This window comes from Kitasatospora sp. NPDC048540 (genome assembly GCF_040651175.1).
Taxonomy (GTDB): domain Bacteria; phylum Actinomycetota; class Actinomycetes; order Streptomycetales; family Streptomycetaceae; genus Kitasatospora.
The window spans coordinates 1-57005 of sequence record NZ_JBEZIR010000031.1 but is presented as its reverse complement, the minus strand read 5'-3'; the positions used below and the strand labels follow the sequence as shown (position 1 = coordinate 57005).

48 protein-coding genes (1 of these 48 running past the window's edge) are annotated in these 57005 nt (G+C 75.2%); 30 read left to right on the top strand and 18 right to left on the bottom strand.

Annotated features, from left to right (window positions below):
• Positions 1-94: the 3' end of a DinB family protein gene (locus AB0D08_RS15205; protein ID WP_051813126.1), read on the top strand. The gene continues 365 nt to the left of window position 1, outside the view; only the last 94 of its 459 coding nucleotides appear in the window; the start codon falls outside the window, past its left edge; its stop codon occupies positions 92-94.
• A 45-nt stretch (positions 95-139) separates the two neighbouring features.
• Here the strand turns inward: AB0D08_RS15205 and ligA are convergent, their stop codons facing one another.
• Both ligA and AB0D08_RS15195 read right to left on the bottom strand, forming a co-directional pair.
• A complete protein-coding gene (gene ligA, locus AB0D08_RS15200; protein ID WP_359889018.1) occupies positions 140-2203 on the bottom strand; it encodes an NAD-dependent DNA ligase LigA in 2064 nt (687 codons plus the stop codon).
• A 103-nt stretch (positions 2204-2306) separates the two neighbouring features.
• Positions 2307-3029 carry a TetR/AcrR family transcriptional regulator gene (locus AB0D08_RS15195; RefSeq protein WP_359888984.1) on the bottom strand — a complete coding sequence of 241 codons (723 nt, stop codon included), beginning with the start codon at positions 3027-3029 and terminating at the stop codon, positions 2307-2309.
• Positions 3030-3279: 250 nt separating this feature from the next.
• Between AB0D08_RS15195 and AB0D08_RS15190 the strand changes: the two genes are divergently transcribed.
• From AB0D08_RS15190 to AB0D08_RS15170, 5 genes are all read left to right on the top strand, one after another.
• Positions 3280-4728, top strand: a complete 1449-nt coding sequence (locus AB0D08_RS15190) for an APC family permease (RefSeq protein ID WP_359889016.1) — start codon at positions 3280-3282, stop codon at positions 4726-4728.
• Between the two features lie 93 nt (positions 4729-4821).
• Positions 4822-6462 carry an amidohydrolase gene (locus AB0D08_RS15185; RefSeq protein ID WP_359888981.1) on the top strand — a complete coding sequence of 547 codons (1641 nt, stop codon included), beginning with the start codon at positions 4822-4824 and terminating at the stop codon, positions 6460-6462.
• A 165-nt stretch (positions 6463-6627) separates the two neighbouring features.
• Positions 6628-7032 (top strand): VOC family protein, encoded by a 405-nt coding sequence (locus tag AB0D08_RS15180; RefSeq protein WP_359888980.1) that lies wholly within the window; start codon positions 6628-6630, stop codon positions 7030-7032.
• A gap of 94 nt (positions 7033-7126) precedes the next feature.
• Positions 7127-7909 (top strand): 2,3-dihydro-2,3-dihydroxybenzoate dehydrogenase, encoded by a 783-nt coding sequence (locus AB0D08_RS15175; RefSeq protein ID WP_051813123.1) that lies wholly within the window; start codon positions 7127-7129, stop codon positions 7907-7909.
• Positions 7910-7971: 62 nt separating this feature from the next.
• Positions 7972-8721 (top strand): Clp protease N-terminal domain-containing protein, encoded by a 750-nt coding sequence (locus AB0D08_RS15170; protein WP_033822126.1) that lies wholly within the window; start codon positions 7972-7974, stop codon positions 8719-8721.
• A 7-nt stretch (positions 8722-8728) separates the two neighbouring features.
• On the opposite strand, the gene AB0D08_RS15165 is transcribed toward AB0D08_RS15170, so the two are convergent.
• Together AB0D08_RS15165 and AB0D08_RS15160 are read right to left on the bottom strand one after the other, a co-directional pair.
• A complete protein-coding gene (locus AB0D08_RS15165; protein ID WP_233289147.1) occupies positions 8729-9520 on the bottom strand; it encodes a leucine-rich repeat domain-containing protein in 792 nt (263 codons plus the stop codon).
• 46 nt (positions 9521-9566) lie between these two features.
• Positions 9567-9914 carry a hypothetical protein gene (locus AB0D08_RS15160; RefSeq protein WP_033822125.1) on the bottom strand — a complete coding sequence of 116 codons (348 nt, stop codon included), beginning with the start codon at positions 9912-9914 and terminating at the stop codon, positions 9567-9569.
• 128 nt (positions 9915-10042) lie between these two features.
• Here AB0D08_RS15160 and AB0D08_RS15155 point away from each other — a divergent pair, with 128 nt between their 5' ends.
• The 13 genes from AB0D08_RS15155 to AB0D08_RS15095 all read left to right on the top strand — a co-directional run bounded on the left by AB0D08_RS15155 (position 10043) and on the right by AB0D08_RS15095 (position 28324).
• Positions 10043-10462, top strand: a complete 420-nt coding sequence (locus AB0D08_RS15155) for a GntR family transcriptional regulator (RefSeq protein ID WP_033822124.1) — start codon at positions 10043-10045, stop codon at positions 10460-10462.
• Entirely contained in the window at positions 10459-11568 is a 1110-nt protein-coding gene (locus AB0D08_RS15150) for a DUF1648 domain-containing protein (protein WP_359888975.1), read from the top strand. The genes AB0D08_RS15155 and AB0D08_RS15150 overlap by 4 nt, the downstream gene beginning before the upstream one ends.
• Positions 11569-11762: 194 nt before the next feature.
• The gene (locus tag AB0D08_RS15145) at positions 11763-13148 is read left to right on the top strand and encodes a hypothetical protein (protein WP_359888972.1); all 1386 of its coding nucleotides are present in this window, start codon (positions 11763-11765) and stop codon (positions 13146-13148) included.
• Complete coding sequence (locus AB0D08_RS15140) at positions 13145-15091, top strand: GMC family oxidoreductase (RefSeq protein ID WP_359888969.1); 1947 nt, start codon at positions 13145-13147, stop codon at positions 15089-15091. Before AB0D08_RS15145 ends, AB0D08_RS15140 begins: the two co-directional genes overlap by 4 nt.
• A gap of 89 nt (positions 15092-15180) precedes the next feature.
• Entirely contained in the window at positions 15181-16350 is a 1170-nt protein-coding gene (locus tag AB0D08_RS15135) for a DUF3103 family protein (protein ID WP_033819442.1), read from the top strand.
• Positions 16351-16470: 120 nt separating this feature from the next.
• The gene (locus AB0D08_RS15130) at positions 16471-17199 is read left to right on the top strand and encodes a GntR family transcriptional regulator (RefSeq protein ID WP_359888967.1); all 729 of its coding nucleotides are present in this window, start codon (positions 16471-16473) and stop codon (positions 17197-17199) included.
• Between the two features lie 37 nt (positions 17200-17236).
• Entirely contained in the window at positions 17237-18196 is a 960-nt protein-coding gene (locus AB0D08_RS15125) for a hypothetical protein (RefSeq protein ID WP_149038040.1), read from the top strand.
• A 102-nt stretch (positions 18197-18298) separates the two neighbouring features.
• Entirely contained in the window at positions 18299-19783 is a 1485-nt protein-coding gene (locus AB0D08_RS15120) for an amino acid permease (RefSeq protein WP_033819441.1), read from the top strand.
• Positions 19780-20217, top strand: coding sequence for a hypothetical protein (locus AB0D08_RS15115; protein WP_359888964.1), 438 nt, complete (start codon positions 19780-19782; stop codon positions 20215-20217). Before AB0D08_RS15120 ends, AB0D08_RS15115 begins: the two co-directional genes overlap by 4 nt.
• Positions 20218-20234: 17 nt before the next feature.
• A complete protein-coding gene (locus tag AB0D08_RS15110; protein ID WP_359888961.1) occupies positions 20235-21605 on the top strand; it encodes a dipeptidase in 1371 nt (456 codons plus the stop codon).
• Between the two features lie 26 nt (positions 21606-21631).
• Positions 21632-22765, top strand: coding sequence for an aminopeptidase P family protein (locus AB0D08_RS15105; protein ID WP_033819438.1), 1134 nt, complete (start codon positions 21632-21634; stop codon positions 22763-22765).
• 345 nt (positions 22766-23110) lie between these two features.
• Positions 23111-26932: a Pls/PosA family non-ribosomal peptide synthetase gene (locus AB0D08_RS15100; protein ID WP_359889013.1), complete on the top strand. Its 3822-nt coding sequence runs from the start codon at positions 23111-23113 to the stop codon at positions 26930-26932.
• A gap of 54 nt (positions 26933-26986) precedes the next feature.
• Positions 26987-28324, top strand: a complete 1338-nt coding sequence (locus tag AB0D08_RS15095; RefSeq protein WP_359888958.1) for a M1 family metallopeptidase — start codon at positions 26987-26989, stop codon at positions 28322-28324.
• Positions 28325-28337: 13 nt separating this feature from the next.
• Here AB0D08_RS15095 and AB0D08_RS15090 read toward each other — a convergent pair whose 3' ends face one another.
• Entirely contained in the window at positions 28338-30095 is a 1758-nt protein-coding gene (locus AB0D08_RS15090) for a serine/threonine-protein kinase (RefSeq protein WP_033819445.1), read from the bottom strand.
• A gap of 192 nt (positions 30096-30287) precedes the next feature.
• Between AB0D08_RS15090 and AB0D08_RS15085 the strand changes: the two genes are divergently transcribed.
• Entirely contained in the window at positions 30288-31349 is a 1062-nt protein-coding gene (locus AB0D08_RS15085) for a nucleotidyl transferase AbiEii/AbiGii toxin family protein (protein ID WP_359888955.1), read from the top strand.
• Here AB0D08_RS15085 and AB0D08_RS15080 read toward each other — a convergent pair.
• The 3 genes from AB0D08_RS15080 to AB0D08_RS15070 all read right to left on the bottom strand — a co-directional run bounded on the left by AB0D08_RS15080 (position 31307) and on the right by AB0D08_RS15070 (position 33015).
• The gene (locus AB0D08_RS15080; protein ID WP_033819436.1) at positions 31307-31660 is read right to left on the bottom strand and encodes a hypothetical protein; all 354 of its coding nucleotides are present in this window, start codon (positions 31658-31660) and stop codon (positions 31307-31309) included. The two genes, AB0D08_RS15085 and AB0D08_RS15080, sit on opposite strands and share 43 nt — an antisense overlap.
• A gap of 140 nt (positions 31661-31800) precedes the next feature.
• Positions 31801-32145 carry a hypothetical protein gene (locus tag AB0D08_RS15075; protein WP_033819435.1) on the bottom strand — a complete coding sequence of 115 codons (345 nt, stop codon included), beginning with the start codon at positions 32143-32145 and terminating at the stop codon, positions 31801-31803.
• A gap of 126 nt (positions 32146-32271) precedes the next feature.
• A complete protein-coding gene (locus AB0D08_RS15070; protein WP_359888952.1) occupies positions 32272-33015 on the bottom strand; it encodes a (2Fe-2S)-binding protein in 744 nt (247 codons plus the stop codon).
• A gap of 107 nt (positions 33016-33122) precedes the next feature.
• Here AB0D08_RS15070 and AB0D08_RS15065 point away from each other — a divergent pair, with 107 nt between their 5' ends.
• The 8 genes from AB0D08_RS15065 (at position 33123) to AB0D08_RS15030 (ending at position 43497) form a co-directional block, all read left to right on the top strand.
• The gene (locus tag AB0D08_RS15065) at positions 33123-33875 is read left to right on the top strand and encodes a hypothetical protein (protein WP_359888949.1); all 753 of its coding nucleotides are present in this window, start codon (positions 33123-33125) and stop codon (positions 33873-33875) included.
• 212 nt (positions 33876-34087) lie between these two features.
• Positions 34088-34357 carry a hypothetical protein gene (locus AB0D08_RS15060; protein ID WP_359888946.1) on the top strand — a complete coding sequence of 90 codons (270 nt, stop codon included), beginning with the start codon at positions 34088-34090 and terminating at the stop codon, positions 34355-34357.
• The gene (locus AB0D08_RS15055) at positions 34354-36651 is read left to right on the top strand and encodes a heavy metal translocating P-type ATPase (RefSeq protein WP_359888944.1); all 2298 of its coding nucleotides are present in this window, start codon (positions 34354-34356) and stop codon (positions 36649-36651) included. The genes AB0D08_RS15060 and AB0D08_RS15055 overlap by 4 nt, the downstream gene beginning before the upstream one ends.
• Complete coding sequence (locus tag AB0D08_RS15050) at positions 36648-37223, top strand: copper chaperone PCu(A)C (protein WP_359888942.1); 576 nt, start codon at positions 36648-36650, stop codon at positions 37221-37223. The genes AB0D08_RS15055 and AB0D08_RS15050 overlap by 4 nt, the downstream gene beginning before the upstream one ends.
• A 143-nt stretch (positions 37224-37366) precedes the next feature.
• Positions 37367-39169, top strand: a complete 1803-nt coding sequence (locus tag AB0D08_RS15045) for an MFS transporter (RefSeq protein WP_359888939.1) — start codon at positions 37367-37369, stop codon at positions 39167-39169.
• 91 nt (positions 39170-39260) lie between these two features.
• Positions 39261-41099, top strand: coding sequence for an asparagine synthase (glutamine-hydrolyzing) (gene asnB / locus AB0D08_RS15040; RefSeq protein WP_359888936.1), 1839 nt, complete (start codon positions 39261-39263; stop codon positions 41097-41099).
• 33 nt (positions 41100-41132) lie between these two features.
• Entirely contained in the window at positions 41133-42410 is a 1278-nt protein-coding gene (locus AB0D08_RS15035) for a cytochrome P450 (RefSeq protein WP_359888934.1), read from the top strand.
• A gap of 121 nt (positions 42411-42531) precedes the next feature.
• On the top strand, positions 42532-43497 hold the full coding sequence (locus tag AB0D08_RS15030) for an isocyanide synthase family protein (RefSeq protein WP_359888931.1): 966 nt from the start codon (positions 42532-42534) through the stop codon (positions 43495-43497).
• A gap of 51 nt (positions 43498-43548) precedes the next feature.
• Here AB0D08_RS15030 and AB0D08_RS15025 read toward each other — a convergent pair whose 3' ends face one another.
• The 5 genes from AB0D08_RS15025 to AB0D08_RS15005 form a co-directional block, all read right to left on the bottom strand.
• A complete protein-coding gene (locus AB0D08_RS15025; RefSeq protein WP_359888928.1) occupies positions 43549-44367 on the bottom strand; it encodes an ABC transporter ATP-binding protein in 819 nt (272 codons plus the stop codon).
• A complete protein-coding gene (locus AB0D08_RS15020; protein ID WP_233289353.1) occupies positions 44364-45347 on the bottom strand; it encodes an iron ABC transporter permease in 984 nt (327 codons plus the stop codon). Before AB0D08_RS15020 ends, AB0D08_RS15025 begins: the two co-directional genes overlap by 4 nt.
• A gap of 111 nt (positions 45348-45458) precedes the next feature.
• A complete protein-coding gene (locus tag AB0D08_RS15015; protein WP_359888925.1) occupies positions 45459-46541 on the bottom strand; it encodes an ABC transporter substrate-binding protein in 1083 nt (360 codons plus the stop codon).
• A gap of 161 nt (positions 46542-46702) precedes the next feature.
• The gene (locus AB0D08_RS15010; RefSeq protein WP_033824842.1) at positions 46703-47611 is read right to left on the bottom strand and encodes a lytic polysaccharide monooxygenase; all 909 of its coding nucleotides are present in this window, start codon (positions 47609-47611) and stop codon (positions 46703-46705) included.
• Between the two features lie 286 nt (positions 47612-47897).
• Positions 47898-49361 carry an MFS transporter gene (locus tag AB0D08_RS15005; RefSeq protein ID WP_051814087.1) on the bottom strand — a complete coding sequence of 488 codons (1464 nt, stop codon included), beginning with the start codon at positions 49359-49361 and terminating at the stop codon, positions 47898-47900.
• A gap of 204 nt (positions 49362-49565) precedes the next feature.
• On the opposite strand from AB0D08_RS15005, the gene AB0D08_RS15000 reads away from it, so the two are divergent.
• Positions 49566-50270: a TetR/AcrR family transcriptional regulator C-terminal domain-containing protein gene (locus AB0D08_RS15000; protein WP_033824843.1), complete on the top strand. Its 705-nt coding sequence runs from the start codon at positions 49566-49568 to the stop codon at positions 50268-50270.
• A 51-nt stretch (positions 50271-50321) separates the two neighbouring features.
• Here the strand turns inward: AB0D08_RS15000 and AB0D08_RS14995 are convergent, their stop codons facing one another.
• The 3 genes from AB0D08_RS14995 to AB0D08_RS14985 form a co-directional block, all read right to left on the bottom strand.
• Complete coding sequence (locus AB0D08_RS14995) at positions 50322-51383, bottom strand: polysaccharide deacetylase family protein (protein WP_233289351.1); 1062 nt, start codon at positions 51381-51383, stop codon at positions 50322-50324.
• A 430-nt stretch (positions 51384-51813) separates the two neighbouring features.
• Positions 51814-52713 (bottom strand): NAD(+)/NADH kinase, encoded by a 900-nt coding sequence (locus tag AB0D08_RS14990; protein ID WP_033824844.1) that lies wholly within the window; start codon positions 52711-52713, stop codon positions 51814-51816.
• A complete protein-coding gene (locus tag AB0D08_RS14985; RefSeq protein WP_359888921.1) occupies positions 52710-53762 on the bottom strand; it encodes an SPFH domain-containing protein in 1053 nt (350 codons plus the stop codon). The genes AB0D08_RS14990 and AB0D08_RS14985 overlap by 4 nt, the downstream gene beginning before the upstream one ends.
• Positions 53763-53953: 191 nt before the next feature.
• Here AB0D08_RS14985 and AB0D08_RS14980 point away from each other — a divergent pair, with 191 nt between their 5' ends.
• A complete protein-coding gene (locus AB0D08_RS14980; protein WP_359888918.1) occupies positions 53954-54760 on the top strand; it encodes a crotonase/enoyl-CoA hydratase family protein in 807 nt (268 codons plus the stop codon).
• 45 nt (positions 54761-54805) lie between these two features.
• Here AB0D08_RS14980 and AB0D08_RS14975 read toward each other — a convergent pair whose 3' ends face one another.
• Both AB0D08_RS14975 and AB0D08_RS14970 read right to left on the bottom strand, forming a co-directional pair.
• Complete coding sequence (locus AB0D08_RS14975) at positions 54806-55456, bottom strand: response regulator transcription factor (RefSeq protein ID WP_033824847.1); 651 nt, start codon at positions 55454-55456, stop codon at positions 54806-54808.
• Between the two features lie 59 nt (positions 55457-55515).
• Positions 55516-56853: a sensor domain-containing protein gene (locus tag AB0D08_RS14970; protein WP_359888915.1), complete on the bottom strand. Its 1338-nt coding sequence runs from the start codon at positions 56851-56853 to the stop codon at positions 55516-55518.
• Positions 56854-57005 lie beyond the last annotated feature (152 nt).

The window sequence follows — 57005 nt, the reverse complement described above, 5'->3', positions numbered from 1 at the left end:
GCTGGTGATGCTGCATCTGATCCACGAGTACGCACGGCACAACGGCCACGCCGACCTGCTGCGGGAGGGCATCGACGGGACCGTCGGCGCCTGAGCGGCGCGGCCCCGCCGGGCGCGCCCGCTCGGACCGGCGGCCCGGTCAGACCAGCAGCTCGCCCACCAGCTCCGCGAACTCCTCCGGCGTCACCACCCGCACCCCGAGCTCCTCGGCCTTGGCCCGCTTCGAGCCGGCCTTGTCCCCGGCGACCAGCAGGGTGGTGCGCTTGGAGACGCTGGAGGACGCCTTGCCGCCGGCCCGCTCGATCAGCTCGTTGGTCTCGGTGCGCGACAGGGCGGCGAGCGGCCCGGTCATGGTGCCGGTGACCACCACCGCCTGCCCGGCGAGCGGGCCCTGCGGCCCGTCCTCGGCGGCGGATGCGGAGGCCGCGGAGGACCCGGAGACCGTGGCGGGCGCGGTCGGGGCGGTGACGGCGGTGCCCACGCCGAGCGCCGCCAGCCGGTCCAGGACATCGGCCAGTTCGGCGAGTTCGGCGACCACCACGGCGGCCTTCTCCGGGCCGATGCCGTCCACCCCGGCGAGCGCCTCGGCGTCGGCGGCGCGGATCGCGGCCATGCTGCCGAAGTGCGCGGCGATCCGGCGGGACATCGACCGGCCGGTGCCGCGGACCCCGAGCGCGCAGAACACCCGGTGCAGCGGCTGGGCCTTGGCCGCGGCGAGGGCGGCGATCAGGTTGTCGGCGCTGGTGTCGCCCATCCGCTCCAGGGTCAGCAACTGCTCCCTGGTCAGCGTGAACAGGTCGGCGAGGTCGGTGACCAGGCCGGCGTCGACCAGCTGGACGGCCCGGGTGCCGCCGAGGCCCTCGATGTCGAGCTGGTCGCGCCCGGCCGCGTAGCGGATCGAGGCGACGGCCTGGCAGCCGCGCCCGCGCACGCAGCGCCAGCGCTGCTGGGAGGTGTCGATCGCGTCGCCGCAGCGCGGACAGTCCGTCGGGAAGACGATCTCGCGCTCGGCGCCGGTGCGCTGCTCGGTCAGCGGCGCCTCGACGCGCGGGATGACGTCGCCGGCGCGGTGCACGAAGACCTGATCGCCGATCAGCAGGCCGCGGCGGGTGATGTCGGCGGGGTTGTGCAGGGTGGCGTACGTGATCGTGACGCCGTCCACCTCGACCGGCTCCAGGACGGCCCGGGGGGCGATCACGCCGGTCCGGCCGACGTTCCACTCCACCTCCAGCAGCCGGGTGACCTTGTGCACGGCGGGCAGTTTGTAGGCGACCGCCCAGCGCGGTGCCCGCGAGCCGGAGCCGGCCTGCTCCTGGTCGGCGGCCGCGTCCGCCTTGATCACGATCCCGTCGATCCCGAACGGGAGCGCCGCCCGCAGCGCGCCGATCTCGGCGATCCGCTGCTGGACCTGCGCCACGTCGGTGCAGTGGCGCGGGCCCGCCGCGGTGGCCGCGGCGGTGTTGGCGCCGAGCGCGGCGATCCGCTCCAGCAGCTCGCTGTGGGCGGGTTCGGGCAGTCCGAGGGCGTCGTAGGCGAAGAAGGTGAGCTCGACCCGGTAGGCGCGGTCCTTGGCCCGCAGGGTGCCGGCCGCGCCGTTGCGCGGGTTGGCGAACGGGGTGGCGCCGTGCGCCAGCCGGACCGCGTTGGCCTGCTCGAACTGGCTCTGCGTCAGCAGCACTTCGCCGCGCAGCTCGACGTCGACCGGCTCGCCGAGCTCGGCCGGCAGCCCGAGCACCGCGCCGGTGGCGTGTGAGATGTCCTCGCCGGCCAGGCCGTCGCCGCGGGTGACCAACTGGACCAGCCGGCCCGCCCGGTAGCGGGCCGCCACCGCCAGGCCGTCCAGCTTGGGCTCCACGCACCAGCCCGCGACCGGCCGGCCGAGCCGGCGCTCCAGCCCGGCGGCCCACAGGTCGAGCTCCTCGGCCGAGAAGACGTTGTCCAGGCTCAGCATGGGCACGCTGTGCGGGACGTCGCCGCCGGCCGCGCCGCCGGCCACCTTGCCGGTCGGGGAGTCCGGCAGCACCTGGTCGGGGTGGGCCTGCTCGTACGCGGTGATCGAGCGCAGCAGCGCGTCGTACTCGTCGTCGCCCAGCGGCGTGGAGCCGTCGGCGTAGTAGGCCTCGGCCGCCCGGACGGCGGTGGCGACGGCATCGGCGTAGGCGGTGGGGGAGGCCGGAACGGCTGCGTGCTTCATGTCGAACATCATCTCGACCGACACTGACAGTTCCCGACCGGCAGTGATCGCGGGCGGGCGGATGGCCCGGGTTGATCGCGGGTGCGCCGCCAGGGGCGTGGGCGGCCGGGGCTCAGGCCGGTCCCGGCGGAGCCTTCAGCGCCGCCAGGCGGGCGGACGCCGCCGAGAGCAGCAACTCCAGCGCCCGCGGGTACCCGCTGCGCCGCATGTCGGTGACCAGCAGCCGGGCGGTGGCCGCGATGTTGGGGTGGGTCTCGGCGGGCAGCCTGGCGTAGTGCCGCTGCCAGACCGCCAGGTCGGCCGCGCGGGCGGGGGCGGGCAGCGCGTCGGCGGCCGCGTCCAGCGCGGCGAACGCCAGGCCCTGGTCGACGAAGGCGTGGTAGATCGCGACCGCCTCCGGGTCCGGGAACCCGGCGCCGCGCAGCACCCCGAGGATGGTCTCCACCGCGCGGGCCTCGTTCTGCCGCCCGGTGGTCCGGTACGCGGCCAGCAGGGCGGCCTGCGGATGCGCCTGGTACGCCGCGTGGATCCGCAGGCCGATGGTGCGCAGGTCGGCGACCCAGTCGCCGGTCGAGCGCCAGTCGTGCTGGGCGCGGGCGATCAACTCGTCCGCGATGGCGAGCAGCAGGTCGTCGGTGTTGTGGAAGTACCGGTAGATCGCGCTGGGGTCGGCGCCGAGCGCGGCGCCGAGCCGGCGGACGGTGAGCGCCTCGGCGCCGTGCTGGGCGAGCAGCCGCAGCGCGGTCGAGATGATCACCTCGGCCGACAGGACGGTGCCCTGCTTGGTCGGCCGCCGTCGGCGGCGCTCGGGTTCGGGGACCACGCGCTCGTTCATCCGGCTGTGCTCCTGCGGTCGTCGGCCGGGCGGAGGGCCCGGCCCGCTGGCGGCACCTTATGACAACGCCATTGACCTGAAAAGGCCCCCGGGAGTTTCATGACCAGCCACCGGGGCCCGACGCGGCCCCCACGGTCGAGGCGGTGGTCCGTTGGCAGCAATGGCGAAGGACGAGGCGAGAGCCCGGGGGAACGGCGACGGGGCGGGCGGGCCCGGCGCGGGGAGCGGCGGCACGGCGCCGCACACCACGATGCGCAAGACGCTCGGCGTGGTGGACGGCGTGGCCATCGCGGCCTCCAGCACCGCCGCCACCTCCAGCATCGGCATCGGTCTGGGACTGACGGCCTCGGTCGTCGGACTGCACCTGCCGGCCATCATGCTGCTGGCCTTCCTGCCGGTGCTGGGCATCGCCGGCGCGTACGGCCGGCTCAACCTGGTCGAGCCCAACGCGGGCAACTCGTACACCTGGGTGGGGCGCACGCTCAACCCCTGGCTGGGCTTCCTGACCGGCTGGGTGAACACCGTGGGCACCATCGTGTTCATGGCCTACACCACGGCGGTCACCGGCTCGGCGCTGATCCAGCTGGCCGGCGAGGCCGGCCTGCACCGCCTGTTCGGGCTGGACCTGGACCCGGACTCCACCCGGCAGACCACCGTGATCGGCCTGGTGGTGCTGGTGGCCGCCACCGTGGTGGCGGTGCGCGGGCTGCAGCTGGCCGCCCGGCTGCAGAAGTACCTGCTGGTCTTCGAGTACCTGGTGCTGCTCGGCTTCTGCGGCTACGGCCTGTTCGCCGGGTCGCAGCCGTTCTCGCCGGACTGGTACAACCCGTTCGCCATCCCCTCGATGGGGGCGCTGGCCCAGGGCATGGTGCTGGCGGTGTTCTGCTACTGGGGCTTCGAGGCGGTGTTCAGCGTCGGCGAGGAGGTCCGCGAGCCGAAGGACGCCTCCCGGGGCGGCATGATCGCCCTGGTCACCATGCTGGCGCTGTTCCTGCTGGCCGGAACCGCCTTCCAACGCGTGCTGCCGCTCGACGAGTTGGCCGACAACGGCGCCCAGGGCCTGACCTACTTCGGCAACAAGCTCGCGCACCAGCCGCTGGCCGCACTCCCGCTGATCGCACTGACCTTCTCCGCGGTCGCCTCCCTGCAGGCCAACGTCATCCCGACCGCCCGCGGCACCTACGCGATGGGCCGCGACGGCACCCTCGGCGCCGTCTGGACCAGGATCCACCCCCGCTACGCCACCCCGGTCACCGGCACCGTGCTGATCACCGCCATCGCCTCCGCCGTCGCCCTGGTCTCGCTGGTCATCCCGACCGTCACCGACCTGATCGATGCCGCCGTCAACGCCATCGGCATCGTCGTCGCCCTCTACTACGCGCTCACCGCCGTCGCCGCCGCCGTGCGCTTCCGCCACCTGCTGCGCGGCAACCCGTGGGTCGCGCTGCGGGCGGTGGTCGGCCCGCTGCTCGGCGCCGCCGTGCTGCTCGCCGTCGGCGGCTACCTGGCCTGGAGCTTCTACGACTCCGCCGACCACTTCGAACTCAGCGCCGACAACGGCTGGTTCCAGCTGCTGGTCCCCGTACTGATGATCGTCAGCGGTCTGCCGGTGGCCGGCTGGGCCCGCTGGGGCCGCCGTTCGGACTTCTTCCGGTCCGGCGCCGGGACCGACGGCGACGCACCCGGCACGATGCAGTAGCGCCCACGCGCCGTAGCGCCCGTGCGCTGGCCGCCCGTGCCGTGGCACCCACCCGACCACCCTCCGACCTCCCCGAGACCCGCTGGAGCCTCCATGACCCCCCACGCCGACCTGGTCCTGACCGGCGGCCCGGTCTTCACCGCCGACGCCGCCCGCACCAGGGCCACCGCACTCGCCGTCACCGGCGAGCGGATCACCGCCGTCGGCCACGACGAGGTGCGCGAGCTGATCGGCCCGCGCACCGACGTGGTCGACCTGGAAGGCCGGATGGTGGTGCCCGGCTTCCAGGACGCCCACCTGCACGCCGTCTACGGCGGTACCGAACTCGGCGAGTGCGACCTGTCCGGCACCGTCGGCGCCGAGGAGTACCTGCGGCGGATCCGGGCGTTCGCCGAGGCCCACCCGGGGCGTCCCTGGATCACCGGCAGCGGCTGGTCGATGGAGAGCTTCGCCGGCGGCACCCCCACCCGGCAGCTGCTCGACTCGGTGGTCCCCGACCGCCCGGTCTACCTGCTCAACCGCGACCACCACGGCGCCTGGGCCAACACCCGCGCCCTGGAGCTGGCCGGCCTCACCCGGGACACCCCCGACCCGGCCGACGGCCGGATCGAACGGGAGGCCGACGGCACCCCGTCCGGGATGCTCCAGGAGGGCGCCACCGGCCTGGTCGCCCGCCTGGTGCCGCCCACCACCGCGGCCGACCGGCTGGCCGGGCTGCTGCGGGCCCAGGAACTGCTCCACTCGCTCGGCATCACCGGCTGGCAGGACGCGCTGCTCGGGGTCTTCAACGGCCAGCCCGACCCCACCGACGCCTACCTGGCCGCCGCCGGCGCCGGCACCCTGACGGCCAGGGTCACCGGTGCCCTGTGGTGGCAGCGCGAACGCGGCGCCGAGCAGATCCCCGAGCTGGTCTCCCGCCGGGCCGGGAACACCCTCGGCCGGTTCAGCACCCCGGCCGTGAAGATCATGCAGGACGGCATCGCGGAGAACTTCACCGCCGCGATGACCGCCCCCTACCTGGACGGCTGCGGCTGCGCCACCGCCAACTCCGGCCTGAGCTTCGTCGATCCGGTGGCGCTGCGCTCGTACGTCACCGAACTGGACGCGCTCGACTTCCAGGTGCACTTCCACGCGCTCGGCGACCGCGCGGTGCGCGAGGCGCTGGACGCCGTCGAGGCCGCCCGCAAGGCCAACGGCAGGCGTGCCACCCGGCACCACCTGGCCCACCTCCAGGTGGTCCACCCGCAGGACGTACCGCGCTTCGCGGCGCTCGGCGCGATCGCCAACATCCAGCCGCTGTGGGCCGCGCACGAGCCGCAGATGGACGAGCTGACCATCCCGTTCCTCGGGCCGGAGCGGGCCGGCTGGCAGTACCCGTTCGGCGACCTGCTGCGCTCCGGTGCCACCCTGGCGGCCGGCAGCGACTGGCCGGTCAGCAGCCCCGACCCGATCGCGGGCATCCACGTCGCGGTGAACCGGGCGGAGCCCGGCGCCACCGACGGCCGGGTCTTCCTGCCCGAGCAGCGGCTCGACCTGGCGACCGCGCTGGCCGCGTACACGGCCGGGTCGGCGCACGTGAACGGCCAGGACGAGGTCGGCACGCTGCAGGCCGGCCGGCTGGCCGACCTGGTGCTGCTGGACCGGGACCCGTTCGCGGGCCCGGCCGAGGAGATCGCCGCCACCCGCGTCCTGCGGACCTGGGTCGGCGGACGGCTGGTGCACCGCGCCGACTGACCGCGGGACCGGACCGGCCCGTACCGGGGCCGGCCGGGTGTCCCGGGTCCGGCGCCGCGGCGTCGGGCCCGGGATCTGTCGTACCCCGGTGCCATGCTGAGTGACTGTCAGGGGAGCCGCCCGAGACCGCGGCCCCGCACCCTTCGCCTGCCCGGGAGTGCCCCCGTGTCCACCAAGATCTTCGTCAACCTGCCGGTCAAGGACCTGGAGAAGTCGAAGGCCTTCTTCGCCGCGCTCGGCTACGCGTTCAACCCGCAGTTCACCGACGACAAGGCCGGCTGCCTGGTGCTCGGCGAGGACAGCTTCGTGATGCTGCTGAGCGAGCCGTTCTTCGCGACCTTCACCAAGAAGTCCATCGCGGACACGGCGTCCTCCGCCGAGGTGATCGTGGCGCTGGGCGTCGAGAGCCGCGCCCGGGTCGACGAGCTGGCCGACGCGGCGCTGGCGGCCGGCGGCACGCCGTCCAACGGGCCCAGCGACCAGGGCTTCATGTACGGCCGCAGCTTCCAGGACCTCGACGGCCACCTCTGGGAGGTCATCTGGATGGACCCGGCGCACGTCCAGGGCTGATCCCTCCGTGCGTTCCCCCGGCCGAGCGCTGTTAGGTTAGCCTCGCCTAAACAAGCTGGACGGGGTGCCGCTGCCGCCCCCGAGGGGAGCGACCGTGGAACCGAAGGAACTCGCCGGAGAGGTCGCCCTGGTCACCGGGGCAGGTCAGGGGATCGGTGCGGCGGTGGCCCGCGCGCTGGCGGCCCGGGGCGCCCGGGTCGCGGCGGCCGACCTCGACCCCGCCGGGATCGAGCGGCTGGCGGCCGGCTCCGGCGGCGCGGTGTCCGCCCATCCGCTCGACGTCGCCGACCCGGCCGCCGTCGAGGCGGCGGTGGCCCGGATCGAGGGTGAACTCGGGCCGCTCACCGTCCTGGTGAACGTCGCCGGCATCCTGCGGACGGCGCCCGTCGTCGACCTCACCGACCAGGACTGGGCGGACACTTTCGCCGTCAACGCCTCGGGCGTCTTCCACGTCAGCCGCGCGGTGGCCGGGCGGATGGCCGCGCGCGGACGCGGCTCGGTGGTCACGGTCGGCTCCAACGCGGCCGGGGTGCCGCGGGTCGGGATGGCCGCGTACGCCGCCTCCAAGGCCGCCGCGACCATGTTCACCAAGTGCCTCGGGCTGGAGCTGGCCCGCTCCGGCGTGCGCTGCAACGTGGTCTCGCCCGGCTCCACCGACACCGCGATGCAGCGCGCGCTCTGGTCCGGTGACGAGCGGGCCGCCGCGGCCCGGGTGATCGCGGGCGACCTCGACTCCTACCGGGTCGGCATACCGCTCGGCCGGATCGCCGACCCGGAGGACATCGCCGAGGCGGTGGTCTTCCTGGCCTCCGACCGGGCCCGCCACATCACCATGCACGACCTGTACGTGGACGGCGGTGCCACCCTGCGGGCCTGACCGGACGGCCGACTGTCAACCGAGGGTTGACGCCCACGGGGGTGTCAACCTAAGGTTGACGCATGGACGAACCCGTGCAGATGACCGGCCCGGTCCGGCTCGACGACCTGATCGCGGCCATCAAGAAGGTCCACCCCGACACCCTCGACCAGCTCTCCGGCGCGGTGATCGCCGCGGACCACCTCGGCGAGCTGGCCGACCACCTGATCGGCCACTTCGTCGACCAGGCGCGCCGCTCGGGCGCGTCCTGGACCGACATCGGCAGGAGCATGGGGGTCACCCGGCAGGCCGCCCAGAAGCGTTTCGTGCCCAAGGACCCCGGTGAGCCGTCCGACCTCGACGCCTCCCAGGGCTTCGGCCGCTTCACCGTCCCGGCCCGCAACGTCGTCATCACCTCCCAGGAGGAGGCCCGGGCCGCCGGGAACGACGAGATCCGCCCCGAGCACCTGCTGCTCGGCCTGCTCGCCGAACCGCAGGCCGTCGCCGCCCGCGTCCTGGAGGCGCAGGGCGTCACCGCCGACGCCGTCCGGCGGGCAGCCACGGCGGCGCTGCCGCCGCCGGCCGAGCGGGTGCCGGACCTGATCCCGTACGACGGGGCGGGCCGGAAGGTCCTGGAGCTGACCTTCCGTCAGGCCCTGCGGCTGGAGCACCGGCACATCGGGACGGAGCACATCCTGCTCGCCCTGTTCGAGCAGGAGGCGGGCGACGGCGTGCTCACCGGTCTCGGTCTCGACCGGGCCGCCGCCGAGGCCGCCGTGGTCGAGGCGGTCGCCGCCGAGCTCGCCGGACCCGCCGAGGACGCCGACGCCTGACGGGCGCTCACCAGTACCGTTCGTCGTCCTCGGCGACGGGCTGTACGAGTTCCGGGCCGCCCCGGTGCGGGGTGGCCGGGTAGCCCTCCGGCGGGGCCGGCAGTGCGGCGACGCACGCCGCCGAGCAGGCGTTGACCAGCAGCGGCAGCACATCGGTCGCCACCCGCAGGGAGATCCACACCTGGTGCACCGCGCCGCCGTCCAGCGCCCGGTCGCAGACGCTGCAGGTCCGCAGGGCCCCGCCCCCCACCCCGGGGTCGGCCGCACCGGCCGGGTGCGGTCCGCCGTCGAGTGCAGGGAACGGCGGCCGGATATTCTCGTTGCCGAACAGCGCCCGGGTGCTCACCGTGCTCCGCCGCAGGTTCCGGCACCGGGTCAGCTCGTACGGGTACCAGTGCAGCCGGTACGAGGTGTACGGGGTGAACTCCTCGAGCGCGGTCATCGCCCCGATCTCCGGCGGGATCCGCACCAGCGCGCTGCCGTACAGGTTGAAGGTCCGCACCGCGGTCAGCCGGGCGATGGACGGCGGCAGCGTGATCACCTCGGCCCGCTCCGCGGGGCTGAGCTCCCGCAGCGGGTGGAACTCCTCGCGCCCGTCCGCGGCGGCCTCCTCGACCAGCGCGAGCAGGTGGAGCCAGCCGGGGGCGGAGGTGTCCTGCAGTTCGGTGTGGAAGCGCACCTTGCGGCGCCGGGACACCCGGTACTGGTCGAAGCAGCGGCAGGTCCGGTCGTCGGCCGGGGCGGGCACATCGGCGCCGAAGCGGTTGCGGAGCACGGGCCCGCCGGGGTCGGTCGTCATGCGGCGACCGTACCGGCCGGCCCGCGGGGTGCTGCGCGCAGGGCCGTCAGCCGCTCCCGTCCTCGGTCTCGGCGGTGGTGCCGTCCGCGCGGACCGCGAACCGCGGCTCCCACCCGGGATGGCCGGACCACGGCAGCGCCATCTCCACCAGGGCGTCCCACGGCAGATGCCAGCGGCGGGGGTCCCGGGTGTCCGCGACCATCAGGGCCACCGCCGCGCCCAGCAGGGCGCTCGAGTTGCGCAGTGCGGTGCGCAACCGGTCGGCGCCGTCCGCGTAGTCGACGCTCTCGAGCTCCTCGGCGCTGCGGGCGCCGACGAACTCCACGAGGTCGCGCACCGTCTCGGCGGACGGCTGGGCGGGCTGGGCGGCGCGGTTCGGTTCGGGATCGCTCACCCGTCCATCCCAGCACGGAGGCCGGCCGCACGGTGCGAGGCGCACCCGGCGGGCACGCAGTCGCTTGCCATCGCCTGACGGTCTGTTCTATAAGTAATAGAGCAGGCAGACAGCAGGCGGGAGCCGATGTGATCCTCACCCTCGATCTGAACAGCGAGATCCCGATCTACCAGCAGATCCGCGACCGGGTGGTCGAGGCGGTCGCCGCCGGCGAACTGGCCGAGGGTGCGGCGCTGCCGTCGACCCGTCAGCTGGCCGCCGACCTCGGCATCAACTTCCACACCGTCAACAAGGCCTATGACCTGCTGCGTCGCGAGGGGCTGCTGCTCCTGAACCGCAAGAGCGGCGCCGTGGTGCGCCGGGACGCCCGTTCCGGGCCGCCGGAGCCCGGCTTCACGGACGACTGGGGTGCCCGGCTGCGCACGCTGCTGGCCGAGGCGACGGTGCAGGGGCTCGACGGGGCGGCGGTGCTGGCGGCCTGCGGCCGGACGGTGGGCGGGTTCCGGGTGCGGCCCGAGGGGGCCCGCGTGGAGGGGGAGTCGGTATGACGGTCACGGTGGTGGTGTCCGGGGCGATCGTCCCGGTGGTGGTTCTGGTGCTGGCCTGGCTGGCGCCGGCGATGGCCGACCCGGGTCTGCCGTTCGGGGTGCGGATCCCGGCGGCGCACCGGGACGCGGCTGTGATAGGTGAGCAACGCCGTTCCTACCGGAGGCTGTTGGCGTTGGGTGGCGGGTCCGCGGTGGCGGTCGGGGCGGTGCTCGCCGCCGTCCTGCCGGACCCGGCCGCGGTGGCGACGGCGGTGACCGCCGTGGTCGCGGCGGTCGGCGCGACGGCCCATGTCCGGGCCCGCCGGGCGATCCGCTCCGCCAAGGAGCGCGAGGGCTGGTACCGGGGTCTGCGGCAGGGCGTGAGCGTCGACACCTCGCTGCGGACCCGGCCGGTCCGGGCGCCCTGGCCGTGGGCGGCGCCCGCGGCCCTGCTGATCGCGCTGACCGCCGCACTCGCCGTCGCCCGGTATCCGGGAATGCCCGGGCAACTGCCCACCCACTTCGGGGCCGACGGTACGGCGGACCGGTTCGCGGCCAAGTCCCTCACCACCGCCTTCGCGCCCGTCCTCGCGCAGCTCGGGCTCACCGGCCTGCTCGGGCTGACCGTTCGCCTCGCCCTGCGCGGGCGGGCCGACCTCGACCCGGCCGACCCGGCGGGCAGCGCCGCGCGGCACCGCCGCTACCTCAGGCGGACCTCGGCCGCGCTGCTGGTGCTGGCCGCCCTCGTCGACCTGTCGGTGCTGCTCGCGGCGGTACGGATCTGGCGCGGCGAACACACCGTCGAGCCCGCCGAACTGCTCGCTCCGGTGCTCCTCGGGCTGGCGGTCCTGGTGGTCGTCGCCGTCCGCACCGGTCAGGGCGGCAGCCGGCTCGACCGGGCCTCCGCGCGGCCCGAGCCCGGCCCGGGCCCGGAGCCGGGCCTGGTCCACGTCGACGACGGCCACCACTGGCGGCTGGCCGGCACGGTGTACGTCAACCGGCGGGACCCGGCGCTGCTGGTGCCAAAGCGCCTGGGCGTCGGGTGGACCCTCAACCTGGGCAACCCGCGGACGCTGCTGCTCGCCGCGCTCTGCGCGGGCTTCGCGCTCGCCATGAGCCTGATCTGACCCCACCGCGACCCCTGGGCGCGCCGCACCGTACGGGTGTGGCGCGCCCAGCTGCGTTGCCGGCCCCCCCGGCGGCCTGCGCCCGACTGCGGGTGGAGGCACCGCCAGAACTGCTGCCCCCGCGGGGATTGACGGCGCGTCGACACGATGGTTCAGTGGCTCAGCCACTATACCTCTGGATACGGGAGAGGCCGATGAAGACGCTGCCCCGGCGCGGCACGGCGTTCGACGAGCTGATGGTGGGGACCGTGCGGCTCGCGGGCGAGGCCGGGGCGCGTCCGATCCGGCTGGACCTCGCGGTCCGGGCGGACCGGGTGCTACTGCCGCACCGCACCACCGACGCCCGCCTCACCGGCCGGGTCCGGATCGGCGGACTGGCCGACGACCCTTCCGCCGCAGGGGAGTTGGAGATCTCCCCGCTGGCCCGGCGACGGATCCGCTACCGGATCGAACTCCGCTCCGGGGAACGGCGGTTGACGCTGCTCGGCTGGAAGTCGGTCACCGCGAGGCGCCCACTGGAGTCGATGACGGTGCTCCCCTTCACCCTGCTGGAGGACGGCGCCGCGGTAGGCCGCGGCACCCTGCGCTTCCCGCTCGCCACCGCGCTGCTGCCGTTCGTGGCCAGCTGGCGCTTCCCGCGTCCCGCCGCCGCGCCCGCCGACGGGCCCGGCGCCACCGCGCGGGCGGTGGAGCGGGAACTGACCCCGCGCTGGGACGGCACCCCCGGTCGCACCGAGGTCTGGTACACCACCCTCACCGACCCCGCCGACGGCACCGGCCTGTGGCTGCACCACGAACTGACCGCGCCCACCGACGGCACGCCCGCCCGCGAACACGGCTGGATCGCACTGTTCCCGCCCGGCGGCCCGCCCGAGCACACCCGCTACACCGTCGAACCGGGCGACGCCGACGCTCCGGGCCGCCTGCGCGGCACGGCCGGCCCGTACAGCTGGGACCTGACCGAACGGTTCACCGGACCGCCGCTGTACACCTTTCCCCGCTGGGCCTGGCGCCGGCCGCTGCTGCCCGCCGCGCACATGCTCCCGGCGGCCACCTCCCGCTACACCGGAACCGTCACCGGCCCCCGCACCGGACTCCGGCTGGACGGCGCCCCGGGGGCGACCGCCCGGATCTACGGTCACGGCAACGCCCGGCGCTGGGCCTGGCTGCACGCCGACCTCGGCGGCGGCGACGTCCTGGAGGTGGTCGCCGCCGTCTCCCACCGGCCCGGGCTCGACCGGCTCCCACCGCTGGTCTTCCTGCGCCTGCTGCACCGCGGCCGTACCTGGCCGCGCAGCTCGGCCCGCTCCGCGCTCGGCGGCTTCCGGACCGTCATCGGCCTGCCGGAGTGGACGGTGACGGGCCGCACCGCGCTGCGCCGGATCACCGTGACGGTCCGCCAGCCCGAGGACCGCACCCTCGCCCTCGACTACACCGACCCGGACGGCAGCCGGGCCGTCTGCCGCAACAGCGAGTCGGCCGACGCCCGGATCACCGTCGAACGCTGGCGGGGCCGTTGGCGCCAGGAGCACGCCTGGGTGCTGGACGGGACGGCGCACGCCGAGGTGGGCGGCCGATGACCCCCTCGCCCGCCGGCACCGACACCGACACCGACACCGGCACCGGTGCCGGCAGCCGGAGCAGCAGCCGCAGCCGCAGCCTGCACGGCCTGGTCGCCGCCCTGCTCGCCGACGACGGGCGCGAGCCCTGGCCCGCCGCCACCGCCGACCGCCTGGACGCCCTGCTCACCGCGCTGCCCGCACCCGCCCGGGCCGGCCTGCGCACCGCGGCCGCGGCCGTCGACGCGTACGCGCTGCTGCGCACCGGCGCCCGGCTCGACCGCCTGCCCGAGCCGCGGCGCGAGGCGCTGCTCGCCGCCCTCGGCGCCCGCCCCGCCCTGCAGCCGCTGCTCGACGTGGTCAAGGTGCCGGTGCTGCTGGCCGCCGGCACCGAGCGGATGCTGCACCGCCGTGGCGGGACGCTCCCCGCGCCGGTGTCCGCGCCCGAGGACCCGCCGCTGGACTGCGTGCCGTCCGCCGAGTGGCCCGACCGGGCGAGTGCCGACGCCGTGGTGATCGGCTCCGGCGCGGGCGGCTCGATCGCGGCCCGGACGCTGGCCCGGGCCGGGCTGCGGGTGGTGGTGCTGGAGGAGGGACGCCACCACACCACCGCCGAGTTCGGCCGGCGCGCGCCGCTGGACCGCTTCGCCGACCTGTACCGCGACGGCGGCGCGACCGTGATGCTCGGCGCCCCGCCGGTGCTGCTGCCGACCGGCCGCGCCGTCGGCGGCACCACCGTCGTCAACTCCGGTACCTGCTACCGGACCCCCGGCCGGGTGCTGGACCGCTGGCGCTCCCGCTACGGGCTGGAGCTCGCCGACCGAACGGCCTTCGGGGCGGACCTGGACGAGATCGAACGCACCCTGCGCGTGGCGACCCAGCCGCTCGACGTGCTCGGCCGCAACGGACTGCTGACCCTGCGCGGCGCCGAGAAGCTCGGCTGGCGGGCCGGACCGCTGCGCCGCAACGCGCCCGGCTGCAAGGGGTCCTGCCAGTGCGTGGTGGGGTGCCCGGCCGGGGCCAAGCAGAGCGTGCAGCTGTCCGTGCTGCCCGACGCCTGCGCTGCCGGCGCCCGGATCGTCACCTCGGCCCGGGTGCTGCGGATCCTGGTCGACCCGGACCGGCCCGGCGGGCCGCGCGCCGCCGGGGTGGCCGTCCGGCGGCCGGACGGCAGCGCGTTCGAACTGCTCGCGCCGCTCGTGGTGGTGGCCGCGGGGGCGCTGGAGTCGCCCGCGCTGCTGCGCCGTTCGGGACTCGGCGGGCACCCGCGGACCGGGCGCAACCTGGCCGTCCACCCGGCGACCAGCGTGGCGGGCCGCTTCGCGGAGCCCGTCGCGGCGGGCCCGGCGGTGCTGCAGAGCGCGGGCGTGGAGGAGCTGCACGACGAGGGGGTGCTGATCGAGGCGACGGCGCCGCCGCCCGGGATGGGCTCGTTCGTCCTGCCCGGCCTCGGCCGGGAGTTGCGGGCGGAGCTGGCGGACGCGGACCGGCTGGCCACGCTCGGCGCGATGATCGCCGACCGCCCGGGCGGCCGGGTGCTGGGCAGCCGCCGGACCGCGCTGCGCTACCGGCTGGATCCGGCCGACGGGCGCTCGCTGCTGCGGGCGGTGGCCGCGATGGGGGAGCTGCTGTTCGCGGCGGGCGCCGACGAGGTGCTGACCGGTCTGGCCCGCACCCCCCGGGTGCGCTCCACCGCCGAGCTGCACGCCCTGCTGGACCGCAGCTCGCCGCGCGACCTGCACCTGTCCGCCTTCCACCCGACCGGCACCGTGGCGCTGGGTGCCGATCCCTCGATCTCCCCCGCGGACCGGCACGGCCGGCTGCGCGGGGTGCGGGGCGTCCTCGTCGCGGACGCCTCGGGACTCCCGGGCTGCCCGGGCGTCAACCCGCAACTGACCATCATGGCCCTGTCCCTGGCGGTCTCCCGGGCCGCCGTGGAGAACGGCTGCACCGCGGGCTATTGATGATCTGTCATGTACGCGCTTCACTGATCCCGGCGCCGCCCCCAGGTGGTGGCGCTCCCCGACCACCCAGCCGAACCAGGAGATGCCCCATGTCCTTCTCCCGTGCTCGCCGCGGCACCTTAGCGGTCGCCGTGTTCTCCCTGCTCACCCTCGCCGCCGGCCAGGCGGCCGCCGCCCCGGCCACCCCCACCGCGGCCCAGGCGCCCGCCGGTTCGGTCAGATCCGCCCAGGTCACCGAGGTCGAGCAGCAGGTGGCCCGCACCCTCGCCCTCTCGCTGGCCGACGCCGGCTGGCGCACCCGGGTCCGTACCGGCACCGGCGCCGGAGCGGCGGACCTCGGCCCGCTCGCGGCCGGTGCCACCGCCCCCGCCGCCCGGCAGCTCGCCGCCACCGTCACGGCGGCCGACCGGCGGATCGCCGCGGCCAAGGGACTCGGTGCCGACCTCGGCCCGCTGCTGCGGGTCCAGCTGGCCGACCCGTCGATGCGCGCCGCCCTGGAGGCCGGCGCGGAGCCGCTGGTGGCCGCGGCCGTCGGCGACGACCACGCCAAGAGCGTCACCGCGTACGACCGGACCGGCCGCGCGCACAGCCTGGACACCGCCGCGCTCCCCGCCCAGCCGGTCTACCTGGTCGACATCGACTCCGCGAAGACGATGACGGCGGGCCTGAAGGTGCTCAGCACCGAACTCGCCCGCAAGGGCCTCGGCAGCCCGGCGGCGGCCCCCGCCGCCCCGAAGGCCCAGGGCGGGCAGGCCGCGCAGGCCGCGGCCGGCTGGTGGGCCACCAAGGTCGACGCGATCGAGGTCTCGGACGACGAGGAGCCCTGGTTCAAGGGCGGTGCCGAGATGTTCGCCCTGGTCACCGGCTTCGGCCAGGACGGCACCCCGCGGGTCGACTCCGTCACCATGCCGTACCTCGACTACGACGGCACGGTCTACTACCCGAACCAGATCCTGGTGAACTGGTCGAACTACAAGTACAACCTGGCCGACGTCGTCCTGATGGAGGACGACGGCGACACCAACTACCTGGCGCTGGCCCAGGCCATCGCGGCCGTCCTGCTCACCATCGCCGACCAGGGCACCTACATCCCGCTGGTCAACGCGGTGCTGGCGGCCATCCCCAGCTCCTGGTGGACCGACGACCCGGACTACGTCGACTCCTGGTACACCCTCGCCAAGAACAGCTCCGGCCGGCTGAACGGCGCGGCCGCCAACGGCTGGATGAGCGTCTCGCCGTACTTCGTCCAGCAGTTCTGACCCACCGGCGGGCCGGGCCGGACCCGGCCCGCCGGGCTTGACGACGGCCCGGCCACCCGTTTGACTCCGGTCACGGGTGGCTGAGCCACTGCCACACCCGCGCAGCCGAGGAGACCGTCCGTGCCAGTCGAGATCATCGCCCGTCAGTCCGCCGTCGACGTCCTGGAGCACCGGCTGCGCGAGGACATCCTGGACGGCACCCACGGCCCCGGCGAACTGCTGCCCCCCGAACGCGAGCTGGCCGCCGGCTACGGCGTCACCCGCACCACCCTCAAGCACGCGCTCTCCCGGCTGGAGCAGGCCGGCCTGCTCAGCACCCGGCACGGCATCGGCACCCGGGTCCGGGACTTCCTGCGGGTCGGCGGCGCCGACCTGCTGCCGATGCTCGCCGCCCGCGACAACGGCTGGCTGGCCGAGGTCTTCGAGGTCCGCGGCCACATCGGCGCCCTGATCGCCCGCCGCGCCGCCGGCCGCCGCACGGTCCGCCAGGCCCGCCGGCTGGCGGAACTGCTCGAGGCGGTCGCCCAGGCCCCGGACGGGGACGCCGCCCAGCTCGCCGACGTCGAGGTCCACCGCGAACTGGCCCGGGCCACCGGCAACCGGGTGTACCTGCTGCTCACCAACACCCTCTTCAACGCCTACCTCCCGGTCCGCGCCGCGCTGCGCGCGCCGTTCGAGGACCCGGCCGAGGCCGCCGCCAGGCTCGCCCCCGTGGTCCGGGCGGTGGCCGACGGCCTGCCGGACGAGGCCGAGGCCGCCGCCACCCGCTACCTGCGGGCGACCGAGAAGATCATGCTGGGCTCGCTGCTGCCGCCCGGCGGCGCCCGACCGGCGGCGCCGCGCGCCTGAGCGGCGCACCGGGCGCCGACGCCCTAGCCTTCCTGGGGTGAGCAAGCCGGAGAACACGGGCGAGGTGTCGACGGAGTCGGCGCGCAAGCTGCTCCAGGCCGGGCTGGCCGATCCGCAGCACCTGCCGGAACGGCTCGCGCTGCTCGCGGTCAAGATGGAGGGCGCCAAGGCGCAGGCGGCCGTCGACCGGGCGCACGAGGCGCTGCCGGACGGGCCCGCCGGGTCGCTGCGCCGGCGGGTGATCGACCGCGGGGTGCGGCTGACGGTGGTCGAGGGCGGCGCGATCGGCGGCCCGTTCATGGTGCTGGTCCCGGTGGCGTTCTGCGCGGCGCTGCTCGCGCAGATCCGGATGACGCTGGCGCTGGCGGCGCTGGACGGGCGGGACCCGACGGTCCGGGACCGGGCCCTGGAGGTGCTGGTCCTCCAGGGGGTCTACCCCGACGTGGAGAAGGCCGACGAGGCGCTGACCGCGATCGAGAAGCTGCCGGGCCACGCCCCGGAGGGCCGTCTGCCGCGCGGCACCCGGCTGGCGATGGTGAAGCGGATGGCGTACCTGCTGGGCGTGATCGGACCGGCGGACGAGAAGCCGAGCCGCCTCAGGCAGGTGCTCGGCTGGGCCGCGGCGGCCGGCCTGATCACGGTCGGCATCTTCTTCCCGCTGGTGTGGATCCCGGCCATGGGTTTCGCCTACTACCGCGCCACCGGAGCCCTCGGGGCGCGGGCGGCGGCCTACTACGGGGCGACCGCGGCCGAGCTGGAGGCGGCGGAGGCCCGCGCCGAGGAGGGCGCCCGGCGGTGGAAGCCGTCGGCGGTGCTGGTGGTGGGCCGGACGGTGATCGCGACCGCGGTGCCGCTGCTCGCCCTGCTGGCGGTGATCGCCGCCGATGTGAAGCTGATCGGCAGCAGGCCGGCCGCCGCGGCGCTCGCCGTGATCGCGGTGTCGGTGGGGGTGGCGACCTGGCAGGGCATCCGGCACTGGCGCCGCCGCGACCGCTGACCGGGCGGCGTCACCCGGACGGCCCGGCGTGGGCGCGGGCCGGCCGCCGCCGTGATGGCGTGGGTCACGACCCTTGCTGATCGGCGGCCCGGAGGAGCGTGCATGAGTTCGATGGATCTGCCGGCGGACGGCAGGGGCGGCCCGGCCGCGGAGGTCCGAACCCGCGCGGCCCGGGCGGTGTCCGCCCCGCGGCTCAGCTGGCTGACCCTGGCGCTGATGACGACCAGTTCGGTCGCCAGCCTGCGGGCCGCGCCGACCATGGCGGTCTACGGCCTGGCCTGCGTGTTCCTCTACATCGTCCCGGCGATCGTCTTCCTGCTGCCGACCGCGCTGGTCTCGGCCGAGCTGGCCTCCGGCTGGGACGGCGGCGTCTACAACTGGGTCTCCCAGGGGCTGTCCAAACCGCTCGGCTTCCTCGCGGTGTGGTGCCAGTTCGCGATGACGATCTTCTACTACCCGAGCCTGCTCGCCTACGTGGCCTCCACCATCGCGTACGTGGTGAACCCGGCGCTGGCCAGCAGCGGGCTCTACACCGCCATCGTGATCATCGTCCTGTACTGGACCGGGGTCTGGGTCTCCGCACGCGGCACCGGCGCGGTGGCGGGGCTGGCCTCCTGGGGCCTGGTGATCGGCACGCTGATCCCCGGCGCCCTGCTGGTGGTGCTCGGCGGGGTCTTCCTCGGCCAGGGCAACGCCTCCGCGGCGCCGATGAACGCCTCGCACATCCTGCCCGCCTGGACCGGCCTGGCCAGCCTGGTGCTGATCGTCAACAACTTCCTCAGCTACTCGGGCATGGAGATGAACGCCGTGCACGTCTCCTCGCTGAAGGACCCGCCGCGGGAGTTCCCCAAGTCGATGTTCCTGGCGATGGGGCTGGTCCTGCTGATCTTCATCCTGCCGGCCCTGGCGATCAGCTGGGTGGTCCCGGCCGACCAGCTCAGCCTGACCGCCGGGGTGATGCAGGCCTTCGACGCCTTCTTCCAGTACTTCGACGTCGGCTGGCTGACCCCGGTGATCGCGGTGGGCCTGGTGGCCGCCTCGCTCGGCGGCATGCTCACCTGGCTGGCCGGCCCGTCCAAGGGCCTGCTGCTGATCTCCCGGCAGGAGGGCTACCTGCCGCCGTTCCTGCAGCGCCTCAACAGCCACGGCGTCCAGCAGAACATCCTGGTCACCCAGGGTGTGGTGACGACCGCGATCGCCCTGATGTACGCCTTCATCCCGAACGTCTCCAGCGCCTACTGGATCTTCTCGGTGATCACCACCCAGGTGTACCTGATCGTCTACCTGCTGATGTTCGTGGCAGCGATCCGGCTGCGCCGCCTGCAGCCCGAACACCCGCGCGGCTACCGGGCGCCCCTGCTGGTGACCCTGTGCGTGACCGGCCTGGTGGCCTCGGCGGCGGCGATGGTGATCGGCTTCGTGCCGTCCTCGCAGTTCGGCGGCGGCAGCGTCTGGGCGTACGTGCTGATCGTGGCCGGCGGCCTGCTGGTGCTCGGGGTGATCATCCCGTTCTGCTGCCTGAGGTTCCGCAAGCCGAGCTGGCGGACGGTGGACGCCGCGGACCCGGCCGCCGGCGGCGCGGCGTGAGCCCGACCAGGTTCGCCTCCGAGCACCGCTGGATCTACGTCGGCGCGATCGTGGTGCTGGTCGGGATGCTGATCACCGGGATCCTGGTCTACACCCAGCAGCACCACAACATCCAGGCCAACAAGAAGGCCCAGGAGCTGTCCGGGCAGCTCGAGGCGGCCGGCTACCGGGTGCCCGACCAGGACCAGATCGTCTCCACCCTGGGCACCAGCGGCGGCGCGGTCTGCGCCTCCCTGGGCAGCGTCCTGAAGAACGCGCTCTGGCTGCAGAACATCTCCAACGGCGCGGCCGGCCCGGGTCAGCGGCCGGTGATCGGCGACCGCCGCGCCATCGAGGTGGAGGCCCTGATCCTGGGGGTCTACTGCCCCGACGAACTGGTCAAGTACCAGGACAAGCTGGAGGAGATCAAGACCTCGGACACCGTCAAGAACTGAGACCCCAGGAGCCCGCCATGCCCCAGGACCCCACCGACGACGGTCTCGCCCGCCGGATCGCCGCTCTGATGCCCCGCGCCAAGGCCGACCTGGCCGAGCTGGTCGCCATCCCGTCCGTCGCCGACCCGCGCCAGTACCCGCCGCAGAAGTGCCGGGAGGCCGCCGAGTGGCTGGTGGCCGCGTTCACCGAGGCGGGGCTGCGCGACGTCCACCTCGCCGAGACCCCGGACGGCAGCCACGCGGTGCTCGGCCACCGCCCGCCGCCGAAGGGCGCCCCGACCGTGCTGCTCTACTGCCACTACGACGTGCAGCCGCCGCTGGACGACGCGGCCTGGACCTCGCCGCCGTTCGAACTGACCGAGCGCGACGGCCGCTGGTACGGCCGCGGCAGCGCCGACTGCAAGGGCAACGTCGTCATGCACCTCACCGCGCTGCGGGCACTCGGCGACGACGTCCCGGTCGGGCTGAAGTTCGTCGCCGAGGGCTCCGAGGAGCAGGGCACCGGCGGCCTGGAGGACTACGTCCGGGCGCACGTGGACGAGCTGCACGCGGACGCGCTGCTGGTCTGCGACACCGGCAACGCCGCCGTCGGCGTGCCCACCGCCACCACCACCCTGCGGGGACTGGCCAACCTCGTGGTCGGCGTCTCCACGCTGGCGGGCGACGTGCACTCCGGAATGTTCGGGGGGCCCGCGCCGGACGCCCTCGCCGCGCTGATCCGGATCCTGGACTCGCTGCGGGACGCCGACGGCGGCACCCGGATCACCGGCCTGGACGCCGACGGGCAGTGGGCCGGGGCCGGCTACGACGAGCAGCAGTTCCGCACCGACGCCGGGGTGCTGGACGGTGTCGCGCTGACCGGCACGGGCAGCGTCGCCGACCGGCTGTGGGCCAGACCCGCGGTCACCGTGCTCGGCATCGACTGCCCGCCGGTGGTCGGCTCGGCGGCCGCCGTCCCGGCCGCCGCCCGGGCCCGGGTGAGCCTGCGGGTCCCGCCGGGCACCGACCCGCGCACGGCACTGGACGCGCTCACCGCGCACCTGAAGGCGGCCGCACCCTGGGGCGCCAGGGTCGAGGTCGAGCCGGAGGGCACCGGCGCACCGTTCCGGGCCGCCACCGACGGCCGCGCGTACGCCGCGCTCGACCGGGCGATGCGGGAGGTGTACGGCAGGGAGATCTCCTTCCTCGGGCAGGGCGGCTCGATCCCGCTGTGCAACGTGCTCGCCGGGGCCTACCCGGAGGCGGAGATCATCCTGATGGGCGTGGAGGAGCCGCGTTGCCTGATCCACGCGCCGAACGAGAGCGTCGATCCGGCCGAGATCGAGCACATGGCCCACGTCGAGGCGCTGTTCCTGCGCCACTACGCCGAGACCGCCGCCCGGCGCTGAGCCGGCCGGCAGAGAGCAGGGAAGCGATGCCGAACCTGACCGCCGCGCGGCCCTTCACCGCGCGGGACTTCGCCGCCCGGACGGGCCGCGCGGCCGAGGCGGCCGCGGCCGCGGGCCTGGCGGGTCTGGTCGTCACGCCCGGCCCGGACCTGCTGTACCTCACCGGCTACCAGCCCGTCGCGATCACCGAGCGGCTGACCGCGCTGCTGCTGTCGGCCGGCCGCGAGCCGGTCCTGCTGGTGCCCAGGCTGGAGCGGCCGGACGCGGAGGCCTGCCCCGGCGCGTCCTCGCTGCGCCTGCTGGACTGGGCCGACGGCGCCGACCCGTACCCGGTGCTCGCCCCGCTGCTGGACCCGCACGGCAGCTACGGGATCTCCGACGCCGCCTGGGCGATGCACCTGCTGGGCCTGCAGGAGGCGCTGCCGGACAGCGGGTACCGCTCGCTCACCCGGGCCGTGCCGATGCTGCGGGCGGTCAAGGACGCCGACGAGCTGGAGCGGCTCGGCGGCGCCGGGGGAGCGGCGGACGCGGCGTACCGCTCGATCCTGGAGGTGCGCTTCGCGGGCCGCCGGGAGACCGAGGTCGCCGCCGACCTGGCCGAGCTGCTGCTGGAGTACGGCCACAGCCGGGTCGACTTCACGGTGGTCGGCTCCGGGCCGAACGGTGCCAACCCGCACCACGAGGCGGGCGAGCGGGTCATCACGGAGGGTGACACCGTGGTGCTGGACTTCGGCGGACTGCGGGACGGCTACGGCTCGGACACCACCAGGACCGTGCACGTCGGCCCGGACGTCCCGGCCGAGGTGCGCGAGGTGCACGAGGTGGTCCGGGTGGCGCAGCAGAAGGCGTTCGAGGCGGTGCGGCAGGGCGTGGAGTGCCAGGAGATCGACCGGGTGGCCCGCCGGGTGATCACCGAGGCCGGTTACGGGGAGTACTTCATCCACCGCACCGGACACGGCATCGGTTTGACCACGCACGAACCGCCGTACATGGTGGAGGGCGAGACCCAGCCGCTGGTGCCGGGCATGTGCTTCTCGATCGAGCCCGGGATCTACCTGCCCGGGCGGTTCGGTGTCCGGATCGAGGACATCGTCACCGTCACCGCCACCGGCGGCCGGCGCCTCAACAACACCCCGCACGAGCTGGGGATCGTGGCCTAGGCCGCCACGCCGCGTGACGCGGGCCACACCCATTGTGTGGCGTGGCTCACATTGGCCGCAACTGGCTGATGGATCGTCAGATCGACTGACGGCCCGTCATATCCATTGTCAGACAGTATGCCTGATAGCTGACGGAGTGTCAGTGGAGCGCGGATCAGGGCCAGTTGGGATGAGCGGCGGTCAGCCCATTCGGGCCGCCGCAGGGCTACCATCGACGGGTTGTCCGCTTTCGGCCCGAAGCGAGTGGACGGGGACGAGGACGAGGAGCGCACGACTGTGACCACGCCGACCGGCACACTGCAGGAACAGGCACCCGACACGGAGCGGCCCGCCGCCCCGCTCGCGGTGTACCCGGGGCGCCCCGCGCCCGCGGCCCGCACCCTGGTCGAGCTGCTGGACGCCACCGTGCAGGCCCACCCCCAGGAACCCGCCCTCGACGACGGCCGCACCACCCTCAGCTACGCCGCCCTGGCCGCCGAGGTCGAGACCCAGCGCCGCCGGCTGGCCGCCGCCGGGATCGGCACCGGCGACCGGGTCGGCATCCGCGTCCCCTCCGGCACCAACGACCTCTACGTCTGCATCCTGGCCGTCCTGGCGGCGGGCGCCGCCTACGTCCCGGTGGACGCCGAGGACCCGGACGAGCGCGCCGAGCTGGTCTTCGGCGAGGCCGAGGTGGCCGCCGTCCTCGGCGCCGACCGGGCACTGACCGTGACCGGCGGAACCCGGCCCGCCCGCCCGGCGGGCCGGCCGACCCCGCAGGACGACGCCTGGATCATCTTCACCTCCGGCTCCACCGGCAAGCCCAAGGGCGTCGCCGTCACCCACCGCAACGCCGCCGCCTTCGTCGACGCCGAGGCCGCGCTCTTCCTCCAGGAGGAGCCGATCGGCCCCGGCGACCGGGTGATGGCCGGCCTGTCCGTCGCCTTCGACGCCTCCTGCGAGGAGATGTGGCTGGCCTGGCGCTACGGCGCCTGCCTGGTACCCGTCCCGCGCTCCCAGGTGCGCAGCGGCGCCGACCTCGGCCCCTGGCTCGCCGACCAGGAGATCACCGTGGTCTCCACCGTGCCCACGCTGGCCGCGCTGTGGCCTGCCGAGGCGCTCAACGAGGTGCGGCTGCTGATCTTCGGCGGCGAGGCCTGCCCGCCCGAGCTGGTGCAGCGCCTGGTCACCGAGGGCCGCGAGGTGTGGAACACCTACGGCCCCACCGAGGCCACCGTGGTCGCCTGCGGCTCCCTGCTCACCGGCGACGGCCCGGTCCGGATCGGCCTGCCGCTGGACGGCTGGCAGCTCGCCGTGGTCGACGAGGCCGGCGACCCGGTACCGATGGGCGGCAGCGGGCAGCTGGTGATCGGCGGCATCGGCCTCGCCCGCTACCTCGACCCCGAGAAGGACGCCGAGAAGTACGCCCCGCTGAAGTCCATGGACTGGGAGCGCGCGTACCGCAGCGGCGACCTGGTCAAGGCCGAGCCCGAGGGCCTGCTCTTCCTCGGCCGCGCCGACGAACAGATCAAGCTCGGCGGCCGCCGGATCGAACTCGGCGAGGTCGACGCCGCCCTCCAGGCACTGCCCGGGGTGCAGGGCGCCGCCGCGGCCGTCCGCACCGCCCGCGGCGGAAACCAGCTGCTGGTCGGCTACCTGGTCACCCAGGACGGCTGGGACCACGCCGCGGCCGTCGAACGGCTGCGCGCCGAGCTGCCCGCCGCCCTGGTCCCGCTGCTCGCGCCCGTCGAGTCGCTGCCCACCCGCACCTCCGGCAAGGTCGACCGGGCGGCTCTGCCCTGGCCGCTGCCCGAACTGGAGGGCGCCGGCCCCGCCGAGCAGCTGTACGGCACCGAGGCCTGGCTCGCCGAGCAGTGGACCGAGATCCTCGGCGTCCCGGTAGGCAGCGCCCAGGACGATTTCTTCGCCATCGGCGGCGGAAGCCTCGCCGCCGCCCGGCTCACCACCCTGCTGCGCACCCGCTACCCGTCGGCCGCGGTGTTCGACATCTACCAGCAGCCGGTCCTGCGCAAGCTGGCCCGCCACCTGGAGCGCTCCGCGCAGGGCGACGGCGCCGCCCGGACCGTCGAACCGGTCCCCGCCCGGGCCGGGATCGTCCAGCTGCTCCTGCTGCTGCCGCTGTTCACCCTGGTCGGCCTGCGCTGGACCACCCTCCTGCTGGCCCTCGGCAACGCACTGGCCTGGTTCGGTGCCTACCCGTGGGCGCCGACCGCCTCCTGGTGGGTGGTGCTGCCGATGGTTGCGGCGCTGTTCAGCCCGCCCGGCAAGGTGGCCGTCGCGGCCGGCGGCGCCCGGCTGCTGCTGCGCGGCGTCGAACCGGGCAGCCACCCGCGCGGCGGCCCGGTCCACCTGCGGCTGTGGACCGCGGAGCGGCTCGCCGAGCTCAGCGGCGCGACCGAGCTGTCCGGCTCCTGGCTGGTGCGCTACGGCCGCGCGCTCGGCGCCCGGATCGCCCCCGACGTCGACCTGCACTCGCTGCCGCCGGTCACCGGCCTGCTGCGGCTCGGCAAGGGCTGCGCCGTCGAGGCCGAGGTCGACCTGTCCGGCTACTGGCTGGACGGCGACCGGCTGGAGATCGGCCAGATCCGGGTCGGCTCCGGCGCCGTGGTCGGCACCCGCAGCGTGCTCTTCCCGGGCTCCCGGGTCGGCAAGCGCGCCCAGGTCGCCCCCGGCTCCGGCGTCACCGGCCAGATCCCGACCGGCCAGCGCTGGGCCGGTGCGCCCGCCGTCAAGCTCGGCAAGGCCGACCGGTCCCGCCCCGGGCAGCGCCCGCCGCGCCGGGCCCGCTGGGCCGCGCTGTACGGCGCCAGCGGGCTCGGCCTGAGCCTGCTGCCGGTGGTCTCCGCGCTCGCCGCCCTCGCCGTGCTGGCCCGGTTCGTCCACCCCGGGGACGGCCTCGGCGCCGCACTCGGCGGCGCGCTTGCCGCGGTGGTACCCGCCACGCTGGCCTTCGGCCTGGTCTACGCGGTGCTGCTGGTCGCCGCCGTCCGGCTGCTCTCCCTGGGCCTGCGCCCCGGCTACCACCCGCTGCACGGCCGGATCGGCTGGCAGGCCTGGACCGTCAGCCAGCTGATGGACCTGGCCCGCGAAACGCTGTTCCCGCTCTACGCCGGCCTGATCACCCCGGTCTGGCTGCGCGCCCTCGGCATGAAGGTCGGCAGCCGGGCCGAGGTCTCCACCGTGCTCGCCCTGCCCAGCCTCACCACCGTCGGCGATGGTGCCTTCCTCGCCGACGACACCCTGATCGCCCCGTACGAGCTCGGCGGCGGCTGGCTGCGGCTGGGCGAGGCCGAGATCGGCGAGCGGGCCTTCCTCGGCAACTCGGGGATGACCGCGCCCGGCCGGGCCGTGCCGGACCGTGGCCTGGTGGGCGTGCTGTCCGCCACCCCGAAGAAGGCCAAGAAGGGCAGCTCGTACCTGGGCATGCCGCCGATGCGGCTGCCGCGCGCGGCCGACTCCGGCGACCAGAGCCGCACCTACGACCCGCCGGCCCGGCTGCTGTGGGCCCGCGGCCTGACCGAGCTCTGCCGGATCGTCCCGGTGCTGGCCTCGGCCGCCCTCGGGGTGCTCACCCTGGCGGCGCTGGCCTGGCTCGCCACCGCCGGATCCCCGCTGCTCGCCGCGGCGCTGTCCGGTGTGGTGCTGCTCGGCGCGGGCGCGCTCGCCTGCGCGGTGTCGATCGCCGCCAAGTGGCTGCTGGTCGGCCGCTTCCGGGCGGTGGAGCACCCGCTGTGGAGCGGCTTCGTGTGGCGCAACGAGCTGGCCGACACCTTCGTCGAGGTGCTGGCCGTGCCGTGGCTGATCGGAGCGGTGCCCGGCACCCCCGTGCTCAACCTGTGGCTGCGCGGGCTCGGCGCCCGGATCGGCCGCGGCGTGTGGTGCGAGAGCTACTGGCTGCCGGAGGCCGACCTGGTCACCCTCGGTGACGGGGTCAGCATCAACCGCGGCTGCGTCCTGCAGACCCACCTCTTCCACGACCGGATCATGCGGATGGATACTGTGGTCCTCCGCGAGGGCGCCACGCTCGGCCCCGGCGGAATCGTGCTGCCGGGCAGCACCATCGGGGCCCGCAGTACGCTCGGGCCTGCCTCGCTGGTGATGCGCGCGGAGTCCGTCCCCGCCGACACCCGCTGGCTGGGCAACCCGATCGAGGCCTGGCAGGCGTAGCGCCCTACCCCACGGGCGCGGTTTTCCGTAAGACGGCAGGGAGAGTTCGCACCGTTGAGCCCCAAGCAGGCGCCGCACCTCGGCGTCGACCCGTACTTCCCCACCCACGGTGACACCCGGTACCGGGTCCACCGGTACGAACTGGCCCTGGACTACAAGCCCGGCCCCAACCGGCTGGGCGGCTCCGCCCGGCTGACCGCGGTGGCCGGCGGTGAGCCGCTGCGGGAGTTCACCCTCGACCTGAACGACTTCAGGATCGGCCGGGTGCTGGTCGACGGCCGCGCCGCGCACTACACCCACCGGGGCGGGAAGCTGCGGATCCGGCCCGCGAAGGCGCTCGCGGCCGGCGCCGCGTTCACCGTCGAGGTGCACTACAGCGGCAACCCCAAGCCGGTCCGCAGCCCCTGGGGTGGCGTCGGCTGGGAGGAGCTCACCGACGGCGCGCTGGTGGCCAGCCAGCCGATCGGCGCACCGTCCTGGTACCCGTGCAACGACCGGCCCGCCGACAAGGCCTCGTACCAGATAGCGATCACCACGCCCTCGCCGTACTCCGTGCTGGTCGGCGGCCGGCTGCTGACCCGCACCACCCGGGGCTCCACCACCACCTGGGTCTACGAGCAGGCCGCCCCCACCTCCAGCTACCTGGTCTGCGTCTCGATCGGCCAGTACGAGCTGCTGCGGCTCGGCGGCCCGGACACCGGCGAGGTGCCGCAGCAGGCCCACGTACCGGCCCGGCTGGTGCCGCAGGCCACCCACGACTTCGGGCGGCAGGGCGCGATGATGCGGCTGTTCGAGGAACTGTTCGGGCCGTACCCGTTCGACGGCTACACCGTGGTGGTCGCGGACGAGGAGCTGGACGTCCCGGTCGAGGCGCAGGGGGTGGCCACCTTCGGCACCAACCACGTCGACGGCGCCCGCGGCTCCGAACGGCTGATCGCCCACGAGCTCGCCCACCAGTGGTTCGGCAACAGCGTCACGGTCGCCGACTGGCGGCACATCTGGCTCAACGAGGGCTTCGCCAAGTACGCCGAGTGGATCTGGTCCGAGCGCTCCGGCGGCCGGCCCGCCGCCCACCACGCCGCCGTCGCGCACAGCCTGCTCGCCGGCCTGCCGCAGGACCTGCGGCTGGCCGACCCCGGCCGGGACCGGATGTTCGACGACCGGCTGTACGAGCGCGGCGGACTCGCCGTGCACGCGCTGCGCTGCGCGCTGGGCGACGAGTCCTTCTTCCGCATGGTCAAGGACTGGACGACGCTCAACCGGCACGGCGTGGTCGGCACCGCCGGCTTCACCGCGCACGTCCGGCGCTACCCCTCACGGCGGCCGGTGGACGGGGTGCTGGAGGCCTGGCTGCACGAGACGCTGCTGCCGCCGCCGCCGATCCCGGGCTGAGCCGGGCGGGCGGTCAGGCGTCGTTCGGCCACTCGTGGATGACCTTGCCCTGGGCGCCCGCCGTCAGGTAGCCGACGGCTTCGTACGCGCCCAGGAGGTAGTACCGCAGGGTGATCTCCGACGCGAACCAGCCGTAGTCCACCTTGATGTAGCGCATCGTGGGGCTGGACACCTTGAGATCGGCCTCGGCCGTCTTGAAGACGGTCGGGATCTGGTCCCAGTTGATCTGGGAGAGGTCGGCGATCTGATCCGAGCCGATGCTGCTCCCGGGCTCCGAGGTGAGCTTGCCGTTGCGGTAGGTGACGTCGTCGTACACCTTCGGGTTGGACTTGTTGACCACCTCGGCCGAGGCGTAGTCGTCGTAGATCGTCAGATCGACGACCTTGGTGGTGCCGAGCTGGGCGCGGATCGCCTCCGTGACGGCCCGCGCGCCGTCCGGGGTGAGCAGGCTCTTGCCGCCCGGGGCGGCGGCCGCCGGAGACGCCGCCTTCGGCGCGCCGGTGGTACCGGAGGCTGTGGCGGGCGCCCCCGTGCTCGTGGTGACGGACGGGTGGGTGCCCGAGCCGGTGGTGTCGCCCGAGGTGCCGGAGTGGCCGGGGCCGAGCAGGCCGGTGTTCAGGCTCCAGCCGAGCAGGCCGACCAGCGCGACGCCCGCCACGGCGGCGACGATCAGCGCGTTGCGGCGGCCCTTCGACGCCGGACCGGGCTGCGCCCACGGTGCCTGGGTGGGCCCGGTGCCGTACCCGGCCGGGCCGAACCCGCCGGTGGGGTGGCTGCCGCTGCCGTACCCGGCGGCCGGGTGGCCGGTCATCGGGCCGGTCGGGCCGGTGGGGTACGGGGTGGTGCCGTTCAGCTGGGTCGGCTGGTACGGGGCCGTGCCGTTGAGCTGGGTCGGGGCGAACACCGACTGGCCGCCCGCGGTGCCGTCGATGCCCTGCTCGGCGGCGGCAAGCAGCCGGTCCAGCTGCTCGGCGTCCGGGCGGGCCGCGGGATCGCGGGCGAGCAGCGCCGCCAGCGTCGGCCCGAGCGGGCCGGAGCGCACCGGCGGCGGCAGCGGCTCGTCCAGCACCGCGGCCAGGGTGGCCAGGCTGGTCGAGCGGCGCAGCGGATGGTGGCCCTCCACCGCGACGTACAGCATCATGCCGAGCGACCACAGGTCGGAGGACGGGTTGCCCTCCTGGCCGCGGATCCGCTCCGGGGCGATGAACTCCGGCGAGCCGATCAGCGAGCCGGTGGCGGTGAGGCTGGTCGACTCGCTCAGCGCGGCGATGCCGAAGTCCGTCAGCACCGGGGTGCCGTCGGTGCGCAGCAGCACGTTCCCGGGCTTCACGTCGCGGTGCTGGATGCCCGCCGCGTGGGCGGCCCGCAGGGCGGACAGCACACCGCGGCCGATCCTGGCCGCCTCCGGCGCCGACAGCGGCCCCTGGGCCAGCCGGTCCTGCAGCGAACCGCCGCTGACCAGCTCCATCACCAGCCAGGGGTGGGGGAGTTCGGCGGTGTCGACGATGTGGTAGATGATCACCACATGGGGGTGCTGGAGCCGCGCCAGGGCCTGCGCCTCGCGCAGCACCCGCTCGCGCAGCTCGTACGCCGCCGCCGGGTCGGCCGCCAGCATCGCCGGGTCCGGCGGGCGGACCTCCTTGAGTGCCACCTCGCGCTGCAGGAGGGTGTCCCGCGCACGCCACACCAGGCCCATGCCGCCGCCGCCGAGTCGTTGCAGCAACTCGAAGCGGCCGTCGATGAGCTGGGCTGCGGGCTCCCCTGTAGTCATGGCCGTCATCGTAGGGGTTCCCGCGGACAGCCCTTGACGGGGGAGAAGGCCGCGGGCCCGGGGCCCGCACGGCTCGGGCGCCGGTCGTATGCGGCCGGGTGGAGGGGCGGCGGTGGAGGGGCGGGGCCGCCGTGGGCCTGTCGGTGGCCGCCGGTAGCGTCGGCCGCGGCCGGGCGGGAGAAGGAGGGTGCGGTGGCGGGGACGGGAGACGGGTGGCGTGGTGCCGGGCCGGCCGGTGCGCACCGGGCGGTGCTGGACCATGTGCTCGCGCTGATGGCGGACCTCGCCTGGGAGCAGGGGCTGGTCCTGCGCGGCAGCATGTGCCTGACCGCCTGGGCGCCCGGCCTGGCCCGTGAGCCCGCCGACCTCGACTGGATCGTGCCGAGTCCGGCCGGTTTCCCGGTCGACCTCCAGGACCCGCATCCGTACCTGGCCGGTCCCGAAGCCGTCCAGCAGTGGCCGGAGGCCTTCGACGGCGCGGCCCGCTACGAGATCTGGCGCACGGAGGAGTTCGGGACGGCGGGCCTGCACGCGGCCTTCCCGCCGGAGGGGCTGCACTGGCTGGCGGAGGACGAGGACCACCCCGACTTCGGCGACCTCTTCGACCCGGCCGCGGCGCTGACCGCCCTGGTACGGGCCGCGCCGCAGGTCGCGCCCGGTCTCGTCCTCGACCCGGACGGCCTGCGGGTGGACGGCGGTTGGACGTACCGCAGGTACGACACACCCGGGGTGCGGCTGGTGGTGCCCTGGCGGGCCGACGGGCTGCCGCCGGGCGAGGTCCGGCTGGACTTCGCCCGGGACGAGTGGCTGCCGCAGGCCCCGGTGCTGACCGCGGTCCCGCGCGCCGACGGCGGCCGTCCCACGGCGGTCCGCACGGCGAGCCGCGAGCTGTCACTGGCCTGGAAGCTCTGCTGGCTGCACGGCGACGCCGCGGGGGAGGGGACGCCGCGCGGCAAGGACCTGTACGACGCCGTCCTGCTGGCCGAGCACCCGGCGACCAGGTTGACGGCCCGGCTGGTGCGCACGGTGCTGCGCCGCTCGGGGACCTGCGGCGCGGGCGACGGGGACGGGTTCGACGTGCGGGAGGTCTGCCGACGGGTGGACCGGGCGGCGTTCGCGCGGGAGCACCCGTGGGTGCGGGGCTCCGCCGAGGAGTGGGTGCGGCGGCTGGCCGGGGCGCTGGAGCCGGTGTTGGGCGCCGGCGGCCGGGTTCAGCCGACGCGGCAGGGGATCTCCAGGTCCTCGCTCAGGTAGTAGACCGCGCAGACCCGGTGGTAGCCGTCCGCGATCACCAGCGGCTGCCCGCGCAGCAGCAGGACCGGGGACAGCTTGTGGCCCGCCCTGACCTTGCCGATGTTGTCCGCTACGTGCACGTTGTCCTCGGGGAGCAGCGGCAGTTCGGAGGCCCGCAGGATGTCCTTGGCCTTCTTCTGCACGGTCGGCGCCTCCTTCAGCCGCTCGGCCGCGGCCTTGGCGTGGTGCGGCGACATCAGCAGCTCCAGGTAGTCGACGGCCGCCGGGAAGTCGTGCTTCTCCGGGTCCTTCTTCCAGAGCGGATCGGCCATCTCGCGGTCTCCTGACGTCGTGCGTTCCGGTGCGTCCCGGTTCCTCCCGGTGCGGACCAGGGTAGGGCGGCCGTGGTCCGAAACCCGGGCGCCGCAGGACGGTCGGCGCGCCCGTGGCGCGGTGGTGACGCCGGATCGGCTCAGCGGCCGGGGCGGAGGTCCGCGCCCGTGCGGCCCGGATCGGCCCGGCGGGACCGGAGGACGGAGGCGAGGCGGTACACGGCGGCGGCCTCGGCCCAGGCCAGCACGGTGACCAGGGCGAGGAAGGTGCCCCCGTCGGTGACGGCGCCGACGCCGGAGACGATCAGCGGCACCACGGCCGGGAACGCCACCACGGCGAGTCCGATCGTGGGCAGGGCGTGCGAGGTGTCGAGCGGGTCGGGGCCCCACGGCTCCACGCCGGCCCAGACGGCGAGTACGGCCACCAGCAGGGCGTAGGCGGCCAGGAGCCGGCGGCCCCTGGTACTCGTGTTCCGTGCCCGCATCGGGCCTCCCTCGCTCGCTCGGTGCCCGCGCCACCGTCCGGTCCTGCCGGATCGCCCGGTGGGCGGGTGCCAGGGCGCGGGCGCGGCAAGGCTAGCGGTACTCCGGCGGCGCGGGGGAGCCGGGCCTCAGCGGGGGCGGCGGCGGGTGGGCGGGGCGTCGAGGACGCAGTCGCCGCAGAGGCCGCCGCCCGGCACCCGGTAGTAGAGGCAGCAGGTGGTGCGGCGGAACGGCGGCGGGCCGAGCGGGCCCACCTCCGCCGTACCGGCGAGCGGTTCCCGCTCGAGCAGGCCGGCCGCCAACCGCCTGGCGTGGAGGGCCACCTGATCGTTGCTCAGATGACTGTCGAGGACCTTCAGCGAACCGTACAGCGCCGAGGCGGTGTTGCCCCACAGCAGGCGTCCGGCCACCGGCGCCACCGACCGGACGGCCTCGCCGAGCGGTGCCAGCACGCCCGTCACCACCGAGGTGTGCAGTGCCTCGACCGGGTCGCCGGTGACGGCCGAGGCGCCCGGGAGCGGGAGCCAGAGGTCGAGCGGGCCGCCGGGCGGCAGCCGGTAGTGCGCGCGGTCGGGGTGCAGGTCGGCGGTGCCGCCGAAGGCCGCCACGCCGAGCGCCACCGACCACACCCGGGCCGCCAGCCCGAGGTGCACCACCGAGGCCGCCACCCGGGCCTCCGAGGTGCCCAACAGGTCCGCGGCCGCGCCGATCCGCCGCGCGAGGTCGGTGTCCGTTCCGGCGCGGTGGAGTTCGCGCAGCGGCCGGAAGCCCTCGGGCGGCCCGCCGCCCGGGGCGCAGGCGGCGACCTGGAAGTACGGCCCGACGGCTCCGACCAGACGGAGCACCTCGGCGGCGGGGAAGTCGGGAGGCATGCGCGCCATCCTGGCACGCCGCCGTCGGTGCACCCCTGTCGTGCCCTTCTCGCGCGTTCGGGGCGCCGCCGGGCCGGGCCGTGAGGGCGTGTCATGATGAGGTCGCCATGTTCCCGTCGACGCGGCTGCGCCTGTTGCGCGCCTTCCTGTTCTCCGGGGTCTGTACGACTCTTGGGGCCTTCGGCCATGCCTCGGCGGGAGGCGGGGGACCGGTCCCGGTGGGGGCGCTGCTGACCGGCGGTCTGCTGGTCGCCGGGGCGGCCCTGGTGCCGAACTGGCGGGAGCGCGGGCCGCTGGCCGTCACCTCCGGGGTCCTGGGCTCGCAGCTCGCGCTGCACCTGTGGTTCGCCGCGTGGGCACTGCCGCCCGGCGGACCCGGGGCCGCGGACCCGGCAAGGTTGCTGCTGGACCGGCTGCTGTGCCCGGCCGGCCTCCACCACCCGGCCCTCACCCCGGCCGTCGCGCCCGAGCAGGTCCCGGATCTGCTGCGGGCGGCCGGGCTCGACCCCGGGCAGTTCCTCGCCGCCGCCCCGCAGCACGGGACGCACTGGCCGATGACGGCCGCCCACCTGCTGGCCGCGCTGGCCTGCGCCTGGTGGCTGCGGCAGGGCGAGGCCGCGTTCTTCCGGCTGCTGCCCGCGCTGCGGCCGGCCGGCCGGTTCACGCTGGCGGCGCTGGCGGGGCTGGCCGCGCTGTGGTCCGCCCGCCGCCCGGCGCCGCCGCGCGCGGCCCGCCCGGCGGACCCGGGCTGCCCGCCGTACCGGCCGCCGCTGCTGCGGCATTCGCTGGACGGCCGTGCCCCGCCGCGGGCCGCCCGGGTGGGTCCCGTCGCTGCAGTGCTGTCCGCACCGGCGGCGTAGCGCCCGCGTACGCCTGCGGCCGCCGCCCGCGCCCCGTGATTCGGTTCCGGGTGTGCGCGGCGGGGCCGCCCCGTGTCCTCACCCGTGCCGTCCGGCGCCGGGCGCCGCTCGCGCCCGCCCCCGGCACGGGCCGCTTCCGGCCGCCCCGGCGCAGCCGCGTACCCACGCGGCCGCGGCCGCGTGGCCGACTCCTGAACCGGAGAGAACGCCAGATGAGTGGAACGACGATCGATCGGGCCGGACCGGGCCGGGTGCTGGCCGGGTTCGCCCTGCTGCTGGGGCTGCTGTTCGCCGTCTCGTACGGGCTGGGCAGTTCGGTGGGGCCGGTCGCCCCGGGCCTGGCCCCCGCACGGCCCGGGACGGACGGCCCCGGCGCGGGCGAGAACGGGCCGCACGGGCGGCCGGCCGGCGGTGACGACATGTCCGGCATGACGATGGGCGCGCCCGCGCCGTCCGCCGCGGCCCAGCCGGGCCTGCGGTGAGCGGGGGTACGGCCGGGGCGCCGGCCCGGGCCGAGGGCGTCACGGACGAGCTGGTCACCACCGACCTGACGGTCGGCGGCATGACCTGCGGCGCCTGCGTGGCCAGGGTGGAACGGAAACTCGCCCGGATCGACGGGGTCAGCGCGGGCGTCAACCTGGCCACCGGACGCGCCCGGGTGGTGCATCCCGCGTCGGTGCCGGCCGGGAAGCTGGTGGCCGCGGTCGAGGCGGCCGGGTACACGGCCGAACTGCCCGCCGGGCCGGACAGCGGTCCCGCACTGCACGAAGACCTGGTGCCGGCCTGGCAGTTGGCGGTGGTCGCGGCACTCGCGGTGCCGGTGATCCTGCTGGCGATGGTGCCCGGCCTGCAGTTCGAGGGCTGGCAGTGGGTGAGTGTGGCGCTCGCCGTACCGGTGGTGACCTGGGGTTCGGCGGCCTTCCACCGCCGGGCCTGGCAGGGCCTGCGGCACGCCACCGGGACGATGGACAGCCTGGTCAGCCTCGGCATCATCGCCTCGGCGGGCTGGTCGGCGTACGCGCTGCTGTTCGGCGGCGCGGGCGAGCCGGGGATGCGGATGCCGTTCTCGCTGACCGCGGCACCGGGCGAAGGCGCGCACGTCTACCTCGAAGCGGCGGTCGGGGTACCGCTGTTCGTACTGTGCGGGCGCTGGCTGGAGGGCCGGGTCCGGGACCGGACCGGGTCGGCGCTGCGGGCGCTGGCCGAGCTCGGGGCCAAGGACGTCAGCGTGCTGGAGGACGGCCGCGAGCGCCGGGTCCCGGTCGAACAGCTGTTGCCGGGACAGGAGTTCGTGGTCCGGCCGGGCGAGAAGGTGGCCACCGACGGGGTGGTGACCGAGGGCGGCTCCGCGCTGGACCTGTCGCTGCTGACCGGCGAGAGCATGCCGGTCGAGGTCGGCCCGGGGGACCGGGTCACCGGCGCGACCCTGAACGTCGGCGGCCGGCTGCTGGTCCGCGCCACCGAGGTCGGCCGCGACACCCAACTCGCCCGGATCACCGCCCTGGTGGCGGACGCCCAGACCGGGAAGGCGCGGGCGCAGCGGCTGGCCGACACCGTCGCCGGGGTGTTCGTGCCGTGCGCGCTGGCGATCGCGGTCTGCGTGCTCGGCTTCTGGCTGGGCGCCGGGGCCGCGCCCTCGGCGGCGGTCACCGCGGCCGTCGCGGTCCTGGTGGTCGCCTGCCCGTGCGCGCTCGGCCTCGCCACGCCGACCGCGCTGCTCGCCGCGACCGGCCGCGGTGCCGAACTCGGTGTCCTGGTCCGTGGACCGGAGGCGCTGGAGAGCCTGCGGCGGATCGACACCGTGGTGCTCGACAAGACCGGCACCCTGACCAGCGGACGGATGGAGCTGATCGCGGCCCACACCGCACCCGGCGCCGACCCGGACACCGTGCTGCGCCGGGCCGGTGCGCTGGAGGACCACTCCGAGCACCCGGTCGGCCGGGCGGTCGCCGCGGCCGCCCGCCGGCGCTGCGGCGAGACGCTGCCGCCGGTGCGCGGGTTCACCGCAGAACCCGGCACCGGGGTGAGCGGCGAGGTCGACGGCGTGGCCGTCCGGGTGGTGCGCCCGGGCGCCGCGGGGACACTGCCCGCCGCGCTCGCCACCGCGCTCACGGCCGCCGAGGCCGACGGCCGGACCGCCGTCGTGGTGGAGCTGGCGGGCGAGCCGGCCGCGCTGCTGGTGGTCGGCGACAGCCTGCGGCCCGGCAGCTACCGGACCGTGCACCGGCTGCGCGCGATCGGACTGACCCCGGTGCTGGCCACCGGCGACGGGCCCGGCGCGGCCCGCGCGGTCGCCGAGCACCTGGGCATCGCCGAGGTGCACTCCGGTGCCTCGCCCGAGCGCAAGGCCGAACTGGTCGCCGAACTGCGGGCGGCCGGCCGGACGGTCGCGGTGGTCGGCGACGGCGTCAACGACGCCGTCGCGCTGGCCGCCGCCGACCTCGGGGTCGCGCTCGGCACCGGGACGGACGCGGCGATCGGGGCCGCCGGGCTGACCCTGGTCCGCGGCGAGATCGAGACCGTGGTCGACGCGGTCCTGCTGGCCCGGCGCACCCTGGCGACCGTCCGGGCCAACCTGTGCTGGGCGTTCGGCTACAACGCGGTGCTCATCCCGCTGGCCGCCGTCGGCCTGCTCAACCCGATGCTGGCGGGCCTGGCGATGTCGGTCAGCTCGGTCCTGGTGGTGGGCAACAGCCTGCGGCTGCGCACCTGGAGCCCGGCGCCGGTACGGTCGGCGCGCCCGGCGCGCCCGGTCCGGGCGGGGGTGGACCGGTGAGGATATCCGGGCGCGCGCTGCCCGTCGCCGCGCCGGTCGGGGCCGCCGCCGTCACCCTGCTGGTGCTCGGTGGCTGGGTGACGGCCGGTGCAGCCGGGCGGGCCGGGCCGGTGCAGGTCGAGCCCGGCTGGGTGCTGGTCCCGGCCGGACGCAGCCCGGTGGCGACCGCGGCCTTCTTCACCGTCCGCAACCCCGGGGACGTCCCGGACGAACTGATCGGCGCCAGTACGGCGGTCGCCGCGCAGGTGACGCTGAGCCGCCACGAGCACCGGGGCGGTGGCGCCCGTCCGGCCGAGACCGCCTCGCTGCCCGTCCCGGCGCGCGGCGCGCTGACCATGGACCTGATGAGCGCCGACCTGGTGCTCGCCCGGCCCGAGCCGCTCACCCCGGGCCGGCGGGTCGAGTTCCGGCTGCGGTTCCGGCGCAGCGGTGAGGTGCGGGTGGCGGCCGTCGCCGTGACCCCGCAACAACTCACCGGTCTGCTCGCGGCGGGCGCGGCGGGCGCTTCGCGTGCGGTGGGGGCTCCGGCCGCGGCGGGCCCCGGCGGCGGGCGGGTGATCGGCGTCTCCTGAGCGGTCGCCGGGGTTCCGGAAGAAATCCGCCACCTGTTCGGAACTCTTCCGCCCCGGCGTCCGACTGGTGTGACGGGTGCCGTGGATCCGCGGCACCCGTCACTACGGGGAGGGCGGTCCATGCCGACATGCGGCGGAGTGTCATGACCGGCGGCTCGACCCGGCCGGCGCCCGCGGGCACCCGGCTCGACAACTGGCCGCTGGTCGGGCTGGCCGGCCTGCTCGCGTTCACCGCCATGCTCGACCTGAACATCGTCACCGTCGCGGTGCCCGGTATCGCCGACGGACTCGGGGTCCCGCCCCAGATCGCCCAGTGGGCCGGACTCGGCTACCAACTCCCGGTGGTGGCACTGCTGTTGCCGATCGGCGGCTGGCTGGACGGCGCCGCAGCCCGACCCGCGCTGCTCGGCTCGCTGACCGGGTTCGCGCTCTGCTCGGCGGCGGCCGCGGCTGCGCCCGGCGCGCCCTGGCTGATCGCCGCGCGCAGCCTCCAGGGCTGCTTCGCCGCCGTGCTGTTCGTGCTGATGCCCGTCCTGGCCGCCACCGCAGTCCGGCCGCAGCTACGGGCCCGGGCGATGAGCGTACCGGCCACCCTCGGCCCGCTCGGCGCCGTGATCGGGCCCGCGGTCGGCGGGCTGCTGCTCGACCACCTCGGCTGGCGCTGGGTGTTCCTGGTCAAACTCCCGCTGTGCGCCGCCGGATTGATCCTCGGCCACCGGTACCTGGGGCGCGGCGGCCGACTGCTCCGCCCGGGCCGCCGCGCCGTGGCCGACGCCGCGCTGATCGGCGTCGCCGTCGGCGCCGTGCTGCTCGCCCTCACCGCGGCGCCCGGCTCACCGGGTTGGCTGCTGCTCGCGCTCGTGGCTGTCCCGTGCGTCGCCGGGTGGCTGCGCGGCCCCGGCGGCCGGACGGTCGCCTCGGTGCTGCGCGACTCGGGCAGCTCACCCGTCAACGCGGCGGTGCTCGCGCTGGCCGCGGGCTTCGCCGCGATGCACTACCTGATCGCCCTGCACCTCCAGCGCGACGAGGGGCTCAGTGCCACCGCCACCGGTCTGACCGTGCTGGCCTTCCCGGCCGCCATGGGCCTGGCCGGACCGCTCGGCGGCCGCCTCGCCGACCGCTTCGGCACCCGGCCCACCGCCACCGCGGGCGCCGCGCTCACCGCGCTCGGCCTGCTGCTGCTCATCCCGCTCGACGACCACTGGCCGACCACCTCGATCGCCTGGCGGCTCGCACTGGCCGGCCTCGGCATGGGCCTGTACGGCGGTCCCAGCCAGGCCCTGGTGATGGCGAGCACCCCGCCGGGCCGGCTGGCCACCGCCGGGTCAGCCGTCCAGCTCGCCCGCTCGCTCGGCTTCGCCCTCGGCCCGGCGCTCGCCACCGCGGCCTGGGGCCTGGCGGGCCGCGGGGACACCGGCATCCGTACCGGCCTGGCCGCGGCGGCCCTGGCGGGCTGCCTCGCGGTCCCGCTGCTGGCCCGCGGCGCCCGGCCCCGGCCCGCGGCGCCGGACGATGTACGGGCGCAGGGCGCAGCGGCGCAGGACGCAGGGCCGCAGGGCGGAGCGGCACAGGGGGGAGCGGACCGGTCGGGTGCCGCACGCGCCTTGGTCGCGGGGCACGCCTTGGTCGCGCAGCCCGGGGTGGCGCACCCCGAACCCGCCGCGCGGCCCGGTGGGGTCGCCTCGCCTGCTGCGCCGGACGACGCACGGGCGCAGGACGCAGGGCCGCAGGGCGGAGTGGCACAGGGAGGAGCAGACCGGCCCGGTGCCGCGCGCGCCCTGGTCGCGGAGAACGGTGCCGCCGCACGGCCCGGTGCCGTCGCCCCGTCCGCCGTAGCCCCGCCCGAGGCGGCCGCCGCGCCAAACAACACGCCAACCGTCGTGCAGCCGACCGCCGTTGGGCAGGACGGGCAACCGCAGCCGGGGCTCAGACCGTCCGGCGGCTGACGGCCCCGGCCCGTCCCCCACCCTCCCCGCGGCGCCCGCCGTGCCCCGTCCCGTCCCGTCCATCTCCCTCCCCGCAGAAGGGAACCCCCGCATGTGCGGAATCACCGGCTGGGTGTCGTTCCACCAGGACCTCACCCCGCACGCCCGGGTCATCGAGGCGATGACCGCCACCCTGACCCGCCGCGGCCCCGACGCCGGCGGCTGCTGGCTCGGCCCGCACGCCGCGCTCGGCCACCGCCGGCTCTCCGTGATCGACCTGGTCGGCGGTGTCCAGCCGATGGCCGACCGTCCGGAGCAGCCGGCCGCCGTCCTGACGTACAGCGGCGAGGTCTACAACCACCACCAGCTGCGCGCCGAACTCCGGCGCCTCGGCCACGAGTTCCGCACCCGCAGCGACACCGAGACGGTGCTGCGCGGCTACCTGCAGTGGGGCGATGCGGTGGTCGACCGGCTGGAGGGCATGTACGCGTTCGCGATCTGGGACGCCCGCCGCGAACGGCTGCTGCTGGTCCGCGACCGGCTCGGGGTCAAGCCGCTGTACTGGGCGCGGGTGGACGGTGGGCTGGCGTTCGGCTCCGAGCCCAAGGCGCTGTTCGCCCATCCCGAGATCACCCCGCGGGTCGACGCCGACGGCCTGCGCGAGGCGTACAGCCTGCTGTTCAACACCGGTCCGACGCTGTGGTCGGGGGTCCGCGAGATCCCGCCCGGCGGCCTGCTCACCCTGGACCGCTCGGGCCTGCGCGAACAGCTGTACTGGCAGCTCACCGCCCGGCCGCACGAGGACGACCGGCAGACCACCGTCGAGCGGATCGGCTCGCTGGTCAACCGGACCGCCCGGGCCCAGCTGGAGGCCGACGTCCCGCTCTGCAGCCTGCTCTCCGGCGGCATCGACTCCACCGTCCTCACCGCTCTGGTCGCCGACGAACTGCGGCTCTCCGAGGGCCCCGGGGCGCGGCTGCGCTCGTACGCGGTGGACTACAGCGACCAGGCCGAGCAGTTCACCGGCGACGTGCTGCGCACCGGCCACGACACCCCGTTCGCCGCCGAGGCCGGTGCCTTCATCGGCACCGACCACTCCACCGTGGTGCTCGACCCGCGCAGTCTGCTGGACCCCGAGCACCGGCGGGCCGTGGTCGAGTGCCGGGACTCCCCGATCGGTGTCGGCGACATGGACACCTCGCTCTACCTGCTGTTCGGGCGGATCCGTGAGCACTCGACGGTGGCGCTGTCCGGCGAGGCCGCCGACGAGATCTTCGCCGGGTACCCCTGGTTCCACACCCCGGCCGCGGTCGGGGCGGACACCTTCCCCTGGCTGCTGGTCACCGGCGACGAGGCCGCCATGCCGCTCGAGCCCGACCTGGCGGCCACCCTGCGGATCGCCGAGTTCCGCGCCGACACCTACCGGGACGCCCTGGCCGCCGTCCCGCACCTGGACGGCGAGAGCGCCACCGAGCACCGCCAACGCGAGCTCCAGCACCTCTCGCTGACCCGCTGGCTGCGCCAACTCCTTCACCGGAAGGACAGGTTGAGCATGGCGCAGGGCCTGGAGGTGCGGGTCCCGTACTGCGACCACCGGCTGGTCGAGTACGCCTTCAACACCCCGTTCGCGCTGAAGAGCTTCGACGGCCGGGAGAAGAGCCTGCTGCGCGCCGCCGCCGCCGGGCTCGCCCCCGATTCGGTCCTGCACCGGCCGAAGAACCACTACCCGGCCACCCACCACCCCGACTACAACAGTGGCCTGCAGGCGATGGCCCGCGAGGCCCTGGACGCGCACGGCGGCCGGGTCCGCGAGATCGCCGACGGGTCCGTGATCAAGACCACCCTGGACACCCCGCCGGACCGGCTCAGCTGGGGCCACCGGCTGCGCCTGGAGCGCGTGGTCGACCTCGCGCTCTGGCTGGACCACCACGATCCGCACCTGGCGATCTGACCCTTTCCGTCCCCCACCGGGAGCCCACCAGTCATGACCGACCCCACCGAGCCGACGGGCGGCTGCCCGTTCGGCCATGGCACCCCCACCGCGGCCGAATCCGTGCCGCTGTTCGGCGAGGAGTACAAGCGCGACCCGTACCCGCTGTACGACCGGCTGCGGCAGGCCGGCCCGGTGCACCGGGTACGGTTCCCCAGCGGCATCGCGGCCTGGCTGGTCACCGGCTACCAGGCCGCCCACCGGACCCTGAACGATCCGCGCCTGGGCAAGAACCACCGCCTGGGCAACGAGAATTGGCGCCGACTGGCGTCGATCATGCCGGAGCCCCAGCACTCCCGGCTCCAGGTGCACCTGCTGCACCAGGACCCGCCCAAGCACACCGAGATGCGCCGGCTGGTCCTGGACGCCTTCGCGCCGCGCCGGATCGAGGCGCTGCGGCCGCGCCTGCAGCAGATCGCCGACGACCTGGTGGACGCGCTGCCCGCCGAGGGCGGCGCCGATCTGGTGCAGGGCTTCGCGGCCCACTTCCCGTTCCGGGTGCTCGCCGAAGTCATCGGCCTGCCGGCGCACTTGGCACGGCGCTTCGACCGCGACTGGGGCAAAGTGGTGCAGCCGGTCGGCCCGCAGGACCCGGGCCGCCCGGCCTACGAGGGGCGGCTGCGCGGACTGCAGACGTACATCGCCGACGTGGTCGCGGACAAGCGCGGCGAGCCGTCGGACGACCTGCTCGGCCGGCTGGTCGCCGCCCAGGACGACGGGCAGCTGGCCAAGGAGGAACTGGACTCCATGATCTTCCAGTTGCTGGTGGCCGGACAGGAGCCGGTCACCAACCAGATCAGCACCATGCTGGTCACCCTGCTGCGCCACCCGGACCAGCTGGCCGGGCTACGTGAGGATCCCGCGCTGCTGCCCCGCGCGGTCGAGGAACTCCTGCGCCACGACGCCGCGTTCGAGCTCACCACCTGGCGGTTCTTCGCCGTGGACAGCGAGCTGTACGGCACCCGGATCCCGGCCGGCGACTCGGTGATCGTCTCGCTCTGCGCGGCCAACCGGGACGGCGAGCAGTTCCCCGATCCAGACACGCTCGACTTCGACCGCGCCCCCAACGCCCACCTGGCGTTCGGCCACGGCATCCACTTCTGCCCCGGCGCCGCGCTCGCCCGGGCCGAGTTGCAGATCGCCCTCGGCACGCTGCTGGCCCGGCTGCCGGGGCTGCGGCTCGCGGTCGGGGAGTCCGAGCTGCGGTGGATCCCCGCCGTCCTCGCCCGGGGGGTCGACCGGCTGCCGGTCCACTACGACCGGCGCGGCTGACCACCCCGCACCCCCGCACCTCCCCGACACCCCGCCCGTACCCACCCCGCCCGTTCACCGTCGCCGCGCCCGGCGCTCCCGCGCCGAGGCGCCGTCCCGTCATGTCCTCGTGGAGGACCGCATGCCGTCAACCGCCGCACTCGCCCCGCTGCCCACCGGCCATCCGGCCGTCGAACGCGTCAGCACCGAGATCCTGGAGCTGCTGCTGCCCCACCGCCGGGCCGGCGACCCGGACACCGCCGCGCCGCCGGGCGCCTTCCCGGTCCAACTGCGCCAGCTGGCCGCCTTCGTGGCCGCCGGTGAGCCGGTCGCCTTCACACTGCCCGGCTTCCCCTGCAAGTCACCCAACACCCGCAAGGTGCTCGGCCACCTGCCGGACGAGGGCGAACGGCTGGCGCTCGGCTTCCTCGACCGGCTGTGCGGGCGGATCGCCGAGGTGTACTCGCCGGGCGCCCGGGTGCTGATCTGCTCGGACGGCCATGTCTTCGGCGACCTGATCCGGGTCCCCGACGAGCACATCGACGCGTACTCCGACGAGTTGACCGCGATGATCGCGAGGGAGGGCCTCGGCCGTCTGGGCACCTTCGACCTGCGCGACGTCCTCGGCGACCTGCCGTACGACGACAAGCGGGCGCTGGTGCACGCCCGGTTCGCCCCGACCCTGGAGGAGCTGCGGGCCGAGGTGCGGTCCGACGAGGAGACGGCCGCCCTCTACCGGGGCATCACCCGCTTCCTGGTCGACGACACCGCGGGCTTCACCGGCACCAGATCCGCCCTCCAGCGCGAGTGCCGCCGACGCGCGTACGGCGTGATCCAGCGCAGCCGCGCCTGGGGCACCCTGATCGCCGAGCACCACCCCCGGTCGGTCCGGCTGTCCATCCACCCGCAGCCGGTCGGCGCAGGGAAGTTCGGCATCCGGCTGCTCGACCACCGGGACGTCTGGGCCACGCCCTGGCACACCGCGGTCCTGCACCGGGCGGACGGCGGGTGGGAGCTGATGCACCGGGCGGAGGCGGAGCTGATCGGCACCCTCGTCCACCGCGACGGCCGGCCGAGCCACTTCGAGGCCGCGGCCGCCGCCGGGTAGCCCGCGCGGGGGCGGGGGTCCGTGGTCCCCCGCCCCCGGCCGGCCCGCCGCTCAGGTCCCGGCGGCCACAGCGCCACCGCCCGCCGGGGCGCCCACGCCGACCGGAGCCCGGTGGTCGAAGGCGATCAGCGGGTCGCCGGTCAGCGGGTGGTCCACCACCGCGGCCCGGACCCCGAACACCTCGGCGAGCAGCTCCGGGGTCAGCACCTCGCGCGGCGGCCCGGAGGCGACCAGCGCCCCCTGGTGGAGCACGTGCAGGCGGTCGCAGACCGAGGCCGCCGCGTTCAGGTCGTGCAGCGCGACCAGCGTGGTCACGGCCTGGGCGCGCAGCAGCGCGAGCAGTTCGACCTGGTGCCGGACGTCGAGGTGGTTGGTCGGCTCGTCCAGCACCAGCACGTCCGGCTCCTGCGCCAGCGCCCTGGCCAGCAGGGCCCGCTGCCGCTCCCCGCCGGAGAGCTGCGAGAACGGCCGGTGGGCGTGGTCCAGCATCCCGGTGCGGGCCAGGCCGGCGGCGACGGCGGCGCGGTCCTCGGCGCTCTCGGCGGCGAAGGCCCGCTGGTACGGGATCCGGCCGAGCGCCACCACCTGGGCGACCGTCAGCTCGAAGTCCCCGCCGCGCTCCTGCGGCAGCGCCGCGATGTGTCGCGCGGAGGCGGCGGGGGAGAACCGGGCCAGGTCGCGGTCGTCGAGCAGCACCCGGCCGGCGCTCGGCGCCAGGTACCGGTAGACGGCCCGCAGCAGGGTGGACTTGCCGCTGCCGTTCGGGCCGACCAGACCGGCGATCTCGCCCTTCTCGGCGACCAGGTGGACACCGGCCACCACGGCGTGTCCCGCGAGGGTGATGTGCAGGTCCTCCAGGGCGATCCTCAACTGCGCTCCAGTCGTCGGTCGAGCAGGTACAGCAGCGCTGGCGCGCCGACCAGCGCGGTGACCACGCCGACCGGCAGCTCCTGGGTGTCCAGGGCGGTCCGGGCCACCGTATCCACCACCACCAGCAACACGGCGCCGGTCAGGGCGGACAGTGGCAGCAGACGGCGGTGGTCGCCGCCGCACACCAGCCGGCAGACGTGCGGGACCATCAGCCCGACGAACCCGATCGCGCCCGAGACGGCGACCAGGACCCCGGTCAGCACGCTGGTGGTGGCGAACAGTTCACGGCGCAGCCGGGTGACCGGGACGCCGACGCCGGCGGCGGTCTCGTCGCCCATCAGCAGGGCGTTCAGGCCGCGGGCGCGGGCCTGCAGCACGGCCAGGCCGCCGAGGACGGCCGCGGCGGGCAGCGCGAGCTGCGCCCAGGTCGCGCCGCTGAGGCTGCCCATCAGCCAGAACAGCACGCCCCTGGTCCGCTGCTGGTCGCCGGCCTGCAGCACCAGGTAGCTGGTGAACCCGGACAGGAACTGGCCGATCCCGACGCCCGCCAGCACCAGCCGCAGCGGGGCGAAGCCGCCGCCGCGCCGGGCCAGCGTCCAGACCAGGGCGAGTGCGGCCAGGGCGCCGAGGAAGGCCGCGCCGGACACCCCGACTCCGGCCGCCAGGCCGCCGGCCCCGCCGAGGACCAGGACGCCGACGGCGCCGAGCGAGGCGCCGGAGGAGATCCCGAGCAGGTACGGGTCGGCGAGCGGGTTGCGGACCAGGGCCTGGACGGCGGCGCCGACCAGGCCGAGTCCGGCGCCGACCAGCGCGGCCAGCAGGGCGCGCGGGACGCGCAGCTGCCAGACGATCAGGTCGCGGCTGCCGGGCAGCGGCGGCCGCCCGGTGAGCCGCCGGCCGATCACCGACCACACCTCGGCGGGCGGGATGTCGACGGCGCCGAGCGAGACGGCGGCGGTGAGCGCGGCGGCGAGCGCCAGGGCGAGCCCGGCGGCTGCCCACCCGGCCGGTACCCGGCGGGGCGGTCGGCCGGGCCCGCCGTCCCCGGTCCGGTCGGCCGGGGAGGTGCGCCGCGGGGAGGTGACGGCCACTCAGTGCCCGGCCTTCACCAGGTCCGGGTGGACGGTGGCGGCGATCTGCTGCACGGTGTCGGCGTTGCGGGTGCCGGCGATGGTGGTGGCCTCGGAGCCGATCCGCAGGAAGTGGCCCTGCTGGACGGCGGCGAGCCCCTTGGTGGCGGGGAAGTCGCGCAGGAACTTCTCCGCCTCGTCGTACGCGGCGGTGGTGGCCGCCGCGCTGCCGCGGTCGCGGACGGCGAGCTGGATCCAGTCGGGGTTCCTGGTCACCACGTCCTCCCAGCTGACGGGCCGGAAGTCGCTGTCGCAGTCGGCGAACACGTTGCGGGCGCCGGCCAGGGTGATCACGGCGTTGCCGACCTGCCGGCCGCAGAGTGCGACGGGCTGCTTGGTGCCCGCGTCGAAGTCGAAGAAGAAGTAGCCGGGCCGCTGACCGGCCGGCAGGTCCTTCAGGGCGGCCGTGACGGCGCCGGTGCGGCTCTGCATCGCGGCGACGAGTTCCCCGGCCTTCGGCGTCGTTCCGGTGATCGCGCCGAGCCGCTGGATGTCCTGTTCGACGGCGGCGAGGTCGGTGGCCGGGCCCTTGGCGTCGGCGGCGCAGGCGGTGGACAGCAGGTAGACGTGGCGGATGCCGGCGGCGGTCAGCTCGGCCTCGGTGGGGGCGGCGCCGGTGTCGCCCATCGCGGCCATCGGGCCGAAGGTGTCGACGTAGGTGTCGGCGCCGGAGCCGAGCAGCTTCTCCTTGGCGATGCCCGTCTCGCCGAGCACGGGGACCTTGGCGCCCTGCTCGGCGACGGCGGCCGGCAGGGTGCCCTTGCCGGGCGGGAAGCCGGTGCCGATCACCCGGTCCCCGGCGCCGAGCTGCAGCAGTAGTTCGAGCGCGGAGCCGTTGCTGGTGACGATCCGCCGGGCGGGCGTGGGGAAGACGGTGCGGTGACCCGTGCAGTCGGCGACCTCGGCCGGGGCGGTGAGGGTCGCGGCGCCGTTCGCCCCGGGTGCGGCCTCGCTGCCGCTGCCACCTCCCTGGCTGCTGCCGCAGGCGGTGGCGGCGAGCAGCGCGGCGGCCGCCGCGATGCCGCACAGTGCGCGAGAACGCATCGGGACTCTCCTGATCTCCGGGGAAGGACGGGTCCGCAGCTGCGGGCCCGGGACCAGGTAGTCGCGCGGAACGGGGCAGGAGTTCCCGCGGTGGTGGAACGAGTCGCCGGGGAGCGAGGGGGCGCTCTCCGGCGACGCGCCGCGAGACCGGCGGCGGGTGGTCAGGCGGCCTGGCCGACCGCGCCCGGCCGGCGGCGGTAGACGTAGACCGCGGAGGCGGCCACCGACAGCAGCGCGGAGCCGCCGAGCACCAGCGAGCCGACCGATCCGCCGGACAGCGGGGCGGCGCCGGCGCCCTGCGCGGCGGCGGCCTGGTGGTCGCCGCCGTGGCCCCGGTGGTCGACGGTCGAGCGGCTGTAGCCGGCCGCGATCTGCTGCTCGGACGGCGCCTGCGGGGCGGCGGGCGCCAGGGCGCCGGCGGCTGCGGCGCCCTGGCCGTACACCACGTCGGAGCAGCCGTAGAACGCTTCGGGGCTGTCGGTGCGCTGCCAGACCAGGTACAGCAGCTGGCGGCCGGTGCGGGCGGGCAGGGTGCCGCTGAAGGTGTAGTACCCGTTGGTGGCGGTGCGGGCGGTCGGGTACTGGACGACCGGGTTGGCCAGGTCGAGGTCCGACCACTTGAGCGGCTTGGTCGGGTCGTAGCCCTGTTTGGTGATGTACAGCGTCATGCCGCCCTGGTGGGGGGCGGTCACCCGGAAGTTGAAGGTGAACGACCCGGCCTGTACGCCGGTGGCGGGCCAGTCGGTGCGGGCCATGTCGAGCGCCTTGTACTTGTCGCGGTTGGCGGAGCAGAGCTTGCCGTCCGGGATGATCTGCTGGCTCTGGCCGTTCGCGTTGGCGATGTTGACCTCGTTCCAGTCGTACAGCGGCTGGGTGCCGCTCATCGCGACGAGGTCCTTGCACACCTGGGACTGCGGGTGCTCGGGGCCTTCGGCGTAGCAGGACGCGACCCTGCTGACGGGGCCGTACAGCGAGCCGTGGGCGCTCGCGGTGCCGGTCGCCAGGGCGGCCGTCAGCAGGACGGTCGCGCCGACGACACCCGGGGCCAGCAGGCGGCGGGTTACGGACATGGGGGATCTCCTCGACGGTACTTCGGGCCTGCTGTGGGGGACGGGCACGTCTGCCCGGGGCCCGGGGAGCGACCCCGGGGCAAGGCGTGGCGCGGACCCGGCGCGCGGCCTCGGTCGAGCGTATGATTGGTCTGGACCAGATGGCAAGAGCCTTGACCTTAAGGCAAGTTGACGAATCATCTGGCAATCCGGCGGGCGCACGGAACGGCCCGGGCGGCCCTCCGTGTCGGGAGGGCCGCCCGGGCCGTCGGTGCAGCGAGGTGCCGCGTGGTGCTGCGGGTGCAGGTCAGGCGGGGACCTTCTCGGTGCCGGCCGCCTCGGGAGCCTGCTCGGCGGCGTCGGCGTCGCCCTGCGGCCTGGCGTGCTTGGGCAGCAGGAAGATCGCGCCGAACACCACGGCCAGCATGGCGATCTCGACCCACAGGGTGACCTGCTCGGCGTGGACGAAGCTGGCGCCCTTGATCTGCTCGAAGAAGACCGTGCCGAGGATCGCGGTGCCGAGTGCGGCGCCGAGCTGCTGGACGGAGGTGAGGGTGCCGGAGGCCGAACCGGTCTCGTGCGGCTCCACCGAGGCGAGCACGGTGTCGAAGAACGGCGCCATCACGAAGCCCATGCCGAGACCGGTGACGGCCAGCGCCGGGGCCAGCTGCCACGGAGTCACCTCACTGCCGGCCAGCTGCAGGGTGAGGATCACCCCGCCGACGCCCAGGGTCATCACGATCAGCCCGCCGTGCATCACCTTGCGGCCGAACTTCAGCAGCGCCTGCGAGCTGACGAAGGCGATCACCATGCCGATCGAGGACGGGATCCCGGCCAGGCCCGCCTTGAACGGCGAGTAGTGCAGGCCGATCTGGGTGTACAGGCTGAAGGTGAGCCAGAAGCCGGTCATCGCCGAGAAGAACGCCAGGCCCAGCACCATGCCGCCGCTGAAGCCGCGCTTGCGGAACAGGCTCGGCTCGACCAGCGGGTCGCCGCCGCCCTGGCTCTTGCGGTTCTCGTACCAGGCGAACAGGCCGAACACCGCGATGGAGAGCCCGATCAGGGCGAACGCCCAGGCCGGCCAGTCGTGCTCGCGGCCCTGGACCAGCGGGAAGACGATCAGTGCGGAGCCGAGCGCCGCCAGCAGCGCGCCGAGCAGGTCGAGCTTGACGGTGCGGGCGCTCTTCCACTCGGGCAGGAAGGCCAGGCCGCCGACGATGGCGAACAGGCCGAGCGGAATGTTGATCAGGAAGATCATGCGCCAGCCGGAGCCCCACAGGTCGGCGTCGACCAGCCAGCCCGCCAGGATCGGACCGCCGACCGTGGACAGGCCCATCACCGGGCCGAACATGCCGAACGCGGCGGCCTGCTCCTTCTCGGAGAAGATCTCCTTGAGGATGCCCAGCCCCTGCGGCAGCATCACGGCCCCGAGCAGCCCCTGGAACACCCGGGCCGCGACCAGCTGGCCGGGCTCCTGGGCGAGGCCGCAGGCGACCGAACCGAGGGTGAAGCCGACGGCGCCGATCAGGTACATCCGGCGGCGGCCGAAGATGTCGCCGAGCCGCCCGCCGGTGATCAGGCCGAGCGCCATGGCGAGGGTGTAGGCGGCGCCGAGCCACTGGATGGTGGTCTCGCCGCCGCCGATGTCGGCGCGGATCGCGGGAGCGGCGATGTTGGTCACGAGGGAGTCCAGGAGGTCCATGACCTCGGCGGCGAGAATGACGAACAGTGCCGCCCATCGCCATCTGTAAGGGGACGGGGACTCGGTCATCGAAGGCTCCTGTGGGTGCTGCGACACTGGTTGACGAACACTGTTCTACCTAGCGACCGCTGTTCTGTCAACACGGTGTTCGCCTGGCGAACGATGTTCCCCCGCCGTTCGCGGGGCCGCCTGGGGAACGGCGTTCGCTACGGGTACGATGTTCGCCGGGGGAACATTCGACGATCACTTCGATGCCGCGAAAGCAGGTGGCGCATGACCGCGCAGATGCCCCCGGTCCCCTGGCACAAGGCGCGCAAGGCCGAGGCCCGGCAGCCGCTCAGCCAGGCGGCGATCGTCGAGACCGGGATCCGGATCCTCGACGCCGAGGGGCTCTCCGGTGTCACCATGCGGCGGATCGCCCAGGACCTGGACACCGGGCCGGCGTCGCTGTACGCGCACGTGTCCAACAAGGACGAGCTCTGCGAGCTGATGCTGGAGCGGATCGCCGGCGAGATCGAGCTGCCCGAGCTGCCCGACCCGGCGCACTGGAAGGAGCAGGTCAAGGAGATCTGCCTGAACGCCCAGCGGGTCTACACCTCGCACCGGGACATCGCCCTGGTCTCGCTCGGTTCGATCCCGGTCGGCGAGAACCAGCTGCGGATCGCCGAGTTCATGCTCGACGTGATGCTCCAGGCCGGCATCCCGCCGCAGGTCGCCAGCTGGGCGCTGGACGGCCTCGGCCAGCTGATCGACTCCGACGCCTACGAGGCCTGCGCCTACACCGACCGCCTCCAGCGCGGCGACGATCTGGACGCCTACTTCACCAGCGTCGAGGAGTACTTCGGCAAGCTCCCCCCGGACCGCTTCCCGCTGATCAGCAGCATGGCCGCGACCATGGTCCAGGGCGACGGGGACGACCGCTTCGCCTTCAAGCTCGACGTCTTCCTGCGCGGGCTGGAGTCCTACATCGAGCAGTGAGCACCGGCCGGCCCGCCGCCCGCGGGGGGCGGGCCGGCCGGAGCCACCCGGTCAGCAGCCGCCGCGGATCCGGTGCACGGCCGGGTGCAGGCCGGACAGGATGGTGTCGAACCGGTGCGGCGTGGTGTCGGAGTTGACCCGCAGCCGGTTGATCCGCAGCGGGTCCGGCGGGAGCAGCGCGTCGTGCCGGTGGTTGAACAGGAAGCCCAGCCGGTAGCCGAGTTCGCCGAGCAGCGCCTCGGTGCGCGCGTCCCGGTTGCCGTTCGGATAGGCGAACGCGGTGGGCGGCTCGCCCAGCCACCAGGTCAGCAGCCGGTGCGCCTCGGCCACCTCCTCGCGGGCGGTGCTGTCGGCGCAGCGGTCCAGGCACGGATGGGTGTGGGTGTGATTGCCGATCTCCACCCCGGCGGTGCGCAGCTCGCCCAGGTCGGTGCGGTCCAGCTGGCGCCGGCGGGGCGCCTGGGCGCGGGCGGTGGCCCGCAGTTCGTGCAGGCTGCGGCGGCGGTCCGCGTCCGGCAGGGTCTTCAGCCGGGCCACCGCGCCCTGCGGCGGACAGCCCGCCAGGGGGCCCGCGGTGCCGCCCTGGGCGGCCAGGAACGCGGCCTCGGACCACCAGAACGGCTGGTCGGTGCCGATGAGTTCGGTCACCACGAAGGCGGCGGCGGGGATCCGCAGGCGGGTGAGCACCGGCAGGCCCTGGGTGAGCACGCTGTGGTCGCCGTCGTCGAAGGTGACCAGCACGCTGCGCGGCGGCAGCGGCCGCTGCTCGGCGACGCACCGGGCCAGCGTCGCCAGCGAGACCGGGGTGGCGGTGCGGACCAGGCGCTCCATCTGGGCGGCGAACCCGGCCGGGTCGTCGATCCCGTGGTACGCCAGCACCGCCAGTCGCCGGGAGGACAGCGCGCGGAACACCGGCTGGAGCGGCGAGTGGCGCAGCAGCCCGTCGATCCTGCGCCGCCGGGCGTCCCCGTGCGGGGTCGGTGCGGGGCCGGGCGGCGCCGGCGGAATCCCGGGCGTCGCCGGTGCCGGGCGGGCGGACCCCGCCGGTGCGACGGCCGGCACCCCGGTCGCCACGGTGACGGTCGCTCGTGCGGCCGTGTCGGGCTTCGACACGCTTACCCCCTCCGAACTCTGCCGCGTGCAGCACGACAGCGGACCCGCACGCTCTGAAGACTTTTCTACCGCCAAGGTGGCGACTTTAATACCTCTTTGGAAAATTTTTCCTGACGCAATATCAACTCGGAGCATCCTGACCGCGCGCTGTGCGCGCCCTGGACAAGGTACTGCGTTCGGGCCGTCCGGACACGGGGGTCCGCGCAGTAGGCCGGAATCGCCCGGGTGGCGCGGCCGGGAGTGCACCCGGGCGCGGGCCCGCCGGGCGTGTCCGGGGGGTCGCGGGACGCGCCGGGCGGGAACTGTCGTTCGGGGGGCGTGGCGCGGATGCGCGCGCCGGCCGGGTCTTCGTGTGCGGACCATCACCGGATCCTCACGCCCCGGGCGCGCAATCCCCGGGTCCGCGCGCCCGGCGCTCCGCGGCCGCGGCTCAGCCGAGCAGGCGCAACCGCTCCACCGCTACCCCCACGCGTACGGTCTGACCCCAGGTTAGCCGTAGAGCGTCCGACTCCACACCGTCCCCGAAAGCCACCAGCTGATCCGACTCGACCGTCAGCGCCAGCCGGTCGCCGTCCGCCAGCAGCCCCTGCACCTGTCCGGTGCCGGTCAGCGGCGACGGCCACGCCTCCCGGACGAACCAGGCCACCGCGGACGCCGTCGGGTCCGGCAGGGCGAGCGTGCTGCGCCGCTCCAGCCAGGCCGATCGGCACCAGCCGGTCGCGCCGGTGCCGGTGCCCACCAGCACCCCGGAGGAGGCCTGCGCCTCCTCCTCGCCGCCGGCCGGTGAGAGCCGGTAACGGGCCGTCTGGTGGTTCGGCTGGCCGAGGTAGATCTCGTTCAGAGCGAGCAGCCGCTGGGTGTCGTCGGCCACCGCCTCGACCATGGTGCGCTCCTCCAGCCGGTTCTCGCCGCCGCGGGCGCCGACCGCGCGCAGGGCACGGGCGGCGTCCGCCGGGCGGTGCCGGACCAGCACCCCGAGGCCCCGGCCCGGTTCGTTGTCGATGCCCACCACGGGCTGCCCTGAGAGGTACTTGGCGGTGTTGGCCACCAGTCCGTCCTGGCCGACCACCACCACGACGTCCTCGGGCGTGAACAGGAAGCGGTCCAGGTCGGCGCGTTCCACCCGGCAGCGCCGCCACTCCAGCGGTACCGCCGCCGCGACCTCGGCCAGCGCGGCCCGGGCCAGGTGGTGGCGCTGCTCCACCTCGTCGGGCGAGCGGCCGCGGGTGGCCAGGAAGAACGCGGCCTGCCCGCGCGAGCCGTGCCGGGCGATCAACTCCTCGTACTCGGTGCGGCGGTGGACCAGGACGGCGCGCGGGGCCAGGCTCACCGGTGCTCGCCCCCGGTGGCCGGCGCCCGGCCGAGTCGGGCCAGCAGGCCGGTGAGCACGTCCGGGCTGAGCGTGATGCTGTCGATCTTCGGGAGGTGCTCGGCCAGCTTGGTCAGCGCCAGTGCGTGCAGCAGCTCGGGACCGGCCTGCTGGTGGGCGAGCAGCCAGGCCTCCTCGGACGCGGCCCTGGCCTCGCCCAGCACCCGCTCGGAGTCGGCCTGGGCGTCAGCCAGGATCCGGGCGGCCTCGGCCTCGGCGGTGGCGATCCGGGTCCGGCGGGCGGCCTCGGAGTCGGCGCGCACCCGGTCGGCGGCGGCGTTCTGCTCGGCCTGCCGCCGCGCGTTGGCGCCCTGCTGGCCGACCAGCTCCTCCTCGCGGCGGGCCAGTTCGATCTGGTTGGCGAGCTCGTTCTCGGCGATCGCCCGCTCGCGCTCGACGGCCACCGCGCGCCGCTCGTAGGTGGCCCGGTCGGCCTCCTGCTGGACCTGCTCGCGGGCCGGGGTGCGCAGCGCGCGCTCGAGCTCGGCCTCCGGCCGCAGCGCGGTGACCCGGACGGCGATCACGGCCAGTCCGGTCTCGGTGAGCCGCGGGTCGGCGGTCAGCCCGTCGGTGATCTTCTGCCGGACCGGCGTCACGCCGGCCGCGAGCGCCTGCGGGAGCGTCAGGCCCGCGATCAGCTCCAGGGCGTGCTGCTGGGCGCTCTCGGTGAGCAGGGTGCCCAGCTGGTCCAGCGGCTCCGCGCGCCAGGCGCCGGTGTCGGGGTCGATGCCGAAGTCCACCCGGGTGGCGGCCACGGCCGGGTCGGTGATCCGGTACGTGACGGTGGCCTGGACGGTGAGGTCTTGGAAGTCCGCGGTGCGGGCGTGGCAGAGCATCGCCAGCTCCCGGTCGTCGGCCGGCACCTCGGAGATCGCCGCGGTCAGCGGCCGGAACCAGAAGGCCAGACCGGTGCCCTCATGGGTGAGCTCGCCGCTGCGCAGGTGGCGGATGTGGGCGGTGGGTGCGGCGCGCAGGTGGCGGAACCCGAAGCGCCTGGTGATGTCGGCCATGGCCGGCCCCCTCTGTCGTCTCTCGCTCTTCTCGTCGGTATGACGATAACTGGCCGAGATCGTTATCGTCAACAGGACGAGAAAGGTCGTGCGGCGGCGGCACGCGGCATGATGGGCCGCACGCACGCCACGAACGCCACCAACGCTTCGAACCGGGGTCCCGGGCCCGGGACCGACGGAGGGCAGACGCGATGACGAAGGACACGGTCAGGGTGGAGCGGTCCGGCCCGGTGTGGACGGTGATCCTCGCCCGCCCCGAGGCCCGCAACGCGGTCGACGGCCCGACCGCGGCCGCACTGCTGTCGGCCTTCGAGGAGTTCGACGCCGACGACGGGGCCGCCGTGGCGGTGCTCTGGGGCGAGGGCGGCACGTTCTGCGCCGGCGCCGACCTCAAGGCCATTGGCACCGCGGAGGGCAACCGGCTGGCCGCCGACGGCCCCGGCCCGATGGGCCCCACCCGGCTGCGGCTCGGCAAACCGGTGATCGCGGCGGTGGCCGGGCACGCGGTGGCCGGCGGGCTGGAACTCGCCCTCTGGTGCGACCTGAGGGTGGCCGCCCGGGACGCCGTCTTCGGCGTCTTCTGCCGCCGCTGGGGCGTCCCGCTGATCGACGGCGGTACCGTCCGGCTGCCCCGGCTGATCGGGGCGGGCCGCGCGATGGACCTGATCCTCACCGGCCGCCCCGTCGACGCCGAGGAGGCGCACCGCATCGGCCTCGCCGACCGCCTGGTCCCCTCCGGCACCGAACGGGCCGCCGCCGAGGCGCTCGCCGCCGAGCTGGCCCGCTTCCCGCAGACCTGCCTGCGCCAGGACCGGCTCTCCGCACTCGGCCAGGAGGGACTCCCCGAGACCGCGGCCCTGGCCGCCGAGTGGGCACACGGCCAGGTCTCACTGGCCGCCGACACCACCGCCGGCGCGGCCCGCTTCACAGCGGGCGAGGGCCGCCACGGCTCCTTCGCGCCGGCCCCGGACGCCTCACGGACCGCCCCGGACACCTGACGGGCCGTCGCGGCCCCGGCCGGTGGCGTGCTCCCGTCGGGCCGGTCAGCCGCCGCTCTCCAGGTAGCGCAGTACCGCCAGGACCCGGCGGTGGCCGCCGTCGGCGGCGGGCAGGCCGAGCTTGGTGAAGATGTTGGCGATGTGCTTCTCGACGGCCCGTTCGCTGACCACCAGGCCGGCCGCGATCGACTGGTTGGTGCGTCCCTGCGCCATCAGCGCGAGCACCTCGCGCTCGCGCGGGGTGAGCGCGTCCAGGGCGGCGGCCCGGCGGCTCGCGCCGAACAGCTGCGAGACCACCTGCGGGTCGAGCGCGGTGCCGCCCGCCGCGACCCGGGCCAGCGCGTCCACGAACTCGCCGATGTCGACGACCCGTTCCTTCAGCAGATAGCCCACCCCGGCGCCGCCGTCGCCGAGCAACTGCGCGGCGTACCGGGTCTCCACGTACTGGGAGAAGATCAACACCCCGGTCCCCGGGTGCTCCTGACGGATCCGCACGGCCGCCCGCAGCCCCTCGTCCGTTCCGGTGGGCGGCATCCTGACGTCCACCACGGCGGCGTCCGGCCGGTGCGCCGCCACCGCCGCCAGCAGCGTCTCGCCGTCCCCGACCGAGGCGACCACCTCCACCCCGCGCATCGCCAGCAGCTGCGCCAGCCCGTCGCGCAGGATCGCGGAGTCCTCGGCGATCACCACCCGCATCCTCGTGCCCCCTCGGATCTGCCCGGCCCGCGCCCGTCCCGTCTCGCGCCGGCCGGAGCTCAGTACGGCAGCCGGACGGTGACCAGGGTCGGCCCGCCGTCCGGGCTCTCGCAGGTCAGGCTACCGTCGACGGTCCTCGCCCGGGCGCGCAGACCGCTCAGTCCGCTGCCCGCGCCGACCACCGCGCCCCCGCGTCCGTCGTCGAGGACCTCCAGCACCAGCACCTCCGCCCCGCCGTCGCGTACCTCCCCGTCGCCCACCTCCCCGCCGCGCACCGCGATCCGTACCTCCCGCGCGCCGCTGTGCTTGACGGCGTTGGCCAGCAGTTCGGCCGCACTGAAGTAGGCGATCGACTCGACCGCGGGGGAGGGGCGCCGGTCCAGGACCACGGTGACCCGGACCGGCAGCGGGCAGTCGGCGGCCAAGGTGGCGAGGGCGGTGTCCAGGCCCGCGTCCAGCGCCGGCGGGTGGATGCCCCGGACCAGGTCGCGCAGGTCGGCGACGGCCTGCTTGGCGTTGCCCTGGGCGGTCTCCACGACCGTGAGCACCTGCTCGGTCCCGGCGCCGGCCAGCAGCAGTTCGCGGACCATGGTCAGCTGCATCCCCAGGCCGACCAGCCGGGCCTGGGTGCCGTCGTGCAGGTCCCGCTCGATCCGGCGCAGCGTGGTGGCGGCCTCGTCGACGGCCTGGGCCCGGGTCTCCTCCAGGTCGTGGATCCGCCGGTCGGCGGCGTCCGGTCCGAGCAGTGCCCGCAGCGCGGCGCGCTGCGGCGCCCCCGCCCATCGCAGCAGCCACGGCGCCGAGGCGAGCAGGACCAGCCCCACCGCGCACGGCACCAGCCAGCGCGGCCAGCTGTCCCACTCCACCCCTCCCAGCTGGAGCGACACCGGCCGCACCGAGCCGTCGGCGCCCCGCACGGTGGTGTAGTTCCACCGCTTCAGCAGCGGGTGCAGGACGAGCAGCACCCCGTACACGTAGCCGATCAGGACCGCCAGCAGCGGCCACAGCGCGGTCAGCGGTGCGGCGAGCGCGGCGCCGACGGCCCGCCAGCCGGCCCGGTCGGTGAGGACGGAGCGCCGCCAGCCGAACGCCCCGGGCGCGCTGAGCCGCAGCGGCGGTCCGACGTCCAGACCGAGCAACCGCCGGGCGGCCGCCCGCTGGAGGGCGCCGAGCGCGAGCGCCCCTCGTACGGTCAGGGCGAGCAGCCACGGCCCGAGCGGCGTCACCGACAGCAGACCGCCGGCCACCAGCCCGGCCGACACCACGGCGGCCCCGGCGAGCGCCGGCGGCAGGGCGAGCAGGGCGTGCAGCACCGCCGCGAGGGGCCGGCGGCGGAACGGCGCCGTGAGGGCGGCCACCGGCCGGGAGGCCGGGAACCCGGCCACAGGAGGGGACATGACGGTCACTCTAGATCCGGGCCGGCCCGCGCTCCCGGGTACCGCCCCCGCCCGGCCGCGGCCGGTACCATGCCGTGGCCTGGAAGATCGGCCTGGACTACGACTCCGAGGAGACCTTCGAGCAGCGCTGGGAGCAGTTCCTGGCGGCCGTG

What these genes read in the sequence shown, in the direction of transcription:
- AB0D08_RS15070 (WP_359888952.1), bottom strand. Translation starts at nt 33,015, where the DNA reads ATGCCTCCCGACTTCCCCGCCGCCGAGGTGCTCCGTCTGGTCGGAGCC.
- AB0D08_RS15075 (WP_033819435.1), bottom strand. Translation starts at nt 32,145, where the DNA reads ATGCGGGCACGGAACACGAGTACCAGGGGCCGCCGGCTCCTGGCCGCC.
- AB0D08_RS15000 (WP_033824843.1), top strand. Translation starts at nt 49,566, where the DNA reads ATGACCGCGCAGATGCCCCCGGTCCCCTGGCACAAGGCGCGCAAGGCC.
- AB0D08_RS15185 (WP_359888981.1), top strand. Translation starts at nt 4,822, where the DNA reads ATGACCCCCCACGCCGACCTGGTCCTGACCGGCGGCCCGGTCTTCACC.
- AB0D08_RS15120 (WP_033819441.1), top strand. Translation starts at nt 18,299, where the DNA reads ATGAGTTCGATGGATCTGCCGGCGGACGGCAGGGGCGGCCCGGCCGCG.
- AB0D08_RS14975 (WP_033824847.1), bottom strand. Translation starts at nt 55,456, where the DNA reads ATGCGGGTGGTGATCGCCGAGGACTCCGCGATCCTGCGCGACGGGCTG.
- AB0D08_RS15195 (WP_359888984.1), bottom strand. Translation starts at nt 3,029, where the DNA reads ATGAACGAGCGCGTGGTCCCCGAACCCGAGCGCCGCCGACGGCGGCCG.
- AB0D08_RS15105 (WP_033819438.1), top strand. Translation starts at nt 21,632, where the DNA reads ATGCCGAACCTGACCGCCGCGCGGCCCTTCACCGCGCGGGACTTCGCC.
- AB0D08_RS14970 (WP_359888915.1), bottom strand. Translation starts at nt 56,853, where the DNA reads ATGTCCCCTCCTGTGGCCGGGTTCCCGGCCTCCCGGCCGGTGGCCGCC.
- AB0D08_RS15165 (WP_233289147.1), bottom strand. Translation starts at nt 9,520, where the DNA reads ATGACGACCGACCCCGGCGGGCCCGTGCTCCGCAACCGCTTCGGCGCC.
- ligA (WP_359889018.1), bottom strand. Translation starts at nt 2,203, where the DNA reads ATGTTCGACATGAAGCACGCAGCCGTTCCGGCCTCCCCCACCGCCTAC.
- AB0D08_RS15010 (WP_033824842.1), bottom strand. Translation starts at nt 47,611, where the DNA reads ATGTCCGTAACCCGCCGCCTGCTGGCCCCGGGTGTCGTCGGCGCGACC.
- asnB (WP_359888936.1), top strand. Translation starts at nt 39,261, where the DNA reads ATGTGCGGAATCACCGGCTGGGTGTCGTTCCACCAGGACCTCACCCCG.
- AB0D08_RS15080 (WP_033819436.1), bottom strand. Translation starts at nt 31,660, where the DNA reads ATGGCCGATCCGCTCTGGAAGAAGGACCCGGAGAAGCACGACTTCCCG.
- AB0D08_RS15060 (WP_359888946.1), top strand. Translation starts at nt 34,088, where the DNA reads ATGAGTGGAACGACGATCGATCGGGCCGGACCGGGCCGGGTGCTGGCC.
- AB0D08_RS15045 (WP_359888939.1), top strand. Translation starts at nt 37,367, where the DNA reads ATGACCGGCGGCTCGACCCGGCCGGCGCCCGCGGGCACCCGGCTCGAC.
- AB0D08_RS15005 (WP_051814087.1), bottom strand. Translation starts at nt 49,361, where the DNA reads ATGACCGAGTCCCCGTCCCCTTACAGATGGCGATGGGCGGCACTGTTC.
- AB0D08_RS14980 (WP_359888918.1), top strand. Translation starts at nt 53,954, where the DNA reads ATGACGAAGGACACGGTCAGGGTGGAGCGGTCCGGCCCGGTGTGGACG.
- AB0D08_RS15135 (WP_033819442.1), top strand. Translation starts at nt 15,181, where the DNA reads ATGTCCTTCTCCCGTGCTCGCCGCGGCACCTTAGCGGTCGCCGTGTTC.
- AB0D08_RS14985 (WP_359888921.1), bottom strand. Translation starts at nt 53,762, where the DNA reads ATGGCCGACATCACCAGGCGCTTCGGGTTCCGCCACCTGCGCGCCGCA.
- AB0D08_RS15015 (WP_359888925.1), bottom strand. Translation starts at nt 46,541, where the DNA reads ATGCGTTCTCGCGCACTGTGCGGCATCGCGGCGGCCGCCGCGCTGCTC.
- AB0D08_RS15170 (WP_033822126.1), top strand. Translation starts at nt 7,972, where the DNA reads ATGGACGAACCCGTGCAGATGACCGGCCCGGTCCGGCTCGACGACCTG.
- AB0D08_RS15065 (WP_359888949.1), top strand. Translation starts at nt 33,123, where the DNA reads ATGTTCCCGTCGACGCGGCTGCGCCTGTTGCGCGCCTTCCTGTTCTCC.
- AB0D08_RS15140 (WP_359888969.1), top strand. Translation starts at nt 13,145, where the DNA reads ATGACCCCCTCGCCCGCCGGCACCGACACCGACACCGACACCGGCACC.
- AB0D08_RS15110 (WP_359888961.1), top strand. Translation starts at nt 20,235, where the DNA reads ATGCCCCAGGACCCCACCGACGACGGTCTCGCCCGCCGGATCGCCGCT.
- AB0D08_RS15035 (WP_359888934.1), top strand. Translation starts at nt 41,133, where the DNA reads ATGACCGACCCCACCGAGCCGACGGGCGGCTGCCCGTTCGGCCATGGC.
- AB0D08_RS15030 (WP_359888931.1), top strand. Translation starts at nt 42,532, where the DNA reads ATGCCGTCAACCGCCGCACTCGCCCCGCTGCCCACCGGCCATCCGGCC.
- AB0D08_RS15190 (WP_359889016.1), top strand. Translation starts at nt 3,280, where the DNA reads ATGCGCAAGACGCTCGGCGTGGTGGACGGCGTGGCCATCGCGGCCTCC.
- AB0D08_RS15150 (WP_359888975.1), top strand. Translation starts at nt 10,459, where the DNA reads ATGACGGTCACGGTGGTGGTGTCCGGGGCGATCGTCCCGGTGGTGGTT.
- AB0D08_RS15145 (WP_359888972.1), top strand. Translation starts at nt 11,763, where the DNA reads ATGAAGACGCTGCCCCGGCGCGGCACGGCGTTCGACGAGCTGATGGTG.
- AB0D08_RS15090 (WP_033819445.1), bottom strand. Translation starts at nt 30,095, where the DNA reads ATGACTACAGGGGAGCCCGCAGCCCAGCTCATCGACGGCCGCTTCGAG.